Origin of the sequence: Treponema sp. UBA3813 (assembly GCA_002368605.1) — a bacterium.
GTDB lineage: Bacteria > Spirochaetota > Spirochaetia > Treponematales > Treponemataceae > Treponema_D.
In genome coordinates, this window is sequence record DFEB01000019.1 from 35,111 (window position 1) to 92,781 (window position 57,671).

Here is a 57,671-nt window from a genome sequence, read left to right on the forward strand (position 1 = left end):
CTCTACCACACCTCCAGGCTGCAATCAAAAAAAAAGCGGAGCGAGAGGGATTTGAACCCCCGATACCTTGCGGTATGCCGGTTTTCAAGACCGGTGCATTCAGCCTCTCTGCCATCGCTCCAGATAATTGATGCTTAAATACTATAACGATTTTTTAGTATTTGTGTCAACTAGCATCAAAGAAAAAAATTAAAAATAATTTTCCCTATAGAATTTTTCTCGCTTTCTTCATATTATTACTTTTATGGATAAAAGCAAAGTTTTTCTTGGATTCGTAACGGCGGCATTGGGCTTGTTTTTGCTCATTTCCCCAGACACTTTCATATCATTTTTCGTGATTATTCTTGGCGTGGCGGCAATTATTGACGGCATTTTCATTCTTGCGGCAACCCGCGATTTGATTATCGATCCTCAGTACAAACTGATTGTCACGGTGCGGGGAGTTTTGAGCATCGTTGTTGGCCTTTTGGCAGTCATTCTGCCAATTACGGTGGCGGCTGTCGTCTGGAAGGCAATGGCTTACACCCTGGCAATTTACCTGATTATCTCGGCGGGAATGCAAATCTACACGATTACAAAACTTCACCGAAACGGAATCATGGTGCGCCAGTCAATGATTGAAGTCGCCTCTTCCCTTTTGATTGCCCTGGTGCTCTTCGTGATTCCGGCGCAAACAGCGGGTCATTTTATCATCCGCCTCTTCGGAATCGCCTTGCTGATCGTGGGAATCGGCCTTCTGGTAATCCAGTGGAAAAGCCGCCCGGAAGTAGTTCTTCCCGACTCAGTTGAGACCGTAGAAGACGAAAAAAGCGAAGAATAAGGAATTGAATTTTGGGCGACACTGCTGATATTCGCTGGAAGCAACGATTCGAAAATTTCAAAAAAGCTTTTTCTCAAAAAATGGAAGACTTTTCAAAGGAAAGCTAATGAAATTCGGACTTTCGGATAATTCCCTTGAAATAATCGGCTCAATTTTTGAAAAATACCCTTCCGTAAGCAGGGCAGTGATTTACGGAAGCCGGGCAAAGGGAAATTTTCGTCCCGGAAGCGACATCGACATCACACTGGAAACGACCACAGACTTCACCCATGAAACGCTTCTTGAAATCTGCAATGATTTTTATGAAAGCGACTTGCCTTACATGGCGGACATCAGTCAAAAATCAGAATTAAAAAATCAGGCCCTACTTGACCACATCAATCGAGTGGGGCAAACTTTGTGGCAGAAAAATAAAAACTAATTTTTATGGAGAATAATATGAAAATCAACAAACTTGATGAAATTTTAAAGGCAAATGAATATCCGGGACGAGGAATCGTGGCCGGGCTTTCAGCCGACGGAAAATACGCCGTCTCAGCTTACTGGACAATGGGCAGAAGCGCAGGTAGCCGCAACCGGGTTTTCGTCACAGAAACTGAAAACGGAAGCGAGGTCGTGCGCACAAAGGCCTTCGATGAATCTTTGATTGCAGGCGACCCAAGCCTTATCATCTATGCCGCTGTCCGCCAGCTGGGAAGCAAAACAATCGTCACCAACGGCGACCAGACCGACACAATCTTTGAGGGACTTAAAAAAGGCGAGACTTTCGAAGAGTCGCTCCGAGTGCGCAAATACGAACACGACGCTCCGAATTTCACTCCCCGCATTTCCTCTTTGCTCAATGTAGAGGGCGGAAAATACGACTACGCAATCTCAATCCTAAAAAGTGACTCTGGAAACGGCGACAATACCCTCCGCTTCACTTACACCTACGACAATCCTCAGAAGGGCGAGGGACACTTCATCCACACATACATGGGAAACGGGAATCCCCTGCCAAGCTTTGAGGGCGAGCCTGAAAAGGTTGAAATCAAGGGCAATATCGACGAATTTGCCAACATGATTTGGGCTTCACTCAACGAAGAGAACAAGGTTTCCCTTTTCGTCCGCTTCATCAGCATCGCTACAGGCAAATACGAAGAAAAGATTATCAATAAGAACAAATAATTGAAATCTCTCGTCTGCACGACTTTACTTGTTGAGACTTCTCCCCAAGGGCTTCCGCTGGGCGCGGCCTGTATTGCCTCTTCCATTAAGGCCGATTCCCGAACAAAAAACGGCTTTTCGGTCTCCCTAATGGATTTTTCCCTTGAAGACGAGGACATCATGCAGGCAAGGAAAAAGGGCGGAGACGAGGGGGTTTCCGCTCTCCTTGCAGAAAAACTTGCCGCCAAAAAGCCGGATTTCGTCTGTTTTTCGGTCTATGTCTGGAACCGAAGGATTCTGGAAGGAACTTGCCGCCACCTCAAAAAAATGCTCCCTGACTGTATCTGCATTGCGGGCGGGCCTGAAGTAACGGCAGATCCCCTTTCTTTTGACAGCTTTGATTTTATGATTGCGGGTCAGGGCGAGCGGGCTATGGTGGAATTGCTTGATGCGATGGCAAAAAGCGAGACAGGAATTACAGATTGCAATGAAATCGGGCGGGCTTTCGGCGTACAGGGAGTCTATCGAACCGAAAATTCCCTCTCGGCTCCAAGTCCACATCCTGCGGGACATAATGAAATCGTCCGGGCTTGTCCTTTGCCGCCTGAAATGACGGCTTCCCCTTACCTTGACGGCACTCTCGACCCGTCAAAATACGGCGGCGCACTTTGGGAACTTGCCAGAGGCTGCCCCTTCAAATGCTCTTACTGCTACGAGTCAAAGGGCGAAAAGAAAATCGCCTATTTCCCCATGGAGCGGCTTGAAAAAGAAATCGAGCTTTTCGCAAAAAAGAAAATCGCCCAGATCTTCGTGCTTGACCCGACTTACAACGCAAGCAAAGAGCGGGCAATCAAAATGCTCAGAATCATCGAGAAAAAAGCCCCCGGAACTTTCTTTTATTTTGAAGCCCGCGCTGAATTCATCGACCGGGAGCTGGCCCGCGCTTTTTCCCGCATTCCCTGTTGCCTGCAAATCGGCCTTCAAAGCGCCAATCCCGAAGTCCTAAAAAATGTACACCGCACTCTGGAGAAAAAACGCTTCGAGAAAAACATAGGATTTTTAAACGAAGAGGGGGTCACTTTCGGCTTCGATTTGATTTACGGTCTTCCCGGCGACAATTTCAAGGGCTTTTGCGAAAGCATCGACTTTGCCCTCTCCCTTTATCCCAACAACCTTGAGCTTTTCTGTCTCAGCGTTCTCCCCGGAACAGATTTGCACGACGCGGCGAAAGGCTTCGGCATGGAGTGGGAAAGCCAACCGCCCTATCATGTCTTACGCACGCCCCAGTTCAGCGAAAAAGATTTGGCAAAGGCCGAGCGTCTTTCCCTGGCCACAAATCTTTTCTACACAAAAGGCCGGGCGGTGGCCTGGTTCAATTCGGTGATTTATGTCCTAAGAGAAAAGCCCAGCGACTTTTTGAAAAAATTTGAAGAATGGCTTGGAAATGACAAAAAAACGCTTGCTTCCACAGGCTCAATCCGTGACTGGACTGCCGACGAGAATTCCGCCCAAATCGAAGAATTGCAGCTTGCCTTTATCCAGAAACGCTTCCACGAAAAAGGCCTTGACCGCTATCTTCCCGCAGCAGAAGATTTAATCAGAATGCACGCAGCCTTAGGCCGCTGCACTTTTGACGGCACAGAATCCACATTCACAACCCGCTATCACCCCGATGATGTTATGAGCGAATACGGCACGGACATCGAATTCTTCACCGAAAATTGCGGCAAGCAGAAATGCCGTGTGCATGTGTTCGTGGGCAAAAACGGAGCGGACTGGCGGACGATTTAAGATTCCAAACTTTTTTCTATAACTTCCACGATTTTTTTAATGGATGTTTTTTGAATACCTGAATAATTCACCACGAAAATGTTTTCTTTCTCTTTTGGAACATTGGTATAATAAAAATCTTTTAAAAGAGGAATTTTAATCTTATTTGCTAACAATCGTTCGTTAATCATATCAGCGGAAAGGCTGGATTCTTCCTGGTTGACCGAAAGCAAAAAATGAAGTCCAGATTCCTCTTCATTGATTTTAAAAACGCGGGAAAGGTTTGTTTTTGAAAATGCTAAAATCAAGTCATTTCTTAACGAACGGTAGTAATTTTTCATTCGAATAATGTGCCGTGCAAAATTCCCGTCAGAAATAAAGCGTGCCAGCGTAAATTGCTCAAACGCAGAGACTGTACTGGAGAAGCCCCGGAACTTTTCTTCAAATCGGGAAAGCAAGCTCTCTGGAAGAACCATGTAACTGATTCGGAATGATGGCGCAAGAGTCTTTGTGAAAGTATTGATGTAAATGACCCGACCGTTTTTGTCAGAGCCTTGCAGCGTAGGCAGAGGTTTTCCCTGAAATCGGAATTCGCTATCATAATCATCTTCGATAATATAACGACCGTTAGTTAATTTATCAGAAGATTCATTCGCCCATGCAAGTATTTCATTTCTGCGACGAATCGGCATTACGATTCCAGTGGGAAAATGGTGTGAGGGCGAAATATGCACGACGCTTGCCCCGATTTCTTCAAGTAAAAGCGGGTTCATTCCTTCATCGTCAAGCTCAACAGGTATACAGTCGGCTCCGTTCAAGGCAAAGACTGATGCAATTTTTTTGTAACCGGGATTTTCCACCGCATAACGGCACTTTGTTCCCAGCAGCTGAATCAGCATGGTGTAAAGAGATTCCGTTCCCGCACCGATGACAATTTGCTCTGGCGACACGCGCATTTGCCGAAAATCATACAGATGTTTTGCAATCGCCTCCCGCAGCTCAAAAACTCCCTTCGTTTCGGTTTTTAAAAGCAGATTTTTGTTTCCGCTGGCAAGCACACTGCGCATAGTTTTTGCCCAAAGCGAAAAAGGAAATTTCTCAAATCCAGTGGCATTACTTGAAAAGTCAGCAAGGAATATACTTTCTTCTTTCAGCGCTTTTTTAATTAACGACTGTTCGTTGGAATCTTCCGATTCCCTAACTTCATTATTTTCTTTTTTGTGATTTTTTACCGTCACATCGTTTTTTATATCAGTGACGAAGAAGCCTTTTTTTTCGATTGAGTAAAGATAGCCTTCAACGGTTAAAAGCGCGTAAGCATTCTGAACCGTAATTACGCTCACCCCCAGATGATCGGCAAGGGAGCGTTTTGATGGCAACTTTTCGTTCGCCCTTAGCTCCCCCGACAAAATCTGAGCCTTAATTGATTCGTAGAGATATTCACAAAGTCCCTTATTTTCGCGCCTTGAAAAATCAATCGTAATCATTTTCAGTAAAATTTCAGAAACTCATGCCCATAGCGGCGGCAAATTGCCAGTAACTCTTGGTAACATTGTATGAAAGCCCCAGCGCAAGAGCAGGAAAAGCAACTTTTGCAAGATAGAATCTCATACCTCCATTTGGACCGTGCATAAACTCGTATTCATCGTCATCCACGAGCGTATTCTTTTTTGTGTACACAAGCTGGTAATCTCCGTACAAGGACATTGTTGCCCAAGAGAATTTCGCGACAGCAAGTTCAAACCCTGCATTGCCGCCGATAATTTTTTCTGTATGAAAAGAGCCTGGCAGAATATTCACGGAAGCCGCTCCCTGACCTTTGAAAGAAGAAATATGATTGTGTTTTCCGTAAAAGCCAGAGATTTTCTGATACATGCGCAACCTGTCTATGAAAAGGGGGTGTTGCTCGCCGATTGAAAAGGAAAGCCCGATTGGATAGCGGTAGTCATCATCTTCCATGTCCGTGAGACCAAATTCTGCCGAAACAGCTGCCGAATTCGTTGACATGAATACGCCGTTCCAGTCAGATTTTGAATATCCGAAGGAAAGGGATGTTTCACCTGCAATAATTGATTCAGGCTTCATTCCAGGATAATCATCATGCTCTTCTGTCGCAAGATATTTGAAATTAAATCCGTTTGAAAAAGAAAAATGCTCGCCAATTTTTTCTGTCAGAGAAAATCCTGCCGAAAAACCGAGGCTTTTGTATTTTAAAATCGTGTCTTCTTCAAGATTCACAAATTCTGAAGTGCTCTTTCCGCCAGAAGCAAAAATTGAGAATCCGGGAATTCCATGGTCTTTCGCAGGCTTTGAAAAAGATGCCATTCCAGTAAAACCACTGTTTGAGAAAAATCCACCAACCATGAACATGTCTTTGCGTCCGAATGCGTTCGTGTCCATTACAACGCCGCCAGCCATATAACCTGAACTTGAAGCCATGGCAAATGGAAGCGGTATGAATGTGATTTTTTCTTTGACGGATACATTAATTTCTGCCTCGGTATCGCTTGTCTGTGCGACAGAAATTTTAATGTCATCAAAAAGCCCTTCCAGTTGAATCGCCGTTTCCAAGTCGTGCATGTCCGTTTCGGCAAGGGAATTCCCGGTAAATTTTTTGACTTTGCTTTGAATGTAAGAGTCCCTGGTTTTTTTGAGACCGATAAAATTTATTTTTGTAACGATAAGATCTTGATCAAGTTCAGATTGAAGCGATTCCTCAGAATCTGAAAGATTTTTTTCATCTGATTTTGCATTTTCTTCATCAATGGCAGATTTTTCTGACTCCGCGCGAATTTTTCGGTTAAACTCTGATGACTGATCTTGCGCTCCGGCAAAAATTGCACACAAAAGAAAGATGATTCCAAATAATTTCTTCATATAAAAGAAATTGTATAAAAAAAGACTGATTTTCACAATAACGGAAAAATGGTAAAATGCGTTAGGGATTGTAGTGGCGCGAAGCGTTGCCGCAGGCAATGAAACCACGGAAAGCCCGACCCGAAGGGGAACGCCCAAAAATGAAAAATTTTTTACTTATCCTGATTTCGATTTTTCTCGTCTCCTGCGCGTCTTCTCGCTTTGATTCGAATTTTGCGCCAGTTTATGTGACCAACACTTCAAAATTCGGAATTTTGCCGACGACCGAGATGGACGCTGCTCTTGATTCTGTGCAAAGAATGACGGCAAATTTTGGTGAGCAAAGTTTTGAATGTGATGTTTATGTCCTTTCTGATTCCAGCCAGCTTTCAATGACGATTTTCAACGAATTCGGAACGACTATGGCAAGTCTTTTTTATGACGGCGCGGCCCTGGATTTTGATTCGGCTGTTTTCCCCAAAAATTTAAAGGCAGAATATATCGTCGCGGATTTTCAATTTTGCCTTTATCAGGCAGATTCTTTAAAGTCGGCGCTGGCAAAAATCGGCGTGGATTTTGAGATTTCCCTTGCGGACGGAACAGACGGCACTTCCATCGAGACAAGAGTTTTGAGCAAAAAGGGCAAAGTCATTTCAAAAATCACAAAATCTTACGGAACAAACAAAAAAACGGGCCGGGAGGAAGTCAAATCAATTTACTACGAGAACTTCCTGCGAGCTTATTCTTATCTTTTAACGGGAGTTGAGGAATGAACGAAAAAATCTATCTTTCAAATCCGGGATTCATCTGTGCGGCAGGAAATTCTTCTGACCCGGAAAAATTTATCGGAAATCTCAGCTCAGGAAATCGTGACGGCATCAAAAAAGTCGATTGCGACTTGGCGGGCGAAAACGGCGTAAAATCTTTTTTTGTGGGAAAAATCGACGATTCTCTTTTAAAATCCACTGGCGACAAATTCGACATGCGGGTTTTGCAGATTTTGGATTTTGCCCTTTCTTCTATAAAAAATGCCGCTCAAAAAGCCATTTCCCGCTACGGAGCCGAAAAAGTCGGAGTCTGCATTGGCTCCTGCGATAACGGAAGTTTTTTGTCTTTCAATGCTCACAAAGAATTTTTCACAAAAGGTGCTTTCCCTGCTGATTATGATTTGAAGGCTCAGGGGGCTGATTATGTGGCCACTTTTGCATCAAATCGTCTGGGTGCAAAAGGGATTTCACTCGCTTTCAGTACGGCCTGCTCTTCAAGTGCCAGCGCAATCATCAAGGCAAAAGAACTTATTCGCGCCGGAATTTGCGATGCTGTGATTGCAGGCGGCGTAGATGTGGCCAGCGATACGGTTTTGCTGGGCTTTGACAGTCTTGAAGCCATTGATCACGAAAAAACAAATCCATTCTCAAAAAACAGGAGCGGTATCAATCTTGGCGAAGGCGCAAGTCTTTTCCTTTTGAGCCGTGATGATTTTGACGAAAACGGGATTTTCTTGGCGGGAACAGGTGAGTCAAGCGACGCGAGCCACATGACAGCTCCTCTCGCAGACGGAAGCGGTGCTGAACAGGCCATGAAGGCAGCCCTTGCTGACGCAAAACTTTCTGCTGACAAAATCGATTATGTAAATCTCCACGGAACTGGAACTCACTTAAACGACAGCATGGAAGGAAAGGGCGTAGATTTAGTTTTCGGTGATTACAAGGTCGCGGCAAGCTCTACAAAGCCCCTCACAGGTCACACTTTGGGCGCGGCAGGAAGCCTTGAACTTGCGGCATGTTTTTATGCGATTAAATCACAGAAATTGCCCCTTCATGTCTGGGACGGCATTCAGGATGAGGAAATTCCTTCGCTCAATCTTGTAACAAAGGAAAATGCCACAAAAATTGCAGAAAGCCGGCAAATCCGCGTTTGTATGAGCAATTCATTCGCATTCGGCGGCTGCAACGCAAGTCTGATTATCAAAAAAGAATAGAATACAAAGGAAGATAAGATGAAAATCGACCACGAAGAATTGGCAACGCTTGTTCCCCACAAGGGCAAGATGTTTATCATCGATCGAATTACTCAAGCCCAGGCAAATGACTGGATTATCGAAAGCGAGACTAAAATCACGCCGGATTTTATGTTTTACGACAAGAATCTGGGCGCAGTGCCAAATTACGCTTGCTTTGAAATCATCGCCCAGACAGTTTCGGCTCTTACAGGCCTTTACGCAAGGGAAAATAATCTCCCGCCGAACATGGGCTTTATTTTGAGCGTTTCCAACCTTCATTTTGATTTTGATTCCCTTGCTGATGGAGATTTAGTTCGGGCAAAAGCTGAGCGTGAAGCAGTCGTCGATAATGTATATTCATTTAAGGCAGAACTATTTGTAAACGGCAAAGAAGCTGGCGGCGGAAAATTAACCGTCATGGAAGTAACGGAATAAAATACAGCAGGAGAAAACATGAACGAGAATTCAGAAAAAAAAGTGCTTGTAACTGGTGCGTCTGGCGGAATCGGTCGGGCAATCGCTTTGGCGGCAGCCCAGGCTGGATATGAAATTATTGCGCATTATAATAATGGTAAGGAAAAAGCGGAATCCCTTAAATCAGAAATTGAAAATGCCGGAGGCAAATGCTCTCTCTTGCAGTTCAACATTTCTGACCGTGCCGATTGTGCGGAAAAGCTGGAAAAATGGAGCGAGGAAAACGGCGCATTCTGGGGAATCGTTCTGAACGCGGGAATTTGCCGTGACAACGCCTTCCCTGCCCTTTCCGACGACAACTGGGATCAAGTAATTCACATAAACCTTGATGGCTTCTATAATGTCTTAAAGCCTCTGGTCATGCCCCTTTGCCGTAAAAAGCGGGGCCGAATCATTACCATTGCCAGCGTTTCTGGCGTAATGGGAAACAGAGGCCAGGTGAATTACTCGGCCAGCAAAGCCGGCATCATGGGAGCCACAAAAGCCCTGGCGGTGGAGCTTGCCAGCCGGAAAATCACGGTGAATTGCATCGCGCCGGGCGTAATCGAAACGGAGATGATTAAAGAGGCACCAATGGAGCATATTTTGCCTACAATCCCAATGGGGCGGGTCGGAAAACCAGAAGAAGTCGCTTCCCTTGCAGTGTATCTTTTGAGTGAAGGTGCAGGTTATATTACAAGACAGGTCATCTCTGTAAACGGAGGAATTATTTAATGCAAAACAGAAGAGTTGTTGTCACAGGCGGCGGAATCATCAGTGCGCTGGGAAACGACTGGCCGACAGTCCTTAAAAATCTCAAGGCAAAGAAGAATTTCGTCAAATACATGCACGAATGGGACGAAAAGTATCCGCTGATGAACACCCGCCTTTGCTGCCCGGTGGATTTTGAAATCGACAAAGAAAAATACTCCCGAAAGGCAATCCGCGGCATGGGTCGCGTAGCTCAGATGGCTCTGGTGGCAACAGATACAGCCCTCGAAGACGCGGGAATGTTGGGAAACGAAGAAATTACTCAGGGCATGACAGGAATTGCCTACGGCTCTTCAATCGGAAGCGTTGACCCGCTCATGGAAATGTACTCAATGCTGGTCACCAACGACACAAGCAAGGTTGGCTCAACCACCTACATTAAAGCAATGCCCCAGACTTGTGCCTGCAACCTTGAAGTCTACTATCACCTCACAGGCCGAATCATCACCACAAACACGGCCTGTACTTCTGGCAGCCAGTCAATCGGCTATGCTTACGAGGCAATCAAGTACGGCAAACAGGACATGATGATTGCCGGAGGAGCCGAAGAATTCTGCACGATGGATACGGCGACCTTCGACACCCTTTTCTCAACTTCAACCAAGAACGACACGCCGGAACTCACTCCCAGCGCATACGACAAAAACCGTGACGGACTTGTTCTCGGTGAAGGCGCGGGAACTCTCTTCCTTGAAGAATATGAGCACGCAAAAAAGCGCGGGGCAAAAATCTACGCGGAAATAGTCGGATTCGGAACGACGACTGACGGAACCCACATCACTTCGCCCAACCGACCTACAATCGCTCACGCCCTGCAGCTGGCTTTGGACGACGCAGATCTTTCTCCAGACCAAATCGGCTACATCAATACCCACGGAACTGGAACAACGGCTGGCGATATCACTGAAACTGGAGCTACTTACGATGTCTTCAAGCGGGCAATCCCCGTCTCAACCGTAAAAAACTATATCGGTCACACTTTGGGAGCATGTGGCGCAATCGAAAGCTGGCTCACCATTCAGATGATGAACGAAGGCTGGTTCCTGCCCAACTTGAATCTCAAAGAAATCGACCCTGAATGCGCTCCCCTGGACTACATCATGGGTGACGGACGCAAAATCGACTGCGAATATGTCATGAACAACAATTTCGCTTTCGGTGGAATCAATACGAGCTTAATTTTTAAGAAAATAAAGGAGTAAAACATGAAAAAATTAATCGCACTTTTGGTCGCTTATCTCACACTTGCAGGAAGCATTTTTGCTGAGGCACCGGCATTTGACAAAGGAAATGCTTATATCCTTGACGCTGAAAGCATTCCAGGAACAATGAAAGATCATGTGAAAGTCGTAAATGTCTCTTCGGTTAATAATTTCGGCATCACCATATATGCTTATCACGAAAACCGCGGATGGATTGTTTTTGGTGAAGGGCGTCTCTACGGATTGGGCGATAAACAGACTATAAAATCTGTTGACCGATACAACATTAAACTCTCAAGCTTCCGTTATTTGGCAATTGCCACAAATCCTGACCACCAGTTCAAATACAGCTTCGTAAAAGACAAAAATGACCTGCACATCTGGTTCTATGATGAAAAAGAAATAAACGAATCACATTTCAAGGTTTTTGATACAAGTCTTCTTCCAAAATACACAGATAATTTCAAATTGGTCGGTGGTGCAAGCATGAAAATTGCAGCATCATTCAAAATCTACGCATACAACGACGAATCTGAAGAAAACAAAGCCGGTACAATCGCAATTCTAAAAGGTGCAAAAGACTCAGATGTTTATTCTCAGACAAACACAGGGAAAAAATTCAGCGAGTACCGTTATATTAAAATTGTCTCTCGCGAGGAAAGAGACTTCAAATATACGGTTAATGTGAATCATAACGATCTTATCATAACAGTTGATAATAACTAAAAGTCCTCTTTATTTTGACACTTTATTTTGACACATTGACTATTTTTGTCAAAATAAATAAACTAAGAATAACACTGTCACTGCCGTGCTTTAAAAACGGCAATCTACTTTTTAGGAGAATAAAATGGCTGTAATTAAACCGATGATTCGCTCAAACATTTGTATCAACGCTCATCCGGTGGGATGCGCACGCGACACAGAGCATCAGATTGATTTCGCAATCGCACAAAAAGCAAGAAAAGGCATCAAAAGTGCAAAAGAAGGCGGATATGCCCCAAAAAATGTCCTCGTGCTTGGTTGCTCAACAGGATACGGATTGGCAAGCCGAATCACGGCAGCTTTTGAATACGGAGCCGACACAATCGGCGTTTCTTTTGAAAAAGAACCAACTACAACAAAAGGTGGAACTCCAGGTTGGTACAACAACAAAGCATTCGACCGGGCAGCAGCAAAAGCTGGTCTTAAATCAACTACATTCAACATGGACGCTTTCAGCGACGAGTGCCGTCAGGCTGTTATCGATGAAGCAAAAAAATGGGGCGTTAAATTCGACCTCATTGTCTACTCGTTGGCTTCACCTGTACGAACTGATCCAGACACAAAAGTAATGTATCGTTCAGTAATTAAACCAGTAGGAAAGGCTTACGGTGGTTGGGCAATCGACATGATGACCGAAAAACTCAGCACCCTTGAGGCACAGCCCGCAGAAGGTGATGATATCCAAAATACTGTCAAAGTCATGGGTGGCGAAGACTGGGAACGATGGATGAAATATCTTTCAGATGCTGATCTTTTGGCGGAAGGTGCCCGAACAGTCGCATATTCTTACATCGGACCAAAATATTCTCAGCCAATTTACCGCGATGGTACAATCGGTGAGGCCAAAAAAGACCTTGAAGCCCGCGCAAAAAACATCGACGCAAGTCTTAAAAAGATTGGCGGTGCGGCTTATGTCTCAGTTAACAAAGCTCTCGTAACCCGCTCAAGTTCAGTCATTCCTGTAATCATGCTTTACCTCGGCTGTTTGTTCTTGGTTCAGAAAAAAGCCGGAACACACGAAGGCTGCAAAGAGCAGATCGACCGACTCTTCCGTGAACGACTTTACACCGCTGACAAAAAAGTTCCGACAGACAATGAAGGCCGAATCCGCATCGATGATCTTGAACTTAAACCAGAGATTCAGGCAGAAATCGACAAGCACATGGAAGCCATCAATCAGGACAATGTCCGCGAGCACATTGATATAGAAGGAATCCGCAAAGACTTCCTCAACATCAACGGTTTCGCAGTTGACGGCGTTGATTACGAAAAAGACATCAGCGACATGACAGCCATTGACTAATAAAAAAAAGGGGAAAGTTGACTCAAACTTTCCCCTTTTTTTTATTGTGCAATTCCCCTAAATTCAGAAATTGTCTTAAATCCTTTTTGCTTCATGTAATCCTTTAGACCGCGTATAATCTCAAGCATAGTGTTGGGATTTGAGAAAGTCGCCGTTCCCACTTGGATTGCGCTTGCTCCTGCCATAAGGAATTCAACGGCATCTTGCCAACAGGAAATGCCGCCCAAGCCCACCACAGGAATTCTCTCGCTTTCAGGGAGTTTATTCATAGCCTGAACCAAATCGTAGACCATACGGAGGGCGATTGGCTTTACCGCAGGTCCTGAAAATCCCGCACGGATATTGTCAAAGACAGGTCGGCCAGTGTTCAAATCAATTGACATAGCCTGGAAAGTGTTCACGAGGCTGAGTGCGTCTGCGCCCGCTTCCCGAACTGCCATGGCAACACCGATTAAGTCCGGCGCGTTTGGAGTGAGCTTTACCATGAGAGGCTTTTTTGTCACTTCACGAACGGCTTTTGTGACTGTGGAAGCAAGCTCACAATCCATACCAAAGCCCATTCCGCCAGCCTTAACATTCGGGCAGCTGATGTTCAACTCAATCATAGGAACAGCTGTCTTTTCCAGCAATTTCGCGCCCTCAACATAAGTTTCGATGGAAGAGCCAGAAAGATTTGCAATGGTGACAGGCTTTAACTCCAGCATTGATGGAAGCTCATGCTCAATGAAATGCTCGATTCCTGGATTTTCAAGTCCGATAGAGTTTATTAAACCCGATGGAGTTTCGACAAGGCGGGCTCCCGTGTTGCCAGGTCGTGCCTGCAAGGTAAGTCCTTTTGAGCAAATTCCGCCAAGACCGTTCACATCGAAAACGCTGGCATATTCTGAGCCGTAGCCGAAAGTTCCGCTGGCCGCAATTACCGGATTGGCGAATTTTACGCCCGCAACTTCCACGCTCAAATCAGGCTCAAAATCCGAAGCAGGCTTTTCACTTCCGAAAATCGCCTTGTATTTTGGCGGCTCAAACTGCAAGATTTCGCCCTTGAAAACCGGGCCGTCTTTACAGCAGCGTTTGTTTCCTTCTGTTGTGGTGATTGTACAGCCAAGACATGCTCCCACGCCACAGGCCATGTTTTTTTCCATGCTGAGGAAAGACTTTACTCCCGCTTCAAGGCAGATTTTCTGCACATAAGCCAGCATAGGAGTGGGTCCGCAGGCATAAAGCACCGTGTAGCCCTTTTCTTTGAGGGTCTGGGCTGTGAGTGCGGCTGGCAACATTCCGTGAATGCCCGCTGAGCCGTCATCTGTAGTAATTTTTAGCTCTGCCGCATCCACATATTCAAGACCATAAGAGCCGCTTTTAAAAGAAGCGAAAAAGTCATAAGATTTTGGCTCAAGCGTTGAGGCAAAGCCCGCCACTGGAGCCACGCCGATTCCGCCGCCAACGATACAAACTTTGTCAGTTTTTTCGGGAGTAGGGAAAGAATTTCCCGTTGGGCCAATCAGTTGGACTTCTTCATTTTTTTTGAGACCGCAAATTTCCTGAGTTCCCTTTCCTTTTTTGAGAATGAGGAATTCAATGTGAGCCGCTTCCCCAGCCTTCCGCGCCATATAAACGCTGATTGGTCGTCCCAGCAAAAGTCCGGTTTTTGCCGCCCTAATAAGATAAAACTGCCCCGGAATTGGAACAGGAATATCATCTGAGCCAGTGGATAAATCTGCCACCATGAGGACTTTGAGATTCCAAACGCTTCCAAAAGGAACCGCGCCTGGCACGACAGCACATTCAGTTACAAGTCCTTTTCCAAAAATCGGAAGCGGCTCGCCTTTACAATCAGTCAACTGTTTCATTTAATTTCCTTATTACAAACCAAGAGCCTTTTTGGCTCCCAGCAAGTCCGCTGTTGAGTCACGACAAGCCTTTCCTGCCGCGTCAGCGATGTCTTTCAGGCAGAGAATGCCCTTTTCGCGAGATTCAGCAAGGGATTCGTCCTTTTTCCAAGCGCACAGAATGCCCCGGCTTGAATTTACCGTGCCGCCCGCCTTATCAAGCAAAGTCGCCGCAATTCTGGCCGCACCACCCTGAGCGCCGTAACCCGGAATCAAGAAGAATACATCAGGATATGCATCGCGGAGGGCGCGGGCATCGCTTTCTTCGGTACAGCCGACAACTGCTCCCACTGGCGAGCAAGTCTGCTCTGGGTAAAGTGCCTTGAATTCCGCGCTGATTCGCTCCAATTCGCTTCCTGTTTTGTCGAGGACACGGCCACCAGCCTTCAATTCCTGCTGCTCAATATCGACCATGCCGGGATTTGAAGTGCGCAAAAGAACGAAAATGCCCTTTCCCCCCTGCTCTCCGACCGGTTTGCAATATTCAGTGAAGGGCTTTAAAGTGTCAAAACCCATGTATGGATTGATTGTGATGATGTCCGTTTCAAAATCGCTGCCAGAGCCAAAATGAGCGCGGGCATAAGCCTTTGCCGTATCCGCAATGTCGCCCCGCTTAATGTCACTGATTGCGATAAAGCCCGCCTCGTGAACGGCTTTGATTGTCTCAATGTAAGCCTTCAATCCTTCGATTCCCATTGCCTCATAGTAAGCAATCTGAATCTTAAAACAGCAGGCAGATTTGTCGCTTGACACCCGCTTAATGATTTCTTTGTTGTAAGCCAAAACCGCCTCGACTGGAGAATCAAAGGCTTTGAGTACGGACTCAGGAAGATAAGACGGATCCGTGTCCAAACCAACGCAAAGCGGCCCATTTTTCAAAGCCGCTTCCTGTAATTCTTGCATAATATGTTTCATAATTTCTAATTCCTTATTGTTAATTCCTAACTTACAAGCCTCTCGCCCAAGGATATGTGCTCAAATAGGGATCCGGCTTGATAGCAGAAGGAGTAGCCCACACTTCATCAATTAGCCCCTTGTTGTTGATTTTTCCGATTCGGACTTGCTTGTACAAGTGCTGGTTTCCGCCATCAATTGTAACGATTCCTTCAGGGGCGGCAAAACTCAATCCCTTCGCCGCAACACGGACAGCCTCAACATCAAAACTTCCCGCTTTTTCGCAAGCAGCAGCCCACATATAAACCGCGATATAAGCAGCTTCGATTGGGTCTCCGGTCATGCGGTCTTCACCATATTTTTCTTTATAATCACTGACGAATTTTTCGTTGCGGGGAGTTTGCGTAGTCTCATAGTAATTCCATGATACCAAATGACCTGAAAGATTATCCAAGTTCATTTTTGCAACTTCTTCTTCAGCAATGGAAAAACTCATAACCGGAATTTTACTTGAATTAATTCCTACCTTTGCAAGTGCCGCAAAGAAAGCCACATTTGAATCGCCGTTAAGAGAATTAAGAATGACATCAGGTTTTGTCTTTTGGATTTTTGCGATAATATCAGAAAAATCAGTTCCACCCATTGGAACATATTCTTCTCCGACACAATCTCCGTCAAGTTGAGCAAGTTGAGCCTTGATAATTCGGTTCGCCGTGCGGGGGAAGACATAATCGCTTCCCACAAGGAACATGCGCTTTCCGATTGTCTCAGCGCAATAATCGACAGCTGGCACAATCTGCTGATTTGGAGAAGCACCCATGTACATGATGTTGGGGCTTGCTTCCATTCCTTCGTACTGAACTGGATACCAAAGGAGATTGTATAATTCCTCAAAAACCGGCTTTACCGCCTTTCGTGAGGCACTTGTCCAGCAACCAAAAACCGTGACGACTTTATCATTCTGAATCAAATCCCTCGCCTTCTCTGCGAAAACCTGAGGGTCACTGGCACCGTCTGCCTGAATTGCCACAATTTGTTTACCGAGAACGCCGCCATTTGCGTTGATTTCTGAAATAGCAAGCAACTCTGAGTCTCGCACAGATGTTTCAGAAATCGACATTGTACCTGAGAGCGAATGCAGAAGTCCGACTTTTACGGTCTCTTCTTTTTTTTCATTACATGAAATGAGTAGAAATGCGGAGAGCACACAAATCATTCCAGTTTTTAAAAGTTTCATATTAGACTCCTATTTTATAACCTCGTAGGTTGTCATTATACCTTTACCTTTGATGTCACATTCCATTGGTTGTGTGAATTTGACATCTGAATCCTTGAGATGGTCGAACACAGCCTGACTCACTCGAATTTCTCCTGGATTGCAAGCAGATTCCATTCGGCTCGCTACATTGACAGTGTTGCCCCATACATCATACAAGAATTTCGTCTTTCCGATAACACCCGCAGTTACAGGCCCACAGTTTAAGCCTATTCTCATGCGGAATTGAATTCTCGCACTCTGATTATAGTTTGCCAAATCTGCATACATGCCTTTTGCAAATTCAACCATAACTCGTGCATGGTCTTTGTTCGGACTCGGTAAACCACACGCCGCCATGTAAGCATCTCCAATTGTCTTGATTTTTTCGACACCCATAGCTTTCGCCCTAATGTCAAAAAGCGTGAACAAATTGTTGAGAGCATTTACTATTTCTTCAGCCGTGTGATTGCTCGAAACTGTCGTAAAACTTACTATATCAGAGAACAAAAGCGTGACATCAGAAAAGCTTTCAGCAACAGAATGCGTTCCGTCTTTTAACTCGTCTGCAATTTTGTCAGGGAGAATTGCGCGAAGCAACTGGTCAGATTTGTCTTTCTCAGCTGCAAGTTCCACAGTACGCTCGCGAACCATACCCTCAAGCCGGATATTCTCAAGTTTTATAGCCTTTTGCTTAATATAGAAGACTGCGACAATAATCGAAACAAGAACAATTACAAAAACAATCCAGAATATCGGCATCTGATAGAAATAAGGCTTCTGAACAAAGAGCATGGCCTCAGCTTCTTCTGAATACAAGCCCTCGCCATTAATCGCCATGACAAGAAAAGTGTGCTTTCCTGGATTGATATTCGTATAAGAAACGGTACGATTTTTACTCGGTGCGCTGAACTGCTCTTCAAAATTGGTAAGCTGATGCTGGAACTGAATTCGTTCAGGAGCGTCAAAACTAAGACCCGTAAACTTAATCTCAACACGCTTGGTTCCAGGTTTTAAAACAAATTCCTGAGATTTATTTTTGTATTCCACATTGTCGATTATAACGCTTTCAATATGGACGAGAGGCATCACTGGGTTTTCACGAACTTTAATTGGATCATAAACTGCAAACCCATCAACCATCGTAAACCAAAGCCGGCCATGAGAATCACAAATACTTAGCGCTGTAGAGGTAACTCCGTCAGAATCAAGGCCGTCATTCCGATTGTAATATTGAAGCGTCGTAATACGCTCACCTGAAAGGGAAACATCCAGCAATTCTTTTTTATCAACGGAGGCAATTCCGTAGTTGCTTGTAATCCAAAAAGCTGATGAAGTATCGGGAATAACCTGGAACACGGAGTCAGTACCTAATCCGTTATCTGAATTAATATTCTGGAAATCTTTGGGAAGAGAGTGAGCAGAGTCAAAATTTTTGCAATAACTGATACCACTTCCGGTACAAATCCAAAAATCTCCTTCCTTATCTTGCATGATTTTAAAAACTACATTTCCGATAAGCCCATCTTCTGAGGAAATGTGATTGATAATAGCTTCGTTTTTCATAAGATAGATGCCACCGCCGTCTGTTCCAATCCAAACGATGTCATTAGAATCTTTATGAATACACATTACATATTCGTTTTCAAGACCGTCAATCTGTTTGAATGTATTAACAGAACCGTCTGCGTGAATAATACTCAAGCCTGTTGTCGTTCCGACATAAAACTCATTAGGAAAAGTCTCAACTGCAACTCTGACTTTGTTTCCTGCAAGACCGTTGTCAGTGGTCCATGTTTTTATTTCTTCAGTCCGCGGATTAAAAAGAATCTGACCTGGCTTTGTGTAACAACTGACAAGAATTTCATTTTTTCCTGTTACGCCAACATGCCGTACACGAATATTTTGAGTAAATTCCGTAAGTTTATTTTTTATTTCTTTTTCACCAACATAGCAACGAACGCCCTTATCCGTACCAATCCACACTCTGCCGACAGAATCCTCAACAATTGCATTAGCGGTAGTTCCAAGCTTTGTAACACTGAATTTGCCATGAGTCAGCTTTCCGACGCCGTTTCTGTCGCTTGCAAGCCAAATGTTGCCTTCACGGTCGCGGATAATTCTGTTGACTTTAGCTCCGCGCAAGTCTTTATCATTTGAATCTTCAAATACACCATTGTGGAAAGAAATAAGACCGTGTTCTGTTCCAAACAACATAGTGCCGTCTGACATAACATACATTGACCATGTAGAGGTGTTATCAAGAATCGTGTTTGTCTCTAATCTTTTGATTTCAGAATTATTTATATACAAAAGACCACTTTCTGCCATGCCAAGCCAAAACGCACCGTTCAAATCTTGTACAATCGAACTTGCAAAATACTTCCCATCAGAATTGTGCGCAAAAAACTCATCAATTTGTGGAAGAGTGTGAAAAAGCCCGTCTGAAAACAGAAAAAGTCCGTTTTCATTGGAGGTAATAAGCCATACTCGACCAGCCGTATCACAATAGAAGGCAACAGCGATAATTCCCTTTGAGACAGTACCTGCCTGAAACTGAGGCGTAATCAAATGACCTTTCGGCGTAAGATAGACAACGCCTGCTGCCGTTCCAATCCAAATATTTCCGACTTTATCTTCACACAAGGCACGCACAGAATTATTCGGCAGACCGTTTTTAGTAGTGTAGACTTTTGCAGTGCCATCTGGAAGAATTTTATGCACGCCCTCATCGTTTGAACCAAGCCAAATATTGCCTTGAGAATCTTCGAGAATCGTACGCACAGAAGAAAACTTATAATCATTTCCGCGGGCGCGCCGTATAGTGTTAAATTCAACTCCGTCAAAACGAACGAGTCCTTCGTATGTTCCTATGTTAAGATATCCATCACGCGTTTGCAAAACATCGGTTGCAGTCGTTCCAGTCAATCCGCCGAACGCACTCCAAGTCTGATAAACATAGTTGTCAAGATATGTTTTTTGTGAAAAAGCAAGAGAAGCAACAAAAAAGAGAGGAAATAAAAATAATCTTTTTTTCATTCTTTATATTATAAAGAGAATTATCACAATTCACAATGAAAAATTTAAGCCAATGTAAATAAAAAAAATTCCGATAATTAAATTATGACTACACGAAAAGCCGTTTTCTTTACTTTTGCATTTTTTCTCTTTGTACTGACTGTTCCGCAACTCTGCGCTCAAAATGAAGTTTCCATGTCGCCCAGCGAGGCAGCCGTGAATCGACAAAAACTTGTCGAATACTCAAAACAATTCATTGGAAAACCTTATGTCTCCGGGGGAATTGGTCCCAATTCTTTTGACTGTTCAGGACTTATTTTTACAGTCTCAAGGGAAGCTATCGGAGTTCAGCTTCCAAGAACCACACGGGCGCTTTTCAACTTTTGTAAAGATGTTGATGATAAAGAGCGTGAGGCAGGAGATTTAGTCTTCTTCAAGACAACTTCCAGCGGTGAAGTTTCGCATGTAGGTCTTTATATAGGCTCAAATCAATTTATTCATGCGGCAAGCGATGGCCCAAATACGGGTGTTATTATATCATCCCTAAAAGAATCATATTGGAAATCTCACTATTACTGCACAAGACGATACCTTCCGGCTTCAAATTCAGAACTTCTTGCTGACACAAAAACAAAATCAAGCGAAAAAGCAAGTGGAGCAAAATCGGCCGAAAAATCCTCTTCTGGAGAAAATTCTTCGTCATATACATTCGTTCGTTCTGACGGGGATTCTTTCCTCCAATCACTTATAGTTGACGCTTCCCTATCCCTCGACTGGAGTTTTTTCACCTCAGAATATTTTCGTCTCAACTGTCGTGGCGGCAATTCCATGATTCATGCCCGATATGCAGGAAAAACCATACAGCCAGGAGTGGGAACATACATCAGATTTGATGCCGGAACCGGGAATTTTCAACTTCCCCTTGTAGTCAGCCTTACCTTCAATGAATATGTCAGGATTTTTGCAGGACCAGTCTTTGCCCTGGGAAATGCTAGTCTCCCCGGCGATTCTGACCGAAAAATTGAAAATTCATTTTTTCCAGGTATTCTTGGTTTGTGTTTCAGCACCCCTTCTCTCAAAATTGGAAAAACCTTCTTGTCTCTGGTGCAAGATATCCATTACACTGTTTTCAACGACACCGATGGAAGCGCATTGCCGCTTTCAAAAAGCATTCCGAGCGGACTTGTTTTATCGACCGGCTTGCGTGTAACTCTCCCTTTGAAAGGTGTTTTTTAAATATATGAAAGCATTTATTTTACTTTTGACATGTTCTATTCTCTTTTTCTCATGTAAGCCACAAATTTCTATAAAAGCTGGGACTTCTGATGATGCGACAATTTTCTTCTCAACAGGATTTTCTGAAAGTACCGCAAAAACTCTCAAAAGCGTAAGCGGTTCAGATATGGACGCTCCTCTTTTTAATAAGGACGATGTTCTTATGCTTTTAAAATCAGCGGGGGCAATAAATACAAGCGCGACGCTTCCAAACCAAAATGAAATCACAACAATCGGAACCTTGCCATCACTTCAAAATCATCCTCTTTCTCAGGCAGGCTTAATTACTAAAAATCAAAAAAAACTTAGCCTTACGCTGGGACCAAAACAAATAACTGCATTTTACGAACTCTTAACGGAAGACGCCAAAGCTTATCTCGACTTGATGATGATTCCTGCGCTTATTGGCGAAACAATGTCCGTTAAAGAATATCGTGAATTACTATCATCAATGTACGGACCTTCCTTCGCAAATGAAATCGTAGACGGTAAGTTGACGATAAACCTTTCTTCGCCAAATGGAAAAACAAAAGTTGAGGAAACGCTTAATCTTGGAGAACTCCTTACCGCAAATGAAGAAAAATCCTGGTCAATTACTTTTTAGTCATGCAGAAAGCAGAAAGAACCGCCGTTGACAAACCGACAAAAACCGTAAGCCCCAGCATGTGCACTGGGGGAAAAGTTGAAATCGCCAGCGCGCCAAACGAGAGTGCCGTCGTCACAAATGATAGCAAAATCGCAAAAGTATTAAGGCTAGAATTCTCTGACTCTGTTTTTTGACTTCCTTCAATCGCATAAATAATGTAGTCTAAGCCCAAGCCAAAGACTAAAACAAGAGCTGTAACAGGGAAAAAACTCAGGTGAATTTTACAGAGAATTAAAATCGCTGTCGTAACAAGCGTAACAATCAGGGGAATTGCCGCGATTTTCAGAACAAGCTTGGGACGATAACAGAAAAATAAAATTCCAAGCACGAAAACAAAGGCAAGGGCAAGCGTCAAAATCATGGATTTTGAGAGGATGTCGAGCTGGGAAGAAATATCCTTCACTTTGTTTACGAAAAATACACCGTCAGTCTGAGCCGCAAATTCACGAAAGAATTGCTCTTCTTCACCCTTTGCATGCAAGGGAAGCAGGCAAGAATAATAAGAACCGTCAATCTCACCAATCCATAAATTCGAAATCGCTTCACGAATTGCTGACGGAAGATGGCCGCCATTAAGATGGATAAAAGAATTTTCTAACGAGCGATAACTGTTTATATAATCCGTAACAAATTTTTCTGTTTCCAGAGGACTTTCTGCCAGACCAAGCGCATCATACTGATCTCCGGCAAGGGGCAAAAGTTTTTCCGCCGCGTGATAATTCTCAGCCTGCTTTTTCTCGGAAGGAATAAATTGACTGAGCGAGAGGAAAGTTCCAAGTTTTTTTTCATCTACGCTTTTCGTGAGGAAATTTGAAAGCTCTTCGTTTTTTTGGAGAAGGGCTTCTTCTGAATCTGCCTTAAGGATAAAATACCAGCCGCTAGAGCCAGTGTTCAGGACTTGTGCCGAAGTAATCTCATTTTGAAGCATATTCTGAGACATTGAGTACAATTCCTGAATATTATTTTGGATTCTGAAAGAACGGTAGTTAATACCTATAATGATAATAGAAAAAATCACCAGTAAAAGCGGGATAAAGCGACATTTTGTGAATAGATTCGGAATGGATGCCAGCTTGCTCTCTTTTTTCGAGGGCATTGGCAGGATTGGGTATAATGCGACTACCGACAGATAGGCTGTTGCCAGACCAAAAAACAAAAATACACTCACTTGTTTTAAAAGCGGGAATGGCGCAAAAAAAAGCGCGGCGAAACAAATCTCTGTAGAAATGAAGCCAAGCGTAATTCCGCGAAAAATATGTTTCCGAACGGCAGGGCCAGAATCACAGTCAGGATTTGCCTTCCAGTTCACAAAGTAATGAATCGAATAATCAAGGCATGTTCCGATAAGCGTTGTACCGAACACAAAGGTAAGAACATGGATTCCGCGGAAAAAAAGCAGAGTCGAGACAAAGCCCATTCCGCAAGAAAAAGTAACTGCAAAAGCCGAGACGAGTGCTGGCAAAAATGACCGGAAAATCCATAAGAAAACAAGCACAATTAAAATAAGCGAAACCGTTGAGATGACAGAAATTTGCGCCTGTGCAGAAGTTGAGCTTTCATAACTATGGAAAGGAACTCCGGAGAAAATAAAATCCAGATTGTCATTTTGGGCTTCTTTTAAAATTTCACAAGCCGAATATAAATTCCTGACTGTGCTTTTTTTACTTGCAAGGGCAGCACCTTTTTTAGAGACAGTTCCTCGAATCAGGACAAAAAATGCTCCGTCTTTTTCGCGGGAAAGCACATTATCACGAAGAGCCATATTAGTTGCCGAAACAGCACCGTCTTCTAAAAAATGTCGCAAGGAGCGTTCTGAAAGTAAAAATGGATCTTCATCAATAGTAGACAAATCCGAAAAAGAAAATGCGCCATAGACAGTCATGAGCGCATCTTCCGCTATTTGGGAAGCATTTCCCTCTTCAAGCAAAGCACGGGTCTCTTCATCAAGAAGAAAAAACCGATTTTCATGAAGCCATGCAAGCATTTCAGAAACCGAATCTGAGTCAACATAAAGCGAAAGGGAGTCAAAATAATTCGGATTCACATTTCCGTCCGAACCTACATACGAAAAATACAGCTTTTCTGCGGCGGATTTTGCGCTTTCAAAAGAATCAGACTTCACGAGAATCGTAACGGCCCGGCTTGTTTTCTCGGCAAGAGCAGAATCTGCTTTTTGAACTTCACGCAGCGATGAAGATGGCGGAAGAATATCAAACAAACTCGTTGCAAAAGTAATTTTTGGAGAAAAAAACAGTGAAACCAAAAACGAAAACAGAATTACAAAATGAAAGAAAAGCCAACAGGGAAAAAATTTTCTCATAATTTAAAAAACTCTTTTTCTTCATCGCTGAGTTTGTCAGGGTAAGTCTGGTTTGAAAATTCATAGCGGACAAAGTCTCCGCCGGACTCATGAATCGTCATCGTATCGATTGAAATCCTTCCGGCCATTTCGATTTCCTCAATAAAATTTCTGACAGAGGAATTTTTCGGAACCAAGTTAATATTCCAGTTGTCAACGGAGCCAATAAATTCCACCTCAAAATTCTCGATAAGGATTTCGGCATTTCCCGTAAAAACAGATGACAGGACTTTCGCAAACTGTTCAAATGTTGCGTTTGAATTTGAGCTGAGCACAGATTTTTTTCCTTTTGCATTCGTCTGAACTATCGCAGATTTTGTCATTGCCATTGAAGAATAGTAGGGCTTTTCGGTCTGCCAGAGAATGCCGTCATCAGCGGAAACTATGAATGTTCCTGTAGAAACCATTTCGCGCTTGATTCGTTTTATGAGCTTATTTTGCTTGAAATCTCCTTTTGTGATTTTGTTTGAGGAAATTGTTGCACACACTTTTATCAAGTTTTCCTTGTCTTTCTCAAAGGATTTAGAATCACTTGCCTGAGAAAAAGAAAAATTTACGGCAAAGACTGCTAACAGAAGAATAAAAATCAAAGGACGCAAAAAAAATTTGTTTTTCATCAGTTAAATCCTCCCTGCGCAAGGAATTTCTCGACTTTTTCCGTCCAAATTTTCGGGCAGACAAATTGCGTTTCGCCAGTCACGGCATTTACACACATTTGGGAAACAGAGCCTCTCGTGGTCAATTCCCCGTTTTTTGCATTGTAAAGCTCAAAATCTATTTTTATCATATTTTCATATTCAACAAGAATTGCCTTTGCGCGGCAAAAATCTCCAAAGCGAAGTGAGCGCATATATTTACATTTTACTTCTGTAACAGGAAAGAGATAGCCAGATTCTTCCATAGCGATGTAGTTGTAGCCGATTTTATCGAGAAGGGCACAGCGGGCGCGCTCAAAATAATTGATGTAATTTCCATGCCAGACAATGCGCATGGGATCACAATCGTTAAAATCAACTTTGAATTCAATTTCTGCAGATAAACATTCTGGCTTCATTTTTACTCCTATTTTACGCTCATTTTAAATACGCCGTCCCAATCTTTTGGAGGTGGATTCGTCTTGAAATGATTTATCCTATCTAAAAACACCACAGAGGGCAAATCGTTATATTTTAATGCACATTCAGAGAAACATTCTTCGCTATCAGCCCATTTTTGCTTACGGTAGAATTCCAAACCTTTTTCAAAAAGATTTTTTATCTCATTGAGTTTTCCGTCCGCATTATTTTTTGTCGCCTGACTTTTTTGCTGCAAAATCTCATAAATTCTGACCGGCTCGGTTTTTCCCTTAACAGTAATGAAATCCAGCTCACGGCAAATGAACATTCCCCGCAATTTTTGATAGACAGCGTCCGATATGATTGACTTTGAGCCGTAAGCCTTGTTCGCACTTTCAAGGCGGGCCGCAAGATTCACCGTGTCACCGATTGAAGTAAAATCCTTTCTCGTGCGCGAACCAACCGGCCCGAAAGTAACATTTCCTGTGTTGATTCCGATTCCAATCGAAACATAAGTCAAGCCCGACTCCATAGAAAGCTGCTGTTGCTCACGCATTGCCGCACGAATTTGCATTGCCGCCTTGCAAGCGTTGATTTCCTTTCGCGGACCTGCAAAAAATGCCATCATCTCATCGCCGACAAATTTATCGATATCGCCTTCATTATCAAGGATAATCTGCGTTTCTATATCAAGGTAATGATTGAGCAGTTCGACAACTTTCTTTGGCGGAAGACCTTCACAAAGCGATGTGAATCCTCGGATATCCGTAAACAAAAAACACAGTTCGCGGGAAGTCGTGCTTTTTTTCCCGCTTTCATCCCCGGCTTTTTCGGCATGTTGCAGCGTCGAGAAGGAGACATAAGGCATAATTCCTTTGATAAGACCCACCATCTCGCCGATTTCAAGGGACAAATCTTTTATTTCGTCATTGGTTTTGATAGTATCAGAGAATTTCACCGCCGTATTGGCATTTTTTGCCGTTCCGCTGAGCAATTTTTCGATTGAGCGGGAAGTCTTTCGGACATTTTTACGGAGGAAAAGCAAGGGGTTGAAGATGAAATCCGCAAGAAGAATCGAGAAAACCACCGCCAGATACAGGAAAATCGTGATAATCGTAAAGATAAAAATCTTTGTGCGGAAATACTGACGCATGAGAACTTGCTGCCTGTAAGTGACGATTGAAAATCCAATGAGTTTTCGCCCTGCTTTCCGCGCAAGCGTAATCGGGTAAATGTATTTGCAGGTTTTGTTCGCCTTGTTGAAGACATATTCTTTTTTGTAGGCTCCGCTTTTATATCGTTTGAGATAATCAACTGCCTGCTCATTTGTAAGTGTTTTTTCTGACTCATCGATTTCTTTTGGCTTTCCTGTAGTGTAGGCAAAAACAGAAAAATCAGGAAGTTCCGTAGCAGGTTCCCAATTCTCAATATAAACGACAGGCTCGCTCTTTCCGTAAATGATGATGTCAATCCGCTCAAAAGGCGTTTCTGCATATTCGTTCGTAACGCGCTGCTCCTCAAAAAAGGTCGCGATTTTGTCGTATTTGCCTTCGGCTGAATCGTAAACTGCCGCCGTCTGCTCTGCCTGCGCGCGCCCCACATCGCTCACCGCCTCGGTAAACATTTTTTTGTAGCTGTTCAAAATCAGAAGCATGAACGCGAGCAAAATGACAATGATAAGCCCGGTAATGACAAAAGTGAATTTAGTTTTGATTGAAAGACGGCGCACCCGATGCTTGACATGAGTTTGCAAAGCAGAAAAACCTTCTTTCGTAAAAAGAGTCGATGCCTGAAGGTCGGGGGCTTTTTCGGCATCATCCTCCCGCATTTTCAAGAATTCCACATATTCGGAATTCGTTTTTCGGAGATAAAAAATGCCATGAAAGGAATAATAAAGATGAGCGAAGAAGGCAAAGAAAAAAGTCAGATAAATATAAGACGGAAGATGCAAAAACCAGGCAAAGCAATTCGCATTCGCCACGAGAGAAACCGCGCCACAAAACAAATAAATGGAAAGACTTGAAAGCGTAAAGGCATAATTCAACTTTCGAAAGTCACAAGCGCGCTTTTTTTCTAAGATAAATGCCGTAACCGAAAAAATCACAGTACATGGGAGAAAATAAATGAGCCACAAAAGAAGGCGGGCAAATCCGAATGCAAGATTTAAATGTGAGTCAAATGGAATTTTAAATGCCAGAATATTTGCGGCTGATGAAAATGAATCCGTATTCTCGTACAGATTTATTGGCGCCATCGTAATAGGAGCGAAGAAAAAAAGAAGAAGTGCCGCAAGCGGTAAAAAATATTGAATATATTCCTTTGCACGGACTTGAAATTGCTTGTCCTTAAAAAAAATTCCCTTACCCACGATTAAAATAGTATCAAATTTATTTGCTTTTCGCTATCATTCTCCCATGAAAAATCACGAATCCCACGGCAAGCACGACAAAATCGACATCCTTTTTGAAGACGAATATATCTGCGTCATAAACAAACCGGCAGGTCTTCTCAGTGTTCCGGCCGGCAACAATAGGTCAAAATCAGCAATCTCAATACTCGAAAAAATCATGAGGGGGAACGGAACATACTCTGCAAAACACCGACCCTTTGCCGTCCACCGCCTTGACCGTGAGACAAGCGGCGTAATGATGTTCGCCCTTTCAGAATTTGCGCAGAAAAAAATCATGGATTCATGGCACAAAATGGTTAGTGAGAGGCTTTACCGCGCTGTGGCAGAAAATCCGCGGAATCCCAAAAAAATCCTCCCAGATTCGGGCTTGATTGACGATGATTTGGCTTTCAACGCCTACAATGTGGGTTTCGTTCCAAAAAAAACTGATGCTGACGCTGACTCAAAAAAACTTAAAACCGTTCCCGCACGAACTCACTTCACGACGGTTTTCCGAGGAAAAACCCACACGCTCTTTGAACTTTCCCTAGACACTGGCAAAAAGAATCAGATTCGCGCTCACCTTGCATCAAAAGGCTACCCTCTTGCAGGCGATAAAAATTATCGCGCACGGACAGACCATTTTTCACGACTCTGCCTCCACGCCCGCACCCTAGAATTCACTCACCCGTTCACGGGGCAGAAAATGCGTTTTGAAGTCTCCGAGCCAGCGGAATGGAAAATCTATGTGGAAAAATGCCGGGGCGTAAACCGCAGGTAAAATTAAAAAACTTTCTTTTGTTGACAGTATTGCGCCAATGGCGTAATATATAAATATGGAATTCATAGAAACGCCGATTTTTACAAAAACGATAACCGAGCTTCTTTCGGACGATGAGTATTCTGATTTTCAGAAATACCTCATTGAGAATCCTGAAAGCGGTGATGTCATAAAAGGCGGCTCTGGAATCCGCAAGGTCAGATGGAATCTTGCCAACCGCGGAAAAAGCGGAAGCATAAGAGTTATTTATTATTACAAAATCGTAAACAATCAGATTTTCTTGATTTATGTATACACTAAAAAGAAAAAATCTGATTTGTCTGAACAAGAAAAGAAATTATTCGGCGAAATAGCCAAGGAGTTTGCAAAATGAAAGAGAAGGAATTTGATTTCAACGAGTTTATGGAAAGCATGAAACAGGCTGTGGCAATCTCAAAAGGCGAAATGCAGCCGTCGAGAATGTTCGTTTTTTCCCCTATAAATGTAAAGGAAGTAAGAGAAAAAACAAATAAAAATCAAGAAGAATTCGCCAATATGATAGGCGTAAAAGTCGGAACTCTCCGGAACTGGGAGCAGGGAAGAAGAAAGCCAGACGGAGCGGCTCTGACCCTTCTTAAAATCGTTGCCGCAAACCCAAAATATGTGGAGCAGATTCTGCATGTTTAGACTAGAAACTCCCAGGTCAGAGAAAGGCAGACTGAGGCGAAATTCTACTCCGTATACGTACTTTTCCTACAGAATAAAATCAAACAGTCGAACTACAAGCTTATTACCGATACTTTCTCGTCTCTCCGCGGCGCGGGCTATAGCAGAAAAGCTAGGAGCAACGGGTTGCTTTTCTGTTCTGCTCATGACATATTTTCTTACAAAGAGGAATATCGGGTTCGGCGATGTTGGATTTGGGCTTTCGGTTGGCTGGTTCTTGGGGGATTGGCTTTGGATTCCCGCGTTGTTTTTGGCTTCATTGCTGGGGATAGGGTTTATATTATCAAAAAGGCAGTGTATACAATGTAAAAGGATTCCTTTTGTTCCGTTTGTGGTTTTTTCAAGTCTGTGCGTGGAATTTTTTTCTAATACTGGTTGAAAGTTTGTGACAGCTCTATCCCATCAATGGCAATTTGTACCACTACGCGGGGAACAATCCTGTCAAGTATACAGATCCAGATGGAAAAAATATCGATGATGTTCCGAGTGATACCCAACAATCAGCTGCATCTGATGAATATTTAGGAACTTCTAAAAAAATAACAATACGAGAACAGGGATGTACTTTAACGACATTCTATCGTATGGCAAAAGTTCTTGGGTATGAAGGAAGCCTTGCGGACGCTAATCAAGTTGCGCTTGATAATAATCTGTTTGATTACTGCAAAGATGATGATGCATATACTCTCCTGTCTCCCAAAAATGGTGCCGCTCTCGTAACGGCTTTGTGTGCAAAAGACGGCTACACTGTTATGTATGATTCCCATGCAAGTGGAAATGCAACGGACATGGCTAAAGCCATAAACAAGAAAGAAAATACTCCTGTGCGTTTTTTTGCAACAGCAAGATTGAAATCGGGGCATTCCGTAAGCATAAACGGCAATTCTGTGATAGCGAATGATATTACGGATATATCTAATGCACTTGGAGTTAAATATAACGACACTTCTAGTCGAGGACGACAAAATTCAAATGAAGATGCCCCTGTCCGTGTAGATTTCTTCAAGGTGATGCAGGACAATTGGGCAAGGAGAAAATAAAATGAAATTAATGAAAGTCTTTCGATTGTTTCTTGTATGCATGATTCTTGTTTCTTGCAATGATATTCCGGAAATTTCCTTCACAGAAGCACTGAAAGCCGAATATGGTTATGATTTCTTCCAAGAATTGGGCGTTCACGCAGTTCAACACAAAGAAAAACTAAAAAAAGCAGAATTCTTAGACATACGAAAAAATAATGAACTACCCACTCAAAGGATTTATTACGAAAAAGGACTGCCAGTTGAAATCGAATATTTGTCTGGAGATATTTCAGGAAGAGCAAAGTTAAATTATACGGATGCAGGAGAACTTTTGTGTAGGACTCAGATTTTTGGAAACAGTAAAGACACAACTGAGTTTGTATATAAAAATGACAAGCGCATTTGCTATGTGAACGATAATCTTGCCTACACAGAATACCTTTCATCTGTAAAAAATGAGCTTTTTCTCGAGAGAAAAAAAACGGGATATAAAAAGAGACTCAGAATAAAATATAAGCATGGGGTGGTTCAAGAATGGCAGAATGACAATCATAGATTTGTCTTCAACTATAAAAATGGGAAAATTGAGAGCTTGACGGATTATATACAACAAGGTCAATTTGGAGAACGCCTTTTTAATTTGTATGAAGTATTTTATGAAGGTGACTATATATCAGAAATTGATTTTTATGATTTTGATAGAAAAACTGGTGAACGGCAGATTGTAAGAAAAACTTTCTATACAAAGTATGATTCGCATGGGAACTGGACTGAGACTTATGTTCAAGGACGATATGACACTAAAAAGAAGAAAGATTTTAAGCGTATTTTTGAATATGAGGATTAATTTTTGTATAGTCTTTTTTTAATCTCTCGTGTATAGTGAAACTTTTCTCCTCCCCAACTCCCACAAATTGGCATTTGTCAGCCTTGCGGAGACTGAGTGGGGAATTTGGCAGAATTCCGTGCCGAATTCCCCGATTCCTGCCGAAAATTTTGTGAAGTGTGGTGATTCATTCTGATTTTTATGCTACAATGGGTTTCAAGGAGGCAAAAAAGGGCTTTTAGTTAGACAAATGGCAATTTGTACCACTACGCGGGGAATAATCCTGTACACTACATAGACCCTAATGGAAATGATATAAGAGAAACCTCATTGAAGAGCAAATCAATTGCGGCGATTGTTGGTGGAAGAGGTAGCATCGGTTTCGCAAAAGATAGTAATGGAGAACTTGCCGTATTTATAAAAGTAGAAGCAGGAATTGGTTTTGGCGGTGATATATATAAATTCGGAGATGTTTTAAAAACCTTTGAAAAAGTCGCAGATTTTTTATCAGAATTACAAATAGATTATGATGCAATAGACAATTTTATGTCTACTCCAAAAGATTCTGGACAAGGTAATTTTTCAGACCTCCCTAATTTGTTTGGAGTTTTTAGTTTTAAGCATGAAGATTTTTCATCATGGAATGGAAAAGTTCCGTCAGAAGCCGCTTTTATGCTTGGTGCTAATGGTGATAAAGAAGGTAATATTGAATTAACGGCAGGAATAACTGCTATTGCTGCAAGTTATTTAACTGAGGAAACTTTATATATAAATCTTTCTACAATAATGGATTATATAAAAAAAACAAACAAGGGAGATGACTAGAATATGTTTATACTAGGACTTGTAGTTGTGTTTTTTCTTATTTCTATTGTGCTTTTTACGATATTTATAACTTTCTTTCTTTTTTACATCTTCGCAAAGTATTCAAAAGACTTAAATGAATTAGGAGCGGATAAATTGTTGCTCTTAAACCCTTTTGTTTTTCCAGTAGAAAGAGTTCGAGAAATTATGAAGGAAAAGAGGGATAAAAAATTACAAAGGTATTTGAAAATAATTCATTTTTATAAATTATATACGCTAATTGGAGTTATTATTTGCGTACCCTGTATGTATTTTCTCGCTAATTCAAAACTTGGCTTAGAATGATTATCAGTTTTGTTGTTCATTTACAAAAAATGAAATGTGAGTTTTTGAGGTTCAAGGCAAACATGATGAGCGTAACATACCCCCACATCTAGCGTCCTCCGCCCGCCATTGGGCGGAGGCACTTCTTCCCACAAATTGGCATTTGTCAGCCTTGCGGAGACTGAGTGGGGAATTTGACAGAATTCCGTGCCGAATTCCCCGATTCCTGCCGAAAATTTTGCGAGGAGTGATGATTTATTCCGATTTCCGTGCTACAATAGGCTTCAAGGAGGCAAAAAGGGGCGTTTCGTTAGACAAATGGCAATTTGTACCACTACGCGTCCAATAATCCGGTACGCTATATAGACCCTGATGGGAATGAAATCGATGTTATTGGTGAAGATGGAATAACATATCGATGGGATAATAAAAAAAATGATTTTTACAATAAAAAGACTATTAAATATGGTACGGAGGATGAGTTTGTTAATTCTGTTAAAGAAAGTCTGATATATCTTAAAAATGGCAGTATATATGCTTCAAATATCATAAATTCTGTGTCAGAAAAATCAGAAATTGCAATTATAACCAAGAAAAGTAAAAATGGATTTATGATTTTTAAATCTAATCGAAAAAATATTTCTATACAATTTAACCCATACTTAGGTTGTGCAATAAATGATGAAACTGGCTCCTATGGAAGCCCCGCTATGTCATTGTTTCATGAAATTTGCCATGCATATAGCCATATTGTTGAGAAAAAGTTATTGGAACGCAATAGAGATTCATCTGTTGGAAACTGTTGGAAAAATGCAGAAGAAAAAAATGCGGTTCAAATGACAAATATAGCGTCTACTGACATCGGAGAACCTGTACGAAGGGACTATATTTCAGCGCGTCCGTTCCCGATGTATGATATAAAAAGATTTATAAATAAACAGTGAAAAATATGAATAAACTTCTGAAATACTCATTCCTTTTGTCATTTTCTTTCGTTTTGTTCTCATGCAAAAATTATGAATCGTTATGCAACAAATTTGAAAGTCAAATATCAGAAGTCCGATGGGTTACTATAAAAATTATAGAAAGTGGCTGGGCTTTTGAAGGGGACATTCCTGAAAAATTTTCCAATTATGAAAATCTTCTTTCAGAGGAAGAGTTACGCGCCTCAAACTGCGTGACAGTGGATCTGCCAGGAGAAAACATACAAACAAATTATTTCCTGGCACTTTTATATTCCGCAAAAAAAATCAATGCAAAGGATAATAAACCGAAAGTAAAAAATGCCGATGGATTAAAATGGTTTTGGCAAGAGGGAATCATAATAGATGTATATTATAATGATTTGAATCGCCCTAAAGATGTGTATGTTATGCAGAATGGCAAACATATTTTCTACAAAAAAGGAGAAGAAGACATTTATTACAAAATGCCTAGCGAAATACTAAATAAGTATCGCTTTTAGGACGGTAAGAATAATCTAAGTTAGTTTGCATCTACGCTACATATAGCGTGTTTTTTACTGTGTAAATCTTAGTTTGCCACTTCCCACAAATTGGCATTTGTGTGCCTTGCGGAGACTGAGTGGGGAACAACGCAAAAATTGGCAGTTAAAAATGTACAAATTCTTTCTGTTGTGCTATAATTCAAATCATGGAAGAAACTACGGAACGCCACATCAAGCCGGTTGACCAGCTCGTTTTCTCTGATGATTTCATGTTCGGGGCGGTCATGCGCGAGCCTGAAATCTGCAAGGGCGTGTTGGAGAGGCTTTTGCAAATCAAGATTGACCGACTGGCATATCCTGAGTTGCAGAAAGCAATCAGTCCGTTTTACACTCGCAAGGGAGTCCGTCTTGATGTATATGTCGCCGATTCAGACCGCGTTTTCGATGTCGAGTGCCAGACATACAAAATCGAGAGCATCGGAAAGAGAACGCGCTACTATCAGAGCATGATAGACATCGACAGCCTGATGAAGGGGGCGGACTATTCCGAGCTGAAGGAGAGTTTCGTCATCTTCATCTGTCTTGATGACCCGTTCGGCGCAGGACTTCCAGTCTACACTTTCAACCGAAAATGTTTGGAAGACGAGAGCGTGGAACTCGGAGACCAGACGCATCATCTGATTTTTCAACTGCGATGCGTATAATCGAGAGAAGAATCCAGAACTCAGGGATTTCCTTTCGTTCGTGAAGAGCAACAAGGCTGAGTCCGACTTCACAAGGGGGATAGAGAACATGGTACAGACAAAGAAATTCGAGCAGACATTCGTGAACGAGTACTTGGCATGGAATCTTCACGACCAAGATGTCCTAAAACGAGGAAAAGAAGAAGGTAGAATTGCTCTTAGTGTTGACCTTATAAAATCAGGTTTACTTTCAGTAAAAGATGCCGCTATAAAACTTGGTATGTCCGAAGCAGATTTGAAAAAGCGACTTTAATTACAATATCAACTTAAAAAATCGGCTCTTTCCTCAGAAAATGAGCCGATATGGAGAGCAAACAGGGGCGTTTCGTTAGACAAATGGCAATTTGTATCACTACGCAGGGAATAACCCTGTCAAGTATACAGACCCGGATGGAAGACAAAGTTATCCCACAGATGGCTCAGGAGCTCTAGCTGAACAATCGGAAGAATTAACATTTACATTAGTAGAAGCTTCTAAAAATCCTGGAACTAGAGCAGCAATTGCTTCTGTTATCTTAAAATTTTTTACGCCTCTTTTTATTGTTGGATTCTGTCTCACGCTGCAAGGGTCTTCTATTTCTCCGACTCCTGCATTGCCTCCAAATTATAGCATGGATTCTAATGGTAATATCCGTGCTCCTAATGGAACAAACATTGCAACTATAGATCAGGCATATAAACATGCAGAAGGATGTTCTGATTGGGCAGATGTTGATGGCTGGGGGAAAGGAACATTTGACAATGAAAACGCCTCTCTGTTAGATCATTTTGATAGACATGGTGCTGAGGTTGGTGCTACAACTCCTGAACAATATTTAAATAAGGCTAAAGGTTTTGCTCAAAATCTAAAAGGGTGTCATAAACGACCTAGCTATAACAAAAAAACTGGAGAATTAACAGGTATTAGATATACGAAAAATGGAAAGTATGTGATTCTTGATATAAATACTAAAGAAATATTATCTTTTGGCGCTGAAAATCACAATGGAGATTTATAGAGATATGGAAAATATATTTCACTTTTTTATACAGACAAACACTCAGGAGTTGGAAAGTTATTTTAATAAAACTCTTTCATATAAAGACTTTCTAAATAGAAATTATAAGCTCCCGATTTATGATGATATATTGCAAATAATGGCTAAATATCGTTTATTGGCAAAACCATGCTATAATTATAATAATACGGAGATAACAATAGGTATTGATTTATATGGAGCTTCAGTTATACACCCTGACCAAATAAGAGAATTTATTTCATCTTTCCGCACATTTGAATGTAAAATAAAAAATGGAGAATTACTGAGCGATCTGGAAACATTTGAGATTCCCTTGTATAAAGCCGAAAGCGAAACAGAAAAATATATAAATTTTTTAGAAATTGCTTTAGATAAACAATTATATATTTTTCATAGTGGAATTTAATGAATGAAATTTTTCTATACATATTTACTCTATTTACCAGATTTGCGTGAATGATGGCGGTCACAGGGCATACATCAGATAGTCAAACGAAGCAGATTTTTATGATGGATTGGATGGTGTAATACACAGATTTTATGTTTTCTCTGAATTTGATATTAATTAGAAAATTGAAAAAAATTTCAAATAAATTGACAGTTGGAGACTTTCTTATGAGGCATATATTTATAATAAGATTCAAAATTAATATTTTATTTTTTCTTTTCATGATAATACTAGAGGGGTGTTGCTCCAACAGTATCAATTTCTATGAGAGAAATGATATTGATATTTCTTTGTCAACAAATGGAGATAACTCTTTCGCTGTTGTTCTTGAAAATAACTCTGGCCATGATTTATACTTTCAGAATGGCATGTTTGATTTTATTGGATTGGAGACCGAACAGTGATTTTTTGCAAAAAAAGTGGTTTTTTTCTATATTTCATATTGTTTTTGCAACTTTTTGTTTCATGTGATAATTTTCCAACAATCGGATTTTTGAATAGTACGGAAACAACTATTATGATTGATTATGAGATAAATGAAACTTTCATAAAAGAAAATCCAGGTTTTTCAATGCAAGTTTCTCCTATCATTATCAAACATGGTCAAGAACTTTCGCCTTTTTGTTTTTGGGGAGGAATTCCGCCTAAACTGATGTTAGCATCAGATGAATCGGAAGTTCAAGATTTGTTACAAGAATTCTTCAAGGATATATCGGTTTATACAATAGAAAATGAAATCGAGAACATTGTTAGAAGTTTTAAAGAATCACAAAATGACTAGGAGCTGGGATTATGAAAGGATTGTTTGCATTTGTTTTGATTGGGGCAAGAATAATAACTTTTAATTATGTACTGGATGATTTGAAATTCGAATATGCAGATAAAGATTCTGGCGTGTTTATTCAAATATTGTTTCAGCCTACAGCTGAAAATACACCTTTTCGTATTATCGAAAAATCTCCGTATAATATGACTGTGTATTTGGAATTTTTATCTAAAGAAGCTGTTGAATCTATTAAAATTAATAGCTTTGAACTTATTTTGGAATCTGGAGAAACTGTACATTTGAATGATTTTATTGATTGGGTAAAAATTGACGATGAAATTTCAAACAAAACAAATTTTGAAAATATTACTATGCCTGTTTCAAAATCTATGGATTTTAGGTTTCAAAAACTTCCATTAAATGAAAAAAATGACTTGCATATTAAGGTTCATATTGACTTAGATTTAAATTATATTAACAAATCTACAAAAAAATATAACTATGATATTCCTTTTCGCTTAATGAAGCATAGTGGAAGATGGTTTCCTACAACATAAATCTTTTCTAAGCAATTACCTTTGGACTACGATTTACAAACCAACAACTTTCTTCTATTGTAATAAAAAGATTTTACGATACGCTTCCGGCTGCTCCCATGAGAGTGGTCGGAGGCAACCGTTCTTTGACAATGGAGAGAGGCGGCTCGGACAGTTCTTCTGGCTTTAAAAGAACTTACACTTGGGACGAACGAGGTCGCCTTATTGCAACGACTGATTCAAATGCAGATGTTGAATATGTCTACGGCGAAGACAACCAGCGTGCCGTCAAGTCGAGTGACTCAGGGGAGACTCTGTACTTCAACAATTTCTGGACCTGGAGTAATAATTCTACTGTTTATAACGGCGAACGCACCTCTAAACACCTCTTCCTTGGAAGCGAGCGCATCGTGACAAAACTCAACAGCGCAAATCACCCGACTTACAGTGAGGAGAGCGCATCGACATATTACTATCATAGCGACCACTTAGGCTCTGCCAGCGTGATAAGCGACAACGACGGCCGGGAGTATGAGAGAATCGAGTACACTCCGTATGGGGAAGTCTGGATTGATAAGAGTGCAGCCACATACAAAACGCCATACCGGTTTACAGGCAAGGAGCGGGATGAAGAGACAGGGCTGTATTATTATGGGGCGCGCTATTTGGACCCGATGTATTCTCGGTGGCTCTCAACTGACCCCGCGTTGGGCGACTACATTCCACAAGCCCCGATTAACGATGAGGCGAAGAAGCATAATCAGAACCTTCCTGGCATGGGAGGTGTGTTTAATCACATCAATGGCAATTTGTACCACTACGCGGGGAACAATCCTGTCAAGTATACAGACCCGGATGGAAGGGAAGAAATTCCTTATGCGGAATTATCTCAGGGGAATTTTAAAGAACGAAGTTGGTTTTCATACCATATTGATGAGCCTCTTACAAAATTTTGCGCCAGGAATTTTTTTGGTTTTTCTCCAGCAGAGTATGTAACACTAATGGATGGAACGATAGTTCCAATGTCTGAAAGTGGAGAAAGTTTTTCAAATTCTGAAAAAACGACAGATTGCATATTTTTTTGCTTAACAGTCTTTGCTTCCGTATTCAAATTAACAAAAGCTTGTAATGTTATTTCAAAAACAAGCAATGTTATTTCAAATACAAGTAAATTAACTGCAGCAGATATTGTTTTTTCTGATAAATTTTCTAAACCTGCATATAAGGGGCAGGTTGCGGCACGAGGTTGGACAACAGAAAAAATAGCCAATACAATAAATAATCCTTTAAAAATATCATCAAGTGTCAATAAAGCAACTGGAAACTCTGCTACGCTATACTATATAGATGAAATTCATTACGTTGCGCAGGATGATGTTACAAAGAAAATTATACAAGTCGCCGATTTGAATGATCCAAACTGGAAGTAGGAGGAAAAATGTCTTATAAAAGCAATTTTTTAGATGGTTACATAAAATTAAAAAATGGCGAGACCCATTATGTGACGATTTCCGAGCTTTATCACTTAATAGATAAGTTGAAATCTCATAATTTAATGCTAAATAGCATTTCTTTTGTTCCTTTTTACAAAAATCGGGATTTTCAGCTAGAAATTGATGAGCGAATTTTATATATAGAACAACATGCCAGCGTATCTGAAGAAGAAAAATCAGAATTTTATGAAAATCAAAAATGTGAAGAAGACTTCTATAATATTGATATAACAAAGAGATATTTTTTGATACAAAAAAATGATATTGATGCATATAAAAGAAGTCTTGATGACATAATCGCTTATCTTGATGATTTAATTCGTTATATACAAAAGCGGCTAAAATCTGAATATAATCTGAACGAGGTTGATTTTTTGACAGGATATATATGCTTTGAAATTTACTATGATTAAACGAAATTAAATTATAATTTTTTATATTCCAACTTTATTGTTTTTGTACAGTTCTGTATAGTGGAATTTTCTTCCTTTTTCACTCCCACAAATTGGCATTTGTCAGCCTTGCGGAGACTGAGTGGGGAATTTGACAGAATTCCGTGCCGAATTCCCCGATTCCTGCCGAAAATTTTGCGAGGAGTGATGATTTATTCCGATTTCCGTGCTACAATAGGCTTCAAGGAGGCAAAAAGGGGCGTTTCGTTAGACAAATGGCAATTTGTTTGCTTATGCCGCAAACAATCCTGTCAAGTATACAGATCCTGATGGGAGGGTTATTGAAACTGGTTGGGATGCCTTTAATGTTGCTTTAGACATAACAAGTTTTGCATCAAATATGGTGTCTGGAAATTATGCTGGAGCAGCATGGGATTTAGCCTCATTATTATATGATGGTTTTGCAACTGCTACACCTGGATTGCCAGGAGGAACAGGTTCTGTTAAATTAATTTCAAAATTATCAAAAGAGTATGGCGATGATGCGGCTAAACTAGTATTAAAGTATAGTGATGATATTGCAGAGATAATTTTCAAAGGGGGGAACTCTGCAAAACTAGGACGCAATCTAATAAAATCGGGAATTGAAAGAGGGGTGAATCAAGCAGCACATCATATAGTCGCTGGCGGTTCGCGGTTCGCAAAAAACACACGGAAGATACTCGCAAAGTTTGGTATTGGAATTAATGATGCGGTTAATGGCGTATTTCTTGATGCTTCAAAACACGCAGGATTACATAAAAAACAGTATTACGAAAAAGTAGAAAAACTACTTAGCGAAGCAAAAACAAAAGAGGATGCAATAAAAATACTAAAAGATATTGGTAAGCAACTAAGTGAAGGAGTGTTCTAAGCAATGAATATATATATACTTAGGCATGATGCAGAAAACTATAGATGGCTTGAATATAAAGGTAATTGGTTTGATTTTTTTTGGAATCTACAGGATTCAGTTCCAATTAAAGAATTCCATGAAAAAATAATATGTAAGCAGATAAGGGATAAAAAAGAAAGAACATTAGGCGACTTCCCCTGTTTTGTCGTTCCAGCCTTAAGCCAGAATGCAAAAAATACTTTAGGAAAATATTTTGAAAATTTAGTCGAAATCTTTCCGTTGGAATGTGGGAAATTAGGGCAATATTACTTTATGAATGTAATAAATGTTCTGGACTGCCTTGATGAAGAAAAATCAAAATTAGAATTTTTCGATGACGGGAGAATTTTCAAAATTATTAATTATGAATTTAAACATACGCTGACAGATTTTGAAACAAGAATTTTCAAAATACAAAAAAAGGAGCGAGGGGAAATTTATGTAAATGAAGAAACTAAGAATCTTATTGAAACAGCAGGGCTAAAAGGTTTTGTTTTTGAAAAAGTTGGATATTTTTAGGAGTTTCTTTTTTGTATCACTATGTGTTCAGATTGTATAGTCTTTTTTTAATCTCTCGTGTATAGTGAAACTATTCTCCTCCCCATCTCCCACAAATTGGCATTTGTGTGCCTAGCGGAGACTGAGTGGGGAATTTGACAGAATTCCGTGCCGAATTCCCCGATTCCTGCCGAAAATTTTGCGAAGTGTGGTGATTTATTCCGATTTCCGTGCTACAATAGGCTTCAAGGAGGCCAAAAAGGGCGTTTCGTTAGACAAATGGCAATTTGTACCACTACGGCGCGAATAATCCGGTCAAGTATACAGACCCTGACGGAAATGTAATTCAAGCTATTGTTGTTGCAGTTATAAAGGGTGCTGTGATTGGAGCTGTTACAGGTGCTGTCTCAAATGCAGGTGTACAAGTTGTCGCAAATATGATACACGGACAAGACTTTGATACAGCAGTTGACAATATAGATTGGAAATCTGTGAAATCTGCAGCAATAAGTGGAGCTATAACTGGTGGCTTGTCAGGTGGTTTGAGTTCTGTAAAAGCTATCAAAGATGTGATTTCAGTTTCAAAAAAAGCAAAAGCTGTTATGAATGCATCTACCAATATGGCAGGAACCACAGCTGGAACTATGGTTGATAATGCTTATCATAATAAACCTTTATCAAAGAACCTTGTGAGAAATAATTTAATCGCAGGAGCTGCGGGGTGTGCGTCTTCAGCCATAAGTACGACCGCCGCAGGCAATGTTGTCAATCGGACTGGCGAAAAAACTTCAGTTTGGCTTGAAACTCTAGATCAAGGCGGAAATATTACATCTATCACTACAAAACAACCTTTTGATATTGCTGTAGACAATTTTATAAAAGAAAATGCTGTCAGTATTAGTCAGGCAGCATTCAGCCAATGATTGATAAATAAGGATTATTTTTGATATGAATAATAGAGTTATAATTACTTATATAGTCGTATTTTTTTATAATTTCTTTTTTCTTTATCTTTCTATAAAAAATGCATTTTTTAAGGAGTTTTGCCACAAATTTATAGGTTTATTAAAAAACAGAGAAATAGGAGAAGCTTTATTTATTATTTTATTTTATCTCATCCCTGTTTCTTTAATAATTTGGGTTGGGAAAAAACTTAACCGAAAAAAGAAACTCTGAAGGGAATAAAAGGGGCTGAAAATGGAAATTTGGTAATATAGCACCGTATACAGGATTGGGAGGGTAAACCTAACTTTTTTTCATCACTATACACCATTCGCTCCGTATAGTGAAATTTTCATTCCTTCCAACTCCCACAAATTGGCATTTGTGGGGGTAAAATAGCCAAAAAGTCATAATTTCTCAAAGTCTCAGTGTGTGCCGATATAAGTTTAAATTTATTATCCACAGGAGACTTTATGAACAGATAAATCGCGAACAAAATCAAATCGGGTATGAAAGGAACTCTTCTTCCCGACCAAATGGAAGCACTCAATAAGTTGCTTAACTCTATTCTCGCGGAGCAAAATGTTACGACAGTTTCACAAAAAGACAGAAATTGAGAATGTTCACCCACCACGCTTCGCTATGCCAATGTCCAGCAATCGAAAAAATTTGAGGTTGTTCTATTCATTTTTCTTTCGACTCTGCGCTTACAACTCAGCAACCGCCATCATCAAATCATAGGGCGTCATCGAAAAATCGCACTTGATTTTCCGCGAGGCGAGCGCATGTGCAAGCGAAGCCGTAATCGCCGCATCGAGAGTTTTTCGCCTTTGGGCGAGCAGGGCGGCGACCAATCCGCTCAGAACATCGCCGCTCCCCGCTTTTGCAAGGCACGGACGGCCGAACGGATTTATGAACATCTTGAATTTGTGACCGTCAAAATGACCGATTACCGGATTCGCTCCCTTTAGAATCAGAGTCTTTTTGGGAAATTTGCGGCAGAAACTCTCAACGAAATCCATTCGGTTTACGATGCAGTCCTCGAGAGAAAAATCCCCCAAATCACAATTTTTGATGAGAGCCTGAAACTCCTTCGGATGCGGAGTGAGGACGACGCCCTTTTCCTTTTTTTCGAGGAAGGATTTCAGTCCTGGCGCGTAGCAGGCATCGGCATCAATCACGCATTTTATGTTCGCGTGTTCCAAAATGTAATCGAAATATTGCTGGCATGGGTCGCCCTTTCTCCCCAAGCCCATTCCGAAAGCAATCGCCGTCGTTTTTTCAGGGATTTCAGAAGAGACCATCAGCTCAGGAAAAATATCAAGTCCTTTTTTTGAGGCATTTTTATGAACGAGCGTAACAAGTCCCGCCCCGAACCGAAGGGCCGCGCTTCCGGAAATCGCCGCCGCACCCTGTTTTTCACCAGAGGCAATCGCAACATGACCGAATGAGCCTTTGTTCACATTGCAAACCGTTCTGTGAGGAAGCTCCAAATCGCTTTCCTCTAGCAACATACCCTTTACGAGATTTGAATTGTTTGAATTTTCATAAAGACGGCGATTCACGCCAAGCTCCGCGCAACGAACTTCGCCGACAAAATCTTTTGCAAAATCGCTGTAAAGACAGGTTTTGAGCGCTCCCATAGTAATCGTCAAATCAGCGATAAAGGCGCCTTCGGCTATCGTTCCGTCCTCACGCAATCCCGTCGGAACATCGCAGGCAATTTTAAAGCACTCGCAGTTATTCATGTCGCCGAGAGTGGCTGCGGTTTTTTCATCCAACTCTCCGTGAAAGCCGATTCCGAACACACAATCAACGATAATATCGGTGAAGCGCAAATCATAAAAAGACAAATCTTCACGGTCAACAAAGCGAACCCCGCATTTTTCGGCACGCTCAGCCTGAATCTTACACAACTGACTTTTTGGCTCGGCAAAACGAATAATGCTCACATCGTAATCAAAACGCAATTTGCGAGAAAGAGTGTAGCCGTCCGCACCGTTGTTGCCACTTCCACACAAGATAAGGATTTTTTGCGGCTGACGACGGTCTCCGCTCAAGGGATATGGATTTCTCACGGCATTTTCAAGAGCCATCGCCGCATTTTCCATCATTATTTCTTCGCTAAGTCCGTATGCTGCCCTGCAAGAAGCATCTAATTTTCGAGTATCCAAATATAACTTTTGCATATATCTCATATTGTAAACTATTTTTGCAATAATGCTAGTTTAAAATGAGAGATTTTAGAGATTTTTACTAGAAAGCGGAAAAATCACCCAAATATTTCTGGAAACTGGCCGAAAAATCATTTTTTACTTTTGCGGCAATTTTCTGCTTTGCACGAATCACTGCGTTCTGATAAGAAGTAGAGCCTTCGCGCCCCGTAATGCTGAGTGGAACAAGTGTTTCTCCAGAAAAAGTATCAATCAAAGCACATTCTGCCGTGTATTCACAAAAAAATGTCTTTCCGTTTGCGCTCTCTGACTGTGTAAAATGCAACTTACAATCGATTACATATCGTTCATTTGAACCAAGGCTTGTGTTGAATCCTTGAGCCGTCATCGTCTCTTGAAAGGACTTTGCAATACGACCGTCAGAATCCTCGCTTACCTTGACGCAAACTGGAATCTTTGCCGCCATGTCCGCTTTCATTTTATGAATTTGAACTGGCGTATAAATCGAATCGTATTTTTTCGCCACAGTAGAATTAATAATTGTAAGCCGTTTGAGATAAGCTTCGTTTACTTTGGCAACTTCTTCACAGAAATCAAGGCGTGAAAAATTAATCATAGTGTTAGGTTCTTTGTCAGCCTGAATTTCTTTTATAATTGATGTGATCTCGGCCTGATTTTTTTCTATCATGTTTGAATAAATTTGTGTGCCTTTTGAGCGATTTAATACAGCAAGCGCATACCACTTGCCCTCGTTTTTTGCTTCGTAGAATTCAGGAATTTCCACCGCAATCACATCGTCCTGATTCACATCGCGGAAAATCGTCTGATCCAGAGAAGCATTGCTTGATGATGCAACAATTCCCGCTGACTGAGCAAGTTCCATTCTGCTTGAAGAAGTTGAAGCCGTGTTGATATTTTGCCCAAAGACTGAAACTAGTTCACTGATTGCGTCAATCTCTGCCGAGCGTTTATCCATTCCAGACCCGCTTCCAGTAAGATAAGAGCTTTGCGGATATGCCGCTGGCTGACCGCTCACCCAGTCTGGCTCGACCCCAGACTTTGCATTTTTTGCAGCAGTTCCCGTCGAACCAAAACAAGATGCGAATAAAAGAGAAATTGCGCTTGTAAAAAGAAGGAATTTAAAAGATTTTATTTTTGACATGATGACTCCACTAAAACTGTTTTTCCTTTTTTGACTTCAATATCCTTAAAATGTTCCTCATGAATAAGTGTACCATTTTTTGAAAAATATTGAACCTTAAAAGAATATTTTCCAGGTTCAAGCTCAAAGCCCGTCGCATAGGATTGGGCAGGGAGAGCATACACCTGGCGAATATCCGCCGTTTCTGTTCTATCAATTTGATCAATCGCTTTTGCCGCGCCAAGATATGTCGTTGCATAAGCCGCGATTGTAAGAAGGTTTTCATTTTTGCGAAGGGCATTTTCTGCAGCAAGCATACCAGCCGTTGCCCCGACAAGGCTCGTCATTTTTTTAGAAAGACTACGCCCTATACTCCTATTATATGCTTTTCTCGCCTTTGTGTTGACATCCTGTTGAACGGCATAATTAAAATCTTCGAGTAAAACACAGTCTTTTTTTTCACCATCAAGGACAACCTGTATTTTTCCGACTGAATTTGAAGGCATTTTTATAATCTCATTTTTGCCTGGATAGAGGGTGAAAGCAGGTCCCCAACCGATAGTTCCCATTACAACAGGCTCAAGCGTATTCTGTGGAGCAGGGAATTCTGGGTATACAAATTCAATATCAAAAGGCGGAATGAAGACAAATCCTTTTTCAAGCGGAAACTGAAGGCCTGGGAACGGTCCGAGTCTGATTCGCCGCTCCCCTCTTCGACCAATCAAACCAGAAAATGCAAGCACATCAAGTCGTCCCATCCCATCTGTAATCGAAGCCTCAGAATTTACATCAAAGCTTTCGTTTAGGGCATGGAGCGTTTTCGCATCAGCCGAAACATTCCAACTATTATTTACGCTGTCATCCATCATTCCAAAGACTATACTCAGATAACGGGCTGTCGCTGAATCACGGAAAATGTCATTTTCTGTCGGCTTTTTCGGAAGGGATTTCGTGATTGCAAGCTCATTAAGATTTAGTATTTTATAGGAAGCAGGAATTTCGGGATTTTCATCATCGACTTCATTTGAAAGCCATTCACCGTATTCGTTTAAAAACTTACGCTGTTTATCATTAAGACGACGAATTTCAACGGCAGCTTCTTCCACATCGCCTTTATTGTAATAATTAAGCGCATTGAAAATATTTATATAGACATATTCGTAAGGATTTCCCGCATATTCAGTGGCATTTTCGTTCATAAAAAATGCGGCAAAGCCCTTCGTGACGCTTTCCGTTACCGCATCATCCATAAGAAGGTCTGTCTCATTCAAAATCTCAAGCGATGAATCGTAATCCTTTTGGAAATGCTTCATCATCGCAAGGTCAAAATTGTCACGGATTCTGTCAGAATTATTTTTTTTGTTTTTTGCTTCAAGATAAGAAATGCACGGAGCGTAATTTTCGGAATCAAGATAGGAGAGGTACTGCGGACTTGTCATTTTCGTAGAACCGCATGAAATAAAAAAAGAGGAAATGAGACATGTAAGAAAGGCTGTACAAGCAATTCTTTTCATCAAAATTTCCCCCGTCGTTATGAATTAAAGTTTTTTTGCAGATTTTTTAATGTATTTGCTGATTGTTTTTTCGTCCTGCCAAAGGATTTCATTCGTCTCAATATCGATGAGTTGTGCGTCAACCTGATATGTTCGTACTGACTCAGTGCCGTCCATATCAACATGAGAATACACAGTTCCCTGAAGCATAAAATCTGCCGCAAGCTCGTTTCCTATAGATTTTGCCGTCTCGTAGGCGTTTTCGGCCTGATCTGCTTTTTCGGCACGGAGTTCAAGACGCTGCTCACTGTCGGCAACAAAGCGAATAACATCGCTGTTGATGATTGCCGTTTGAAAGCGTTTTGCAACCATCGCCGTGTCGATATGCTCGCTGCTCTTGTTCGAGATTTTTCCAATGATGGCGACGGGTTTCCTGCCGTTTGTCTTGTTGAAATTCGCAACACGGGGAGACGAAATGCAACCACTGATTAAGACCTCACAGACTTCGCGAATATCATTTTCGTTCCAATAGCCCGATAAGTCTTTTACGGCTGTAGTCGAATCATATCGTTCAATTTTGCTTGTGCTTCCACATGAAAAGAAAGCGAATGCAGCGCATAAAAGAAAAAGTGTTACGATTTTTTTCATTTTAACTCCCCTGTAAATGAAATAAACGGGGATGACTCATACTTATTGGTCATCCCCGCTTTGATTTACTAATTTAAGCCGAAATTACAATCCCTCTGGAATAAGTGTTTTAGCAAGGCTTGTTGTGATAATCTGTTTCAAGACGCTTGCATTTTCTGTATTCTCAGGAATTCCGCGGTCTGTAGCAGATTTGAGAGATTTGTCAAACACTGCACTTTCCATTTTGTAAACAACATAGTATGTATAAACTGCTGGCTCGTAATCATCATCAGACATTGGAGTTTCTACACCAGTTCGCTGACGGCGAGTTTGAATCCAATATGAAGCAGCTTTTTCGAGACCGTTAAGTTCAACGCTTGATGCGACTGTTACAGCCTGATCAACGCTCTTCTGAACTTCTTCTGTTGTACCCTGCATGTTAGCCTGAACAGCCTGACCAACAACTCGGCTCAAAGAACCAGAAACTTCTGAAACAACATTTACATTGTCTGTCCATGCTTTGAGGAAGTCAAGATTCGGACCAGAATTGCTGATAACGAACACCTTGTACTTTTTTGAGTCAATGTTAAGTGCTGAAGCAACAGTATCGACATCACCTGAAGTAACTGCCTCTACCCATGCTGGTGGATTTGATCCAGTGCTTGCGCCCTGCCAGTCAATTCGCTGAATAACTACATTCTGTGTTGTGATTTTTGCCATTGGTTCAGCTGCCTTTTTTGATGAAAAACAGCCTGTCAACATAGCAGAAGCAGCAATTACAGCTGACATTCCAAGAATAATCTTTTTCATAAGATAACTCCTTTTAAAGTATATACAGAACTAAAACAAAGTCCCAAGAGAAATGTAACGCAAAAAAAAGAAAATTTAAATAGTTTTAAGGATTATATTACTTTCTTATCAAGCCAGCGGTTTCTATGAAATCTGATTCCAAAGCAAAGCCCGCGGAAAATCCAGTCGATGTACATTCCGAACCAGATTCCGTAGAGGGCAAGAGCCGTATTCTCCGGGAATTTGAAGAGAAGATATTTTGAAATGAGAAAACTGAAAAGGACGCGGAAAAGCCACATACTGATATTGGAGACAACCATGGTGAATTTTGCGTCGCCCGAAGCACGGAGAATATTTGGCATGGTAAAAGACATGGGCCAGAAGAAAATGTTCGCCACCATGCAAGTTCGGATAACGCCTGTCGCAAGCAAGCGGGCCTCGTCGGAGAGATTGAATGCTCGAACCAAAAGGGGCGCAAGAAGGAAAATTGCCGTCGCGACACAGAACATGCCGATGTAAGCCTCTTTCATCAACTTGCGGCCGTAAGACTTCGCCTGCTCCTTTTCACCCGCGCCGATGCACTGACCGATAACCGTGACGCTGGAAAGACCGATTGCCTGAGCCGGAATGTTGGAGAAGCTGGCGATTGTGTTGGTGATTGCGTTGGCGGCGATAGCGGCAAGACCGAAGCCAGACATGAACGAGTAGACCAGAATTTTTCCGATATGGAAGACCGAATTTTCGATTCCGCTGGGGATTGCCACCTTGAGGATTTTTCGAATCATGTCAAAGCGGATTTCGATTTTCCAGAGTTTTTCAAGATAAATACGGCTGTTGATTTTTGCGCCAGGACGGGCAAGCAGATAAACCATAACGATGGCGGCGACGATTCGGCTGGCAAGAGTTGCGATTCCGGCACCGGCTACACCGATTTTTGCCCCGTAAATCAAAACAGCGTTTCCAGCAATATTTGTGAGATTCATCATAAGACTCACTTTGAGGGAAATTTTGCTGTTACCCATGGAGCGGAAAAGAGCCGCGCAGGAATTGTAAATTGCAAGGAAGGGAAATGAAAGCAAAACCCACACAAAATAAATGAGGGCGTTCTGCATTACGCTTTCATCGATTTTGCCGTAAATCAAGTTCAGGATAAAATGCCGCAGCGGAAGGCAAATAGCGATAATCACCAGGGCGACAAAAGTCGAGATATTGAGAAGCTGCCGGGCTGCCGTGCGGGCTTTTTCGTCTGATTTGTGACCAAGATACTGACTTGAAACAACAGCACCGCCAGTTGCGAATGCCACGAATAATTGGATAAAAAGCTGTGTAAGCTGATCAATAAGGGAAACGCCTGAAACACCAGCCTCGCCTACAGACGAGACCATCACGGTATCACAAGCGCCAATGGTCATGGCAAGAAATTGCTCCGCAACAAGCGGAAAGATAAGCCGGCGAAGGTCTTGTTTGCTAAAAAGATTTTCTGTCATATTTCGGAATCAGTATATCCAAATCGAAAATAAAAATCTGTACAAAATTTGACCTTTTCACCGGTTTTTGTGCATTTTATGCCTTAAAAGACAATGACGGGATTGTTTTGTCAGTAAGAACCGAAACATCCACGCGGTTATACGGAATGTTGATGCCGTTTTCGTTGAAGGCTTTTACTGTCTGGATACAAACTTCTGTCTTCATATCGAAGAAATCAGGGCGTTTGCACCATACGATAAGGTTCATTCCGATTCCAGAATCCAAACAGTCGGTAACGAGAACTTTAGGAGCATAATTTGCATTGTCCTTTACGACCAGAGAACAGCGGGCTGGAACTCCGTTAAGAACCTCGACAGCTTTGTCCAAATCAGTGGCATAATCGACACTCACAGCAAAAACATAGCGGCGATAATCGTAGGTTGAGTAATTCTTGAGTTTGGTGTTGATGATTGCCGAGCTAGGAATACGGATAAGCTGGTTATCAACAGTGTGGATTTTAATAGAAAGAAGTCCGACTTTATCGACCGTACCAGAAACACCGTCAACCTCGATGAAGTCGCCGATTTTCATGGTCTTTTCTGTAACGATGAAGATGCCTGAAATCAAGTTGCTCACGGTTGTTTGAGCAGCGAAGCCGATTGCAACTCCGGCGATACCCATGGCACCCCAGATTGCGCCAAGATTGATTCCGAACAAGCCCAAAACATACATTACAATCAGCACATAAAAGACATAGCCGACGATTTTTGTAAGGGATTTTACCGCCTGTGGCTCAAGTTTTTTTGCCGCACCCTTTTTGATAATCATGCGGATAAGACGATAAACAATCCAGAAAATAAGAATCGCAATTATGCCCGTAGCGAATTTTACGACATGTTCAGGCTCTTTCACATAGTTGACGATTTCATTCACATGGAAAAAGTTCTGCATTTGATTAACAGTTTCGTTGGCAACATTCATTGCGCCACCAGCCATTTCATTCATAAAGCACTCCTTTTTGATTTGTAATTGATTTTATCAGTTTAAGACTTTTTCGTCATTATGCTTGCACAAATCGTTTATAAGGCAATTCTCGCATTTGGGAGAACGGGCCGTGCAGACATAGCGTCCATGCAGAATCAGCCAGTGATGAGCATGCTCCATAAATTCATCAGGAATCCGCTCCATCAAAGATTTTTCCACCGCTTCGGGAGTGCTGCCTTCTGCCAGACCGATTTTTGGGCAAATCCTCAGAAGATGTGTGTCCACCGGCATTGTGTGCTCGCCCCAGACCACATTAAGTACGACATTTGCGGTTTTTCGGCCAACACCAGGAAGACTCATTAAATCCTCACGGCTCCTGGGAACCTGACCGTCAAAATCAGCAAGCAATTTTTCGCACAAACCGATAACATGCTTGGCTTTTGACTTGTACAGCCCGATTGATTTTATGTAGGGAATCAGCCCATCTTCCCCCAGGGCAAGAATTTTTTCGGGACTATCGGCAACTTTGTATAATTCTTCCGTGGCAAGATTCACGGATTTGTCCGTCGCCTGCGCGCTCAATACAACCGCAACCAAAAGGGTAAAGGGCGAAGTCCAGTGCAATTCTGATTTGGGATTTTCGTTCTGAGCCTTAAAACGAGTGAAAACTTCGGTAATTTGTCGGGAAGAAAGGAGATTCGGCATAAGAGCTATTTTATCACAGGATTACGCAAAAGAAAAACCGCGGCGACAAAAATCGGAGCGAGGGCGAACAAAAATCCTCCGTTGCCGAAGAAATGCCAGAGTATGCCGCTTGCTGCCACACCAAGATGAAAGCCCAGCAGTGTGAGACCGAAAAATTTCGCCTTGAGGGAAAAAGACCTGTCGCCGTTGCAGAAAACTTCGGTAAGGGCAGAGACGAACTGCCTCAGATTATTCGTTGAAAAAATCGTGGAACTTGTAAAACCGTAAGCGCCCTTAAAAGAACACCACTGAAAAGCCATGGCAAAAAAAGTCGGGTACAAATACATCGTCAGGGGAAGATTCCTCTCAAGGGGAAAGCGCCACATGACAAAGGCACAGGCGGCATCCACCAGAAGAGCCAGCCATTTCACATTGAGCCTTGTGTGCTTGGGAAGAAAAGTGACCAGAAAGACCGCCAGCACATACAAAAAAGCCCCGAAAGCATGGAGCGAAAGCGAAGACCAGTCAGCGCGAAGGGAAGCCAGGACGATGTCGATAAGATTTGAAGTCTGAGCCGAGCCAAGTAAATGCACGGCGTTCACGACCGGAAAGATTCCCAAAAATCCGCCGATAAAAGCAACGATGTAATGAATGTGCGCCTCACGATTCTGCGCCGATAAATCCGAATCCATAAAAAGCGGTTGACGGGAGTCGAACCCGCGTCTCGGGCTTGGGAAGCCCGGATAATAGCCGTTATATGACAACCGCAAAAAAAGAGCGTCCGCAAAAGACGTCCTTATGGTAGCTTATTTTGATGTGTTTTTCAATAATGATGTGTGTACAAATTTCACACATCATGCTATCCTACTTTTGGAGGTTCGATATGGCAGTCGCACTAAAAGCAGAACGAATCGATTTCAGGGCAAATATAAATCAAAAAGCAATCCTCGAACGGGCCGCAGAAATCAAGCATCTTTCTCTTTCTTCATATATTCTCACCTCGTCTCTCAAACAAGCGCAAATCGATTTGGCAGAAAACGAAATCATGCTGCTTTCAAACCGCGACAGGGATTTTGTAATGTCTCTTTTAGAAAATCCGCCGGAACCAAATGAAGCATTAAAAGGATTGTTCAAGTAATGCTTGATTTTAAATTGCTCCCTGTCAAAGACCTTCAAAAATCCTTCCTAAAAGATTTTGATTGCGGCATTGAAGTCCTAAATGAATTTCTCTCAAAATACGCCCAAAAGAATGACTCCCTCGGCATCGGAAAAACCTTTGTCGCACTTGATGAAAACAATAAAATCGCAGGTTACTTTACGCTTGCAACAGCGCAAGTCGCTTTTACTGAAATTCCAGATGATTACAGGGCAAAACTCCCCAAATACCCGATTCCCGCACTGAGAATAGCCCGACTTGCAACATCAAAATCCATGCAGAAAAAAGGCGTAGGAAAATGGCTCCTTAAACAAGCTTTCATAAAAGCAGTCCGTGTCGCAGAAGTCACAGGGCTGTATTTTATCATCGTTGACGCGAAAGAATCTTCAAAAACATTTTACGAGCATTACGGCTTTCAGAAATTCAAAGATGAGGATTTGACTTATTTCATTCTGCTGGAGACGGTAAGAAAGGCGATGATGTGTGCGAGATGATTCCACCCCCGCAACATCCCCTCTCCCACAAAAAAAGCCGCCTGTTTTCACAAGCGACCTTCATTCAGTTTATTTCACTGCTTTTTTAAGTTCATCAACTTTGTCGGTTTTTTCCCAGGTAAAGCCCTCACGGCCGAAGTGGCCGTAGTTGCTGGTTGCCCGGTAAATAGGCTTACGCAAGTCCAAAGTCTTTTCGATTCCGGCTGGAGAGCAGTCAAAGACCTTTTTTACAGCCTCAACGATTTTTGCATTCTCCACCTTTCCGGTTCCGAATGTCTCAACCATGATTGAAACCGGGTGGGGAACGCCAATTGCATAAGAAAGCTGAATCTCAGCTCTGTCAGCAAGGCCTGCCGCAACGATGTTCTTTGCGATATAGCGGGCCATGTAGGCTGCCGAGCGGTCAACCTTTGACGGGTCTTTTCCAGAGAAAGCTCCGCCACCGTGACGACCAGCACCACCGTAAGTGTCAACGATGATTTTTCGGCCGGTCAGGCCTGCGTCTCCGTGGGGGCCTCCCACAACGAAGCGGCCTGTGGGGTTGATGTAGTATTTTGTCTCGCTGTCGAGCAAACCGGTCGGTTCAAGAACTGGCTTGATAATCTGGTCGATGATTGTCTTTTTGATTGTGTCATAATCTACATCAGGATTGTGCTGATGGCTTACGACAACAGCATCGATTCGCACAGGCTTGTGATTTTCGTCGTATTCGATTGTGACCTGTGATTTTGAATCCGGACGAAGCCATTTGATTGTTCCGTTCTTTCGGAGTTCAGCGGCTCTTTTGAGGATTTTGTGGGCATAAACCAAAGTTGCCGGCATGTACTCAGGAGTTTCATTTGTTGCAAAACCGAACATGATTCCCTGATCGCCAGCTCCCTGCTGACCTTCGTACTCTTTGAGGCCGCTTCCAACGACGCCCTGATTGATGTCAGGAGACTGATTGTGGATTGTGTTGAGGACAGCCATTGTGTCCGCAGAAATGCCGTAATCCTCGTTTGTATAGCCGATGTCGCGGACTACATCACGAACGACTTTCTGGAAATCAACATCAGCGTGGGTAGTAATTTCGCCGCCAACCAAAACCATGCCTGTAGTTGCATAAGTTTCGCATGCGACATGTGACTGGGGATCAGCCGCAAGACAAGCATCAAGGATTGCGTCAGAAACCTGGTCGCAAAGTTTGTCTGGATGACCTTCGCTTACTGACTCAGATGTAAAAAGATAATGATTGTTAGATAAGATAGCGCTCATAACGAGCCTCCTATTTAGCAAGATTTTGCCGCCTCATACGAAGCGACCCCGCCTGCAATTTGGATAAATCGACGGGAGATTTAGACTGTTTGTTAGTGAAAATATAATACAATTTGTTGGAAAAGACAAGACAGCTGATTTATAATTAAGAATTATAAGGAAAAAAGCATGGCAAAAACTGAATTCGATGAATTTGTCGCACACGATGTAAAAAAACAAAAAGGAATTTCTCATCCAGTTAAGGCCAGCACTCTTGAGCGATTTTTTGTAAAAAAAGTCTCTTTTGAAAGCCTGCATCCAAACGCAAACGATGAATTCACTTTTTCAGAAATCGGTCCAAGCTATAAAATCATCGCTGAATACGAAGAAAATTTCCGCCACTGCATAAGACGGAATCAACCTGTAGAAATGGAACCGCTGACAGTAGAAAAACTGAGCCCAAAAGGCTATCTGATTCTGAACGGACATCACCGCTGGGCGGCGGCAAAAAAAGTCGGTCTAAAAAAACTGCCTGTCAAAATCGTAAATCTCGCCCAAGAATCCGACATCAAAAAAATCCTCGAAAAATCAAAACACGACAAACGGGTAACGCTGGATTTAGATGAAGTCATTCTTCGACCGAAAGACAGTCCTTATTTGGAAAAAAGTCTGAATTTTCCCTTCAATCTGCGATATAAACAAAGAATCAGACTTGGAATTCCCGCGCTTTTCTATTTTCTCTCCAAAAACGCTTATGATATTTGGATTTACTCGGCAAATTTTTATTCAATCGATGATATTAAAAGATTTTTCTTCCACTATTCGGTGAATGTTGACGGAATTATCACAGGCGCTGCAAAAAAGAAAGAATCTGATGAAAATTCGGCAAAAATCGAAAAGATGCTCGCAAACAAATACAGGGAGACAATTCACATCGACAATGAGCTTCTGCTTTTGACTCACAAAAATTCCGAAGAGTTTAAGGAATTTCCCCTGAATTCCGATGCCGCCGAATGGTCAAAAAGCGTAATCGATATAATCGAAGGACTTGAAAATGCTAGGATTTCTAAAAAAGAAAGTTAAACCCTTCAGAATGCGAGTCTCCTTCGATTTGGATGAGGTTCTTTTTGTCTCACCCCGCACTCACAAAACCGAGCCGGAACTTTTCTTTCCCCTCAACAAGATTTTTAAAGAAAGACTTCGGCTTGGAACGCCAGATTTGATTCATACTCTTCAGAAACTTGGATTTGATGTCTGGATTTACACTTCATCTTTTCGCTCAGAAAAATATATAAAAAGACTCTTCTGGTTGTACGGGATTAAATTCAACGGAATCGTAAACGGAGACAGACATTTGCGGGAAGTACAGGGAAACAGAAGGGAAATCCTGCCTCAAAAAGTACCTCCCAAATACAGCATTTCTCTTCATATTGATGATGAAAGCGTAATTTGTTCTTACGGGAGGGAAATGGGCTTTGAGGCATACCAGCTTGACGCTCCCGACGATCAATGGAAAGAAAAAGTTATCGCCAAAGCCGAAGAAGTCAAAAAAAAACGGGGGCTTTAATCCCCCGAAATTTTATTTCTCAATGGTAATTGACTGGTCAGCAGTGAAAGATTTTCCCGGTTCAAGGGAAATCAATGCGGCCTTTTCTTCCCACTCGTGCTCGGTGTTCTCGGCATCAGCGGTTCCGTACCAGGGTTCGATACAGTTGAATCCGTTTCCGTCAGCTCCGGCCGCACCGTTTCCGCCCTGCCAGACCATCAAGTAAGGATAGCCGGCACAGTTTACTTTAATCAGAGAACCATCTTTTTTGTTGCGCAAGCCCACCCAGTTTGACTTGAATGCGGTAAAGAAGTGACCGTTTCCGAATCCGTCGCCGTTAATCGGGATGATTCCGGCTTCTTTTTCACCGTAGGCTTTTGTGCATGGAGCCGTTCCTTCTTCGTCAACAGCAAGCTGGGCGGCATCGTTCAAGAGAACTGTGGTAAGAGGCTCCCGGCGCTCGAATTCATACTGATAATCGGCGTTTGTCGTGCCTTTTGGGTCAGTGTTGCGCGGGCAGCAGAATGCGGTGTGGCTTCCCAAAGAGAAGAGCATTGTGCTTGAATCCGTGTTTGTGACCGTCGTGGTGAAAATCAAGCCGTTTTCTTTTAATTCGTAGTGAGTCTTCAGGCTGAATTTCCAGGGGAATTTGTCGGCAGTCTCGGCATTTTCGGTAAGCTCAAAAGTCGCGCTTGTCGCTGTCTGCTCGATGAGCTTATGCTCCATATCACGGCTCATTCCGTTGTTGACAAGATGATATTCTTTTCCGCCGTAAGTGTAGAATCCGTCCTTGATGCGGCCTACATGGGGAAAGAGAACCGGCGCGTGGAATTTCCAGACTTCCTCCGGGCCTTCAAATACATATTTAGTGCCGTCTTTTACGCTGCGGAAAGAATTGATTTCCGCCCCGTGGGTGTTGAGAACTACTTCGTAGTTATTGTTTTTAAGTGTGATTGTCATAAAAATTACTGTATCACAAAAGATGTTAAAGTGCTATAATCCCACTAATCGGGAATTCGCCCATTACGGAGATTTTCATGTTCGAGCGAAAAACATATAAAAAACAGGCACTCGCATCCCTCAAAAGCCAATGGCTTGATTCTTGCTTGCTTTCAACGATTTTTCTTGCAATTTCAGGACTTGCCGGCTGTATCAGCATATTCGGCGGCATAATCATCTCCACGGCTATCTGGGGAATTCTTTCAGTGGCCCTCAACAGTGTTTTTATGAAATACTGTTCAAATCCAGAATCACAAAAAATTTCTTTTTCTTCCTTCCTTGATTCAATTGGAACACACTGGCTTCCGTCTATTCTTGGCGCCCTCTGGTTCTTGTTGTGGACTTTTTTATGGTCACTTCTTTTCTTTATTCCTGGAGTTGTCAAAGGCTACAGCTATTCGATGATGTTCTTCGTGCTTGCAGAGAATCCTAAAATCGGCATCGAAAAATCCATGAACATCAGTAAAATTCTCACGAGTGGCCATAAAGCTGATTTGTTCTCCCTTCATCTTTCCTTTTTTGGCTGGTGGCTACTCTGCTTATTTACAAGCGGTGTCGGATTCATCGCGCTTCTTCCCTACTTCAAAATGACGAATCTAAACGCATACTACGATTTGAAAAAAATGGCTTTCAACGAGAGAAAACTTTCTCCCGCTGATTTCGCATAAAAAGGAAACATTATGAAAAACAACAAAGGACTTAAAGTATTTATCATCGTGGCGATTGTCGCCGTATTCTTGGGTGGCAAAGAAATTTTGTCAAAAAAAGATTCCGATTCATCGTCACTTGAAGAAAGTCTCGCCCTTCTCAATGACCTTTCAGGAAAATACAATTACGATGATGACGAGGATTTTAGCTCAAACGACACTTTCACCAAGATTTTTGCAAAAAGCCTGAACAAAAACAAAGTCTCTGCATCCAAAAACACAAAATCACCCTACATTTCAGTGATTTACATTACCGGCGTTATTTCAGAAGAAAACAAAACTTACAACCAGAAATGGCTTTTAAAACAAATCAAAAACGCAAAAGAAGATTCGAATAATTACGGAATCATGCTCAAAATCGACTCACCCGGAGGAACGGTCTACGAGTCTGACGAAGCCTACCTTGCCCTCCAGGACTACAAACGCGAAACTGAACGCCCGGTTTACGCTTATTTCTGCTCTCTTGCGGCGAGTGGCGGCTATTATATCGGATGCAGCGCAAATTATATCTACGCAAACCGAAACACCCTCACCGGCTCAATCGGTGTCATCGCAGGGCAGAGCGTGGACGCAACAGGCTTGCTCGATAAAATGGGAATCAAGATGACGACTATAACGGCGGGCAAAAA

At 41.9% G+C, this 57,671-nt stretch carries 59 protein-coding genes and 2 tRNA genes (1 of these 61 cut by a window edge); 38 read left to right on the forward strand and 23 right to left on the reverse strand.

Going from position 1 to position 57,671, the window contains the following annotated elements:
• Positions 1–36: 36 nt before the first annotated feature.
• Positions 37–121 (reverse strand) — tRNA-Ser (locus B2089_RS02220).
• Between the two features lie 123 nt (positions 122–244).
• On the opposite strand from B2089_RS02220, the gene B2089_RS02225 reads away from it, so the two are divergent.
• From B2089_RS02225 to B2089_RS02240, 4 genes are all read left to right on the forward strand, one after another.
• On the forward strand, positions 245–820 hold the full coding sequence (locus B2089_RS02225; RefSeq protein ID WP_296321435.1) for a DUF308 domain-containing protein: 576 nt from the start codon (positions 245–247) through the stop codon (positions 818–820).
• A gap of 106 nt (positions 821–926) precedes the next feature.
• Positions 927–1,241: a nucleotidyltransferase family protein gene (locus B2089_RS02230; RefSeq protein WP_296321439.1), complete on the forward strand. Its 315-nt coding sequence runs from the start codon at positions 927–929 to the stop codon at positions 1,239–1,241.
• Between the two features lie 17 nt (positions 1,242–1,258).
• Positions 1,259–1,987 (forward strand): IMP cyclohydrolase, encoded by a 729-nt coding sequence (locus B2089_RS02235; protein ID WP_296321442.1) that lies wholly within the window; start codon positions 1,259–1,261, stop codon positions 1,985–1,987.
• Entirely contained in the window at positions 1,988–3,757 is a 1,770-nt protein-coding gene (locus B2089_RS02240; RefSeq protein WP_296321445.1) for a B12-binding domain-containing radical SAM protein, read from the forward strand.
• On the opposite strand, the gene B2089_RS02245 is transcribed toward B2089_RS02240, so the two are convergent.
• Complete coding sequence (locus tag B2089_RS02245) at positions 3,754–5,223, reverse strand: PLP-dependent aminotransferase family protein (RefSeq protein ID WP_296321448.1); 1,470 nt, start codon at positions 5,221–5,223, stop codon at positions 3,754–3,756. The genes B2089_RS02240 and B2089_RS02245 overlap by 4 nt on opposite strands.
• Before the next feature lie 13 nt (positions 5,224–5,236).
• Entirely contained in the window at positions 5,237–6,613 is a 1,377-nt protein-coding gene (locus B2089_RS02250; RefSeq protein WP_296321450.1) for a POTRA domain-containing protein, read from the reverse strand.
• 140 nt (positions 6,614–6,753) lie between these two features.
• On the opposite strand from B2089_RS02250, the gene B2089_RS02255 reads away from it, so the two are divergent.
• The 7 genes from B2089_RS02255 to fabV all read left to right on the forward strand — a co-directional run bounded on the left by B2089_RS02255 (position 6,754) and on the right by fabV (position 13,088).
• A complete protein-coding gene (locus B2089_RS02255) occupies positions 6,754–7,365 on the forward strand; it encodes a DUF3261 domain-containing protein (RefSeq protein ID WP_296321454.1) in 612 nt (203 codons plus the stop codon).
• The gene (locus tag B2089_RS02260) at positions 7,362–8,573 is read left to right on the forward strand and encodes a beta-ketoacyl synthase N-terminal-like domain-containing protein (protein ID WP_296321457.1); all 1,212 of its coding nucleotides are present in this window, start codon (positions 7,362–7,364) and stop codon (positions 8,571–8,573) included. Before B2089_RS02255 ends, B2089_RS02260 begins: the two co-directional genes overlap by 4 nt.
• Before the next feature lie 18 nt (positions 8,574–8,591).
• Positions 8,592–9,029: a hypothetical protein gene (locus tag B2089_RS02265; protein ID WP_296321460.1), complete on the forward strand. Its 438-nt coding sequence runs from the start codon at positions 8,592–8,594 to the stop codon at positions 9,027–9,029.
• 18 nt (positions 9,030–9,047) lie between these two features.
• Positions 9,048–9,782 carry a 3-oxoacyl-ACP reductase FabG gene (gene fabG / locus B2089_RS02270; RefSeq protein ID WP_296321463.1) on the forward strand — a complete coding sequence of 245 codons (735 nt, stop codon included), beginning with the start codon at positions 9,048–9,050 and terminating at the stop codon, positions 9,780–9,782.
• Positions 9,782–11,020 (forward strand): beta-ketoacyl-ACP synthase, encoded by a 1,239-nt coding sequence (locus B2089_RS02275; protein ID WP_296321466.1) that lies wholly within the window; start codon positions 9,782–9,784, stop codon positions 11,018–11,020. The genes fabG and B2089_RS02275 overlap by 1 nt, the downstream gene beginning before the upstream one ends.
• Before the next feature lie 3 nt (positions 11,021–11,023).
• On the forward strand, positions 11,024–11,746 hold the full coding sequence (locus B2089_RS02280; RefSeq protein WP_296321468.1) for a hypothetical protein: 723 nt from the start codon (positions 11,024–11,026) through the stop codon (positions 11,744–11,746).
• 124 nt (positions 11,747–11,870) lie between these two features.
• Positions 11,871–13,088 carry an enoyl-ACP reductase FabV gene (gene fabV / locus B2089_RS02285; protein ID WP_296321471.1) on the forward strand — a complete coding sequence of 406 codons (1,218 nt, stop codon included), beginning with the start codon at positions 11,871–11,873 and terminating at the stop codon, positions 13,086–13,088.
• A 41-nt stretch (positions 13,089–13,129) separates the two neighbouring features.
• Here fabV and B2089_RS02290 read toward each other — a convergent pair whose 3' ends face one another.
• Genes B2089_RS02290 through B2089_RS02305 form a run of 4 tightly spaced genes read right to left on the reverse strand, consistent with a single transcriptional unit; the run spans position 13,130 to position 20,165 of the window.
• A complete protein-coding gene (locus B2089_RS02290; protein WP_296321474.1) occupies positions 13,130–14,938 on the reverse strand; it encodes a dihydroorotate dehydrogenase in 1,809 nt (602 codons plus the stop codon).
• A gap of 12 nt (positions 14,939–14,950) precedes the next feature.
• Entirely contained in the window at positions 14,951–15,892 is a 942-nt protein-coding gene (gene pyrF / locus B2089_RS02295) for an orotidine-5'-phosphate decarboxylase (RefSeq protein ID WP_296321478.1), read from the reverse strand.
• 31 nt (positions 15,893–15,923) lie between these two features.
• Positions 15,924–17,108 (reverse strand): urea ABC transporter substrate-binding protein, encoded by a 1,185-nt coding sequence (urtA, locus tag B2089_RS02300; protein ID WP_296321482.1) that lies wholly within the window; start codon positions 17,106–17,108, stop codon positions 15,924–15,926.
• Between the two features lie 9 nt (positions 17,109–17,117).
• A complete protein-coding gene (locus tag B2089_RS02305; protein WP_296321485.1) occupies positions 17,118–20,165 on the reverse strand; it encodes an adenylate/guanylate cyclase domain-containing protein in 3,048 nt (1,015 codons plus the stop codon).
• 84 nt (positions 20,166–20,249) lie between these two features.
• Here B2089_RS02305 and B2089_RS02310 point away from each other — a divergent pair, with 84 nt between their 5' ends.
• Together B2089_RS02310 and B2089_RS02315 are read left to right on the forward strand one after the other, a co-directional pair.
• Positions 20,250–21,380: a C40 family peptidase gene (locus B2089_RS02310; RefSeq protein WP_296321487.1), complete on the forward strand. Its 1,131-nt coding sequence runs from the start codon at positions 20,250–20,252 to the stop codon at positions 21,378–21,380.
• A gap of 4 nt (positions 21,381–21,384) precedes the next feature.
• A complete protein-coding gene (locus B2089_RS02315) occupies positions 21,385–22,023 on the forward strand; it encodes a hypothetical protein (protein WP_296321489.1) in 639 nt (212 codons plus the stop codon).
• Here B2089_RS02315 and B2089_RS02320 read toward each other — a convergent pair.
• From B2089_RS02320 to B2089_RS02335, 4 genes are read right to left on the reverse strand one after another with little or no spacing between them, the layout of a single operon-like run.
• Positions 22,013–24,328 (reverse strand): MMPL family transporter, encoded by a 2,316-nt coding sequence (locus B2089_RS02320; RefSeq protein WP_296321501.1) that lies wholly within the window; start codon positions 24,326–24,328, stop codon positions 22,013–22,015. The two genes, B2089_RS02315 and B2089_RS02320, sit on opposite strands and share 11 nt — an antisense overlap.
• 53 nt (positions 24,329–24,381) lie before the next feature.
• Positions 24,382–25,041, reverse strand: a complete 660-nt coding sequence (locus B2089_RS02325; protein WP_296321503.1) for a LolA family protein — start codon at positions 25,039–25,041, stop codon at positions 24,382–24,384.
• On the reverse strand, positions 25,041–25,478 hold the full coding sequence (locus B2089_RS02330; protein ID WP_296321506.1) for an acyl-CoA thioesterase: 438 nt from the start codon (positions 25,476–25,478) through the stop codon (positions 25,041–25,043). The genes B2089_RS02325 and B2089_RS02330 overlap by 1 nt, the downstream gene beginning before the upstream one ends.
• An 8-nt stretch (positions 25,479–25,486) precedes the next feature.
• Positions 25,487–27,847: an adenylate/guanylate cyclase domain-containing protein gene (locus B2089_RS02335; protein ID WP_296321508.1), complete on the reverse strand. Its 2,361-nt coding sequence runs from the start codon at positions 27,845–27,847 to the stop codon at positions 25,487–25,489.
• Positions 27,848–27,893: 46 nt separating this feature from the next.
• Here B2089_RS02335 and B2089_RS02340 point away from each other — a divergent pair, with 46 nt between their 5' ends.
• The 19 genes from B2089_RS02340 to B2089_RS02430 all read left to right on the forward strand — a co-directional run bounded on the left by B2089_RS02340 (position 27,894) and on the right by B2089_RS02430 (position 41,529).
• Positions 27,894–28,649, forward strand: a complete 756-nt coding sequence (locus B2089_RS02340; RefSeq protein WP_296321511.1) for an RluA family pseudouridine synthase — start codon at positions 27,894–27,896, stop codon at positions 28,647–28,649.
• 55 nt (positions 28,650–28,704) lie between these two features.
• On the forward strand, positions 28,705–29,022 hold the full coding sequence (locus B2089_RS02345; RefSeq protein WP_296321513.1) for a type II toxin-antitoxin system RelE/ParE family toxin: 318 nt from the start codon (positions 28,705–28,707) through the stop codon (positions 29,020–29,022).
• On the forward strand, positions 29,019–29,315 hold the full coding sequence (gene nadS, locus B2089_RS02350) for a NadS family protein (protein WP_296321516.1): 297 nt from the start codon (positions 29,019–29,021) through the stop codon (positions 29,313–29,315). Before B2089_RS02345 ends, nadS begins: the two co-directional genes overlap by 4 nt.
• Positions 29,316–29,938: 623 nt before the next feature.
• Positions 29,939–30,394, forward strand: a complete 456-nt coding sequence (locus B2089_RS02355; protein ID WP_296321519.1) for a hypothetical protein — start codon at positions 29,939–29,941, stop codon at positions 30,392–30,394.
• A gap of 1 nt (position 30,395) precedes the next feature.
• A complete protein-coding gene (locus B2089_RS02360) occupies positions 30,396–31,223 on the forward strand; it encodes a hypothetical protein (RefSeq protein ID WP_296321522.1) in 828 nt (275 codons plus the stop codon).
• A 309-nt stretch (positions 31,224–31,532) separates the two neighbouring features.
• Positions 31,533–32,027 (forward strand): hypothetical protein, encoded by a 495-nt coding sequence (locus tag B2089_RS02365; RefSeq protein ID WP_296321525.1) that lies wholly within the window; start codon positions 31,533–31,535, stop codon positions 32,025–32,027.
• Positions 32,028–32,656: 629 nt separating this feature from the next.
• The gene (locus tag B2089_RS02370) at positions 32,657–33,274 is read left to right on the forward strand and encodes a M91 family zinc metallopeptidase (RefSeq protein WP_296685701.1); all 618 of its coding nucleotides are present in this window, start codon (positions 32,657–32,659) and stop codon (positions 33,272–33,274) included.
• Between the two features lie 5 nt (positions 33,275–33,279).
• Positions 33,280–33,795 carry a hypothetical protein gene (locus B2089_RS02375; protein ID WP_296685704.1) on the forward strand — a complete coding sequence of 172 codons (516 nt, stop codon included), beginning with the start codon at positions 33,280–33,282 and terminating at the stop codon, positions 33,793–33,795.
• 188 nt (positions 33,796–33,983) lie between these two features.
• The gene (locus B2089_RS02380) at positions 33,984–34,481 is read left to right on the forward strand and encodes an Rpn family recombination-promoting nuclease/putative transposase (RefSeq protein WP_296685707.1); all 498 of its coding nucleotides are present in this window, start codon (positions 33,984–33,986) and stop codon (positions 34,479–34,481) included.
• Positions 34,482–34,569: 88 nt separating this feature from the next.
• Positions 34,570–34,773: a hypothetical protein gene (locus B2089_RS02385; RefSeq protein WP_296685709.1), complete on the forward strand. Its 204-nt coding sequence runs from the start codon at positions 34,570–34,572 to the stop codon at positions 34,771–34,773.
• Between the two features lie 91 nt (positions 34,774–34,864).
• Positions 34,865–35,518, forward strand: coding sequence for a hypothetical protein (locus B2089_RS02390; RefSeq protein ID WP_296685715.1), 654 nt, complete (start codon positions 34,865–34,867; stop codon positions 35,516–35,518).
• Between the two features lie 4 nt (positions 35,519–35,522).
• Complete coding sequence (locus B2089_RS02395; RefSeq protein WP_296685717.1) at positions 35,523–35,945, forward strand: hypothetical protein; 423 nt, start codon at positions 35,523–35,525, stop codon at positions 35,943–35,945.
• Positions 35,946–36,504: 559 nt separating this feature from the next.
• A complete protein-coding gene (locus tag B2089_RS02400; protein WP_296685719.1) occupies positions 36,505–36,768 on the forward strand; it encodes a hypothetical protein in 264 nt (87 codons plus the stop codon).
• Between the two features lie 11 nt (positions 36,769–36,779).
• Positions 36,780–37,310, forward strand: a complete 531-nt coding sequence (locus B2089_RS02405; protein WP_296685721.1) for a hypothetical protein — start codon at positions 36,780–36,782, stop codon at positions 37,308–37,310.
• Positions 37,311–37,441: 131 nt separating this feature from the next.
• Positions 37,442–38,719 (forward strand): RHS repeat-associated core domain-containing protein, encoded by a 1,278-nt coding sequence (locus tag B2089_RS02410; protein WP_296685811.1) that lies wholly within the window; start codon positions 37,442–37,444, stop codon positions 38,717–38,719.
• Between the two features lie 8 nt (positions 38,720–38,727).
• Entirely contained in the window at positions 38,728–39,195 is a 468-nt protein-coding gene (locus tag B2089_RS02415; RefSeq protein ID WP_296685724.1) for a hypothetical protein, read from the forward strand.
• A gap of 262 nt (positions 39,196–39,457) precedes the next feature.
• Positions 39,458–40,087 (forward strand): AHH domain-containing protein, encoded by a 630-nt coding sequence (locus B2089_RS02420; RefSeq protein WP_296685726.1) that lies wholly within the window; start codon positions 39,458–39,460, stop codon positions 40,085–40,087.
• Positions 40,088–40,090: 3 nt separating this feature from the next.
• The gene (locus B2089_RS02425; RefSeq protein WP_296685729.1) at positions 40,091–40,627 is read left to right on the forward strand and encodes an imm11 family protein; all 537 of its coding nucleotides are present in this window, start codon (positions 40,091–40,093) and stop codon (positions 40,625–40,627) included.
• A 266-nt stretch (positions 40,628–40,893) separates the two neighbouring features.
• Positions 40,894–41,529 (forward strand): hypothetical protein, encoded by a 636-nt coding sequence (locus tag B2089_RS02430; protein WP_296326424.1) that lies wholly within the window; start codon positions 40,894–40,896, stop codon positions 41,527–41,529.
• 726 nt (positions 41,530–42,255) lie between these two features.
• Here B2089_RS02430 and B2089_RS02435 read toward each other — a convergent pair.
• From B2089_RS02435 to B2089_RS02480, 10 genes are all read right to left on the reverse strand, one after another.
• On the reverse strand, positions 42,256–43,737 hold the full coding sequence (locus tag B2089_RS02435; protein ID WP_296326422.1) for an NAD(P)H-hydrate dehydratase: 1,482 nt from the start codon (positions 43,735–43,737) through the stop codon (positions 42,256–42,258).
• Between the two features lie 67 nt (positions 43,738–43,804).
• Complete coding sequence (locus B2089_RS02440) at positions 43,805–44,884, reverse strand: LPP20 family lipoprotein (RefSeq protein WP_296326417.1); 1,080 nt, start codon at positions 44,882–44,884, stop codon at positions 43,805–43,807.
• Complete coding sequence (locus B2089_RS02445) at positions 44,872–46,302, reverse strand: hypothetical protein (protein WP_296685733.1); 1,431 nt, start codon at positions 46,300–46,302, stop codon at positions 44,872–44,874. Before B2089_RS02445 ends, B2089_RS02440 begins: the two co-directional genes overlap by 13 nt.
• 99 nt (positions 46,303–46,401) lie before the next feature.
• Positions 46,402–47,004: a penicillin-binding protein activator LpoB gene (locus B2089_RS02450; protein WP_296326412.1), complete on the reverse strand. Its 603-nt coding sequence runs from the start codon at positions 47,002–47,004 to the stop codon at positions 46,402–46,404.
• Positions 47,005–47,088: 84 nt separating this feature from the next.
• Complete coding sequence (locus tag B2089_RS02455) at positions 47,089–47,793, reverse strand: hypothetical protein (protein WP_296326410.1); 705 nt, start codon at positions 47,791–47,793, stop codon at positions 47,089–47,091.
• Between the two features lie 92 nt (positions 47,794–47,885).
• Positions 47,886–49,259: an MATE family efflux transporter gene (locus B2089_RS02460; protein ID WP_296326408.1), complete on the reverse strand. Its 1,374-nt coding sequence runs from the start codon at positions 49,257–49,259 to the stop codon at positions 47,886–47,888.
• A 76-nt stretch (positions 49,260–49,335) separates the two neighbouring features.
• Positions 49,336–50,244, reverse strand: coding sequence for a mechanosensitive ion channel family protein (locus B2089_RS02465; protein WP_296685734.1), 909 nt, complete (start codon positions 50,242–50,244; stop codon positions 49,336–49,338).
• Positions 50,245–50,277: 33 nt separating this feature from the next.
• Complete coding sequence (gene nth, locus B2089_RS02470) at positions 50,278–50,928, reverse strand: endonuclease III (protein WP_296326401.1); 651 nt, start codon at positions 50,926–50,928, stop codon at positions 50,278–50,280.
• 5 nt (positions 50,929–50,933) lie between these two features.
• Complete coding sequence (locus B2089_RS02475; RefSeq protein WP_296326398.1) at positions 50,934–51,599, reverse strand: YoaK family protein; 666 nt, start codon at positions 51,597–51,599, stop codon at positions 50,934–50,936.
• A gap of 4 nt (positions 51,600–51,603) precedes the next feature.
• Positions 51,604–51,675: transfer RNA gene (locus B2089_RS02480), tRNA-Gly, on the reverse strand.
• Positions 51,676–51,790: 115 nt separating this feature from the next.
• On the opposite strand from B2089_RS02480, the gene B2089_RS02485 reads away from it, so the two are divergent.
• Together B2089_RS02485 and B2089_RS02490 are read left to right on the forward strand one after the other, a co-directional pair.
• On the forward strand, positions 51,791–52,045 hold the full coding sequence (locus B2089_RS02485; RefSeq protein ID WP_296326395.1) for a DUF1778 domain-containing protein: 255 nt from the start codon (positions 51,791–51,793) through the stop codon (positions 52,043–52,045).
• Positions 52,045–52,557 carry a GNAT family N-acetyltransferase gene (locus B2089_RS02490; RefSeq protein WP_296326385.1) on the forward strand — a complete coding sequence of 171 codons (513 nt, stop codon included), beginning with the start codon at positions 52,045–52,047 and terminating at the stop codon, positions 52,555–52,557. Before B2089_RS02485 ends, B2089_RS02490 begins: the two co-directional genes overlap by 1 nt.
• Positions 52,558–52,626: 69 nt before the next feature.
• On the opposite strand, the gene metK is transcribed toward B2089_RS02490, so the two are convergent.
• The gene (gene metK / locus B2089_RS02495; RefSeq protein ID WP_296326382.1) at positions 52,627–53,811 is read right to left on the reverse strand and encodes a methionine adenosyltransferase; all 1,185 of its coding nucleotides are present in this window, start codon (positions 53,809–53,811) and stop codon (positions 52,627–52,629) included.
• A gap of 168 nt (positions 53,812–53,979) precedes the next feature.
• On the opposite strand from metK, the gene B2089_RS02500 reads away from it, so the two are divergent.
• Together B2089_RS02500 and B2089_RS02505 are read left to right on the forward strand one after the other, a co-directional pair.
• Positions 53,980–54,873, forward strand: coding sequence for a ParB N-terminal domain-containing protein (locus B2089_RS02500; RefSeq protein WP_296326378.1), 894 nt, complete (start codon positions 53,980–53,982; stop codon positions 54,871–54,873).
• 10 nt (positions 54,874–54,883) lie between these two features.
• On the forward strand, positions 54,884–55,357 hold the full coding sequence (locus B2089_RS02505; RefSeq protein WP_296326375.1) for an HAD family hydrolase: 474 nt from the start codon (positions 54,884–54,886) through the stop codon (positions 55,355–55,357).
• Between the two features lie 12 nt (positions 55,358–55,369).
• On the opposite strand, the gene B2089_RS02510 is transcribed toward B2089_RS02505, so the two are convergent.
• Positions 55,370–56,296 carry an aldose 1-epimerase family protein gene (locus B2089_RS02510; RefSeq protein WP_296326372.1) on the reverse strand — a complete coding sequence of 309 codons (927 nt, stop codon included), beginning with the start codon at positions 56,294–56,296 and terminating at the stop codon, positions 55,370–55,372.
• A 77-nt stretch (positions 56,297–56,373) separates the two neighbouring features.
• On the opposite strand from B2089_RS02510, the gene B2089_RS02515 reads away from it, so the two are divergent.
• Positions 56,374–57,003, forward strand: coding sequence for a DUF975 family protein (locus tag B2089_RS02515; RefSeq protein WP_296326368.1), 630 nt, complete (start codon positions 56,374–56,376; stop codon positions 57,001–57,003).
• 12 nt (positions 57,004–57,015) lie between these two features.
• A protein-coding gene (gene sppA, locus B2089_RS02520; protein WP_296326364.1) for a signal peptide peptidase SppA crosses the window boundary here: on the forward strand, positions 57,016–57,671 show its 5' portion. Its footprint extends 400 nt past the window's final position; the window shows 656 of its 1,056 coding nt (coding positions 1–656); it begins with the start codon at positions 57,016–57,018; the stop codon falls past the right edge of the window.

What these genes read in the sequence shown, in the direction of transcription:
- fabG (WP_296321463.1), top strand. Translation starts at nt 9,048, where the DNA reads ATGAACGAGAATTCAGAAAAAAAAGTGCTTGTAACTGGTGCGTCTGGC.
- B2089_RS02455 (WP_296326410.1), bottom strand. Translation starts at nt 47,793, where the DNA reads ATGAAAAAGATTATTCTTGGAATGTCAGCTGTAATTGCTGCTTCTGCT.
- B2089_RS02250 (WP_296321450.1), bottom strand. Translation starts at nt 6,613, where the DNA reads ATGAAGAAATTATTTGGAATCATCTTTCTTTTGTGTGCAATTTTTGCC.
- B2089_RS02490 (WP_296326385.1), top strand. Translation starts at nt 52,045, where the DNA reads ATGCTTGATTTTAAATTGCTCCCTGTCAAAGACCTTCAAAAATCCTTC.
- B2089_RS02235 (WP_296321442.1), top strand. Translation starts at nt 1,259, where the DNA reads ATGAAAATCAACAAACTTGATGAAATTTTAAAGGCAAATGAATATCCG.
- B2089_RS02435 (WP_296326422.1), bottom strand. Translation starts at nt 43,737, where the DNA reads ATGCAAAAGTTATATTTGGATACTCGAAAATTAGATGCTTCTTGCAGG.
- nadS (WP_296321516.1), top strand. Translation starts at nt 29,019, where the DNA reads ATGAAAGAGAAGGAATTTGATTTCAACGAGTTTATGGAAAGCATGAAA.
- B2089_RS02465 (WP_296685734.1), bottom strand. Translation starts at nt 50,244, where the DNA reads ATGAATGAAATGGCTGGTGGCGCAATGAATGTTGCCAACGAAACTGTT.
- B2089_RS02355 (WP_296321519.1), top strand. Translation starts at nt 29,939, where the DNA reads ATGGCAAAAGTTCTTGGGTATGAAGGAAGCCTTGCGGACGCTAATCAA.
- B2089_RS02485 (WP_296326395.1), top strand. Translation starts at nt 51,791, where the DNA reads ATGGCAGTCGCACTAAAAGCAGAACGAATCGATTTCAGGGCAAATATA.
- B2089_RS02230 (WP_296321439.1), top strand. Translation starts at nt 927, where the DNA reads ATGAAATTCGGACTTTCGGATAATTCCCTTGAAATAATCGGCTCAATT.
- metK (WP_296326382.1), bottom strand. Translation starts at nt 53,811, where the DNA reads ATGAGCGCTATCTTATCTAACAATCATTATCTTTTTACATCTGAGTCA.
- B2089_RS02310 (WP_296321487.1), top strand. Translation starts at nt 20,250, where the DNA reads ATGACTACACGAAAAGCCGTTTTCTTTACTTTTGCATTTTTTCTCTTT.
- B2089_RS02290 (WP_296321474.1), bottom strand. Translation starts at nt 14,938, where the DNA reads ATGAAACAGTTGACTGATTGTAAAGGCGAGCCGCTTCCGATTTTTGGA.
- B2089_RS02345 (WP_296321513.1), top strand. Translation starts at nt 28,705, where the DNA reads ATGGAATTCATAGAAACGCCGATTTTTACAAAAACGATAACCGAGCTT.
- B2089_RS02360 (WP_296321522.1), top strand. Translation starts at nt 30,396, where the DNA reads ATGAAATTAATGAAAGTCTTTCGATTGTTTCTTGTATGCATGATTCTT.
- B2089_RS02395 (WP_296685717.1), top strand. Translation starts at nt 35,523, where the DNA reads ATGGAAAATATATTTCACTTTTTTATACAGACAAACACTCAGGAGTTG.
- B2089_RS02510 (WP_296326372.1), bottom strand. Translation starts at nt 56,296, where the DNA reads ATGACAATCACACTTAAAAACAATAACTACGAAGTAGTTCTCAACACC.
- B2089_RS02425 (WP_296685729.1), top strand. Translation starts at nt 40,091, where the DNA reads ATGAATATATATATACTTAGGCATGATGCAGAAAACTATAGATGGCTT.
- urtA (WP_296321482.1), bottom strand. Translation starts at nt 17,108, where the DNA reads ATGAAACTTTTAAAAACTGGAATGATTTGTGTGCTCTCCGCATTTCTA.
- B2089_RS02245 (WP_296321448.1), bottom strand. Translation starts at nt 5,223, where the DNA reads ATGATTACGATTGATTTTTCAAGGCGCGAAAATAAGGGACTTTGTGAA.
- B2089_RS02340 (WP_296321511.1), top strand. Translation starts at nt 27,894, where the DNA reads ATGAAAAATCACGAATCCCACGGCAAGCACGACAAAATCGACATCCTT.
- B2089_RS02405 (WP_296685721.1), top strand. Translation starts at nt 36,780, where the DNA reads ATGAAAGGATTGTTTGCATTTGTTTTGATTGGGGCAAGAATAATAACT.
- B2089_RS02275 (WP_296321466.1), top strand. Translation starts at nt 9,782, where the DNA reads ATGCAAAACAGAAGAGTTGTTGTCACAGGCGGCGGAATCATCAGTGCG.
- B2089_RS02400 (WP_296685719.1), top strand. Translation starts at nt 36,505, where the DNA reads ATGATTGATTATGAGATAAATGAAACTTTCATAAAAGAAAATCCAGGT.
- B2089_RS02385 (WP_296685709.1), top strand. Translation starts at nt 34,570, where the DNA reads ATGGTACAGACAAAGAAATTCGAGCAGACATTCGTGAACGAGTACTTG.
- B2089_RS02415 (WP_296685724.1), top strand. Translation starts at nt 38,728, where the DNA reads ATGTCTTATAAAAGCAATTTTTTAGATGGTTACATAAAATTAAAAAAT.
- B2089_RS02315 (WP_296321489.1), top strand. Translation starts at nt 21,385, where the DNA reads ATGAAAGCATTTATTTTACTTTTGACATGTTCTATTCTCTTTTTCTCA.
- fabV (WP_296321471.1), top strand. Translation starts at nt 11,871, where the DNA reads ATGGCTGTAATTAAACCGATGATTCGCTCAAACATTTGTATCAACGCT.
- B2089_RS02375 (WP_296685704.1), top strand. Translation starts at nt 33,280, where the DNA reads ATGAATAAACTTCTGAAATACTCATTCCTTTTGTCATTTTCTTTCGTT.
- B2089_RS02265 (WP_296321460.1), top strand. Translation starts at nt 8,592, where the DNA reads ATGAAAATCGACCACGAAGAATTGGCAACGCTTGTTCCCCACAAGGGC.
- B2089_RS02505 (WP_296326375.1), top strand. Translation starts at nt 54,884, where the DNA reads ATGCGAGTCTCCTTCGATTTGGATGAGGTTCTTTTTGTCTCACCCCGC.
- pyrF (WP_296321478.1), bottom strand. Translation starts at nt 15,892, where the DNA reads ATGAAACATATTATGCAAGAATTACAGGAAGCGGCTTTGAAAAATGGG.
- B2089_RS02440 (WP_296326417.1), bottom strand. Translation starts at nt 44,884, where the DNA reads ATGTCAAAAATAAAATCTTTTAAATTCCTTCTTTTTACAAGCGCAATT.
- B2089_RS02225 (WP_296321435.1), top strand. Translation starts at nt 245, where the DNA reads ATGGATAAAAGCAAAGTTTTTCTTGGATTCGTAACGGCGGCATTGGGC.
- B2089_RS02305 (WP_296321485.1), bottom strand. Translation starts at nt 20,165, where the DNA reads ATGAAAAAAAGATTATTTTTATTTCCTCTCTTTTTTGTTGCTTCTCTT.
- B2089_RS02255 (WP_296321454.1), top strand. Translation starts at nt 6,754, where the DNA reads ATGAAAAATTTTTTACTTATCCTGATTTCGATTTTTCTCGTCTCCTGC.
- B2089_RS02330 (WP_296321506.1), bottom strand. Translation starts at nt 25,478, where the DNA reads ATGAAGCCAGAATGTTTATCTGCAGAAATTGAATTCAAAGTTGATTTT.
- B2089_RS02325 (WP_296321503.1), bottom strand. Translation starts at nt 25,041, where the DNA reads ATGAAAAACAAATTTTTTTTGCGTCCTTTGATTTTTATTCTTCTGTTA.
- B2089_RS02280 (WP_296321468.1), top strand. Translation starts at nt 11,024, where the DNA reads ATGAAAAAATTAATCGCACTTTTGGTCGCTTATCTCACACTTGCAGGA.
- B2089_RS02450 (WP_296326412.1), bottom strand. Translation starts at nt 47,004, where the DNA reads ATGAAAAAAATCGTAACACTTTTTCTTTTATGCGCTGCATTCGCTTTC.
- B2089_RS02445 (WP_296685733.1), bottom strand. Translation starts at nt 46,302, where the DNA reads ATGACAAGTCCGCAGTACCTCTCCTATCTTGATTCCGAAAATTACGCT.
- B2089_RS02410 (WP_296685811.1), top strand. Translation starts at nt 37,442, where the DNA reads ATGGAGAGAGGCGGCTCGGACAGTTCTTCTGGCTTTAAAAGAACTTAC.
- B2089_RS02500 (WP_296326378.1), top strand. Translation starts at nt 53,980, where the DNA reads ATGGCAAAAACTGAATTCGATGAATTTGTCGCACACGATGTAAAAAAA.
- B2089_RS02515 (WP_296326368.1), top strand. Translation starts at nt 56,374, where the DNA reads ATGTTCGAGCGAAAAACATATAAAAAACAGGCACTCGCATCCCTCAAA.
- B2089_RS02475 (WP_296326398.1), bottom strand. Translation starts at nt 51,599, where the DNA reads ATGGATTCGGATTTATCGGCGCAGAATCGTGAGGCGCACATTCATTAC.
- B2089_RS02380 (WP_296685707.1), top strand. Translation starts at nt 33,984, where the DNA reads ATGGAAGAAACTACGGAACGCCACATCAAGCCGGTTGACCAGCTCGTT.
- nth (WP_296326401.1), bottom strand. Translation starts at nt 50,928, where the DNA reads ATGCCGAATCTCCTTTCTTCCCGACAAATTACCGAAGTTTTCACTCGT.
- B2089_RS02260 (WP_296321457.1), top strand. Translation starts at nt 7,362, where the DNA reads ATGAACGAAAAAATCTATCTTTCAAATCCGGGATTCATCTGTGCGGCA.
- B2089_RS02460 (WP_296326408.1), bottom strand. Translation starts at nt 49,259, where the DNA reads ATGACAGAAAATCTTTTTAGCAAACAAGACCTTCGCCGGCTTATCTTT.